This is a genomic window from Deinococcus frigens DSM 12807, assembly GCF_000701425.1.
GTDB classification, from domain to species: domain Bacteria; phylum Deinococcota; class Deinococci; order Deinococcales; family Deinococcaceae; genus Deinococcus; species Deinococcus frigens.
In genome coordinates, this window is the sequence record NZ_JNIW01000029.1 from 1 (window position 1) to 49,264 (window position 49,264).

Annotated in this window: 38 protein-coding genes and 1 pseudogene; 20 read left to right on the plus strand and 19 right to left on the minus strand. The window is 65.9% G+C overall.

What is annotated here, in order from left to right:
- A partial coding sequence (locus Q322_RS0111295) for a transposase (protein WP_029478019.1) occupies positions 1–382 on the plus strand: 382 nt, incomplete at its 5' end.
- A gap of 177 nt (positions 383–559) precedes the next feature.
- Positions 560–754, plus strand: coding sequence for a hypothetical protein (locus Q322_RS23360; RefSeq protein WP_156953014.1), 195 nt, complete (start codon positions 560–562; stop codon positions 752–754).
- Here Q322_RS23360 and Q322_RS0111305 read toward each other — a convergent pair.
- Complete coding sequence (locus Q322_RS0111305) at positions 751–1,953, minus strand: cysteine desulfurase-like protein (protein WP_029478020.1); 1,203 nt, start codon at positions 1,951–1,953, stop codon at positions 751–753. The two genes, Q322_RS23360 and Q322_RS0111305, sit on opposite strands and share 4 nt — an antisense overlap.
- 475 nt (positions 1,954–2,428) lie before the next feature.
- Between Q322_RS0111305 and prxQ the strand changes: the two genes are divergently transcribed.
- The 3 genes from prxQ to Q322_RS0111320 are packed head-to-tail and all read left to right on the plus strand — an operon-like array spanning position 2,429 to position 4,655.
- Entirely contained in the window at positions 2,429–2,920 is a 492-nt protein-coding gene (prxQ, locus tag Q322_RS0111310; protein ID WP_029478021.1) for a thioredoxin-dependent peroxiredoxin PrxQ, read from the plus strand.
- Positions 2,921–2,930: 10 nt separating this feature from the next.
- Positions 2,931–3,611 (plus strand): ribose 5-phosphate isomerase A, encoded by a 681-nt coding sequence (rpiA, locus tag Q322_RS0111315; RefSeq protein WP_029478022.1) that lies wholly within the window; start codon positions 2,931–2,933, stop codon positions 3,609–3,611.
- Positions 3,612–3,620: 9 nt separating this feature from the next.
- The gene (locus Q322_RS0111320) at positions 3,621–4,655 is read left to right on the plus strand and encodes a PIG-L deacetylase family protein (protein WP_084147946.1); all 1,035 of its coding nucleotides are present in this window, start codon (positions 3,621–3,623) and stop codon (positions 4,653–4,655) included.
- A 20-nt stretch (positions 4,656–4,675) separates the two neighbouring features.
- Here Q322_RS0111320 and Q322_RS0111325 read toward each other — a convergent pair whose 3' ends face one another.
- Positions 4,676–6,721, minus strand: a complete 2,046-nt coding sequence (locus tag Q322_RS0111325; protein ID WP_029478024.1) for a thioredoxin domain-containing protein — start codon at positions 6,719–6,721, stop codon at positions 4,676–4,678.
- Between the two features lie 97 nt (positions 6,722–6,818).
- On the opposite strand from Q322_RS0111325, the gene Q322_RS0111330 reads away from it, so the two are divergent.
- Complete coding sequence (locus Q322_RS0111330) at positions 6,819–7,742, plus strand: transglutaminase-like domain-containing protein (RefSeq protein ID WP_029478025.1); 924 nt, start codon at positions 6,819–6,821, stop codon at positions 7,740–7,742.
- Between the two features lie 236 nt (positions 7,743–7,978).
- On the opposite strand, the gene Q322_RS0111335 is transcribed toward Q322_RS0111330, so the two are convergent.
- Positions 7,979–8,290: a hypothetical protein gene (locus tag Q322_RS0111335; protein WP_245593234.1), complete on the minus strand. Its 312-nt coding sequence runs from the start codon at positions 8,288–8,290 to the stop codon at positions 7,979–7,981.
- 127 nt (positions 8,291–8,417) lie between these two features.
- Between Q322_RS0111335 and Q322_RS0111340 the strand changes: the two genes are divergently transcribed.
- Together Q322_RS0111340 and Q322_RS0111345 are read left to right on the plus strand one after the other, a co-directional pair.
- Complete coding sequence (locus tag Q322_RS0111340; protein ID WP_051668464.1) at positions 8,418–9,377, plus strand: LysR family transcriptional regulator; 960 nt, start codon at positions 8,418–8,420, stop codon at positions 9,375–9,377.
- 43 nt (positions 9,378–9,420) lie between these two features.
- On the plus strand, positions 9,421–11,040 hold the full coding sequence (locus Q322_RS0111345) for a gamma-glutamyltransferase family protein (protein ID WP_029478028.1): 1,620 nt from the start codon (positions 9,421–9,423) through the stop codon (positions 11,038–11,040).
- A gap of 156 nt (positions 11,041–11,196) precedes the next feature.
- Here Q322_RS0111345 and Q322_RS0111350 read toward each other — a convergent pair whose 3' ends face one another.
- From Q322_RS0111350 to Q322_RS0111365, 4 genes are all read right to left on the minus strand, one after another.
- Positions 11,197–13,227: a Kelch repeat-containing protein gene (locus tag Q322_RS0111350; RefSeq protein ID WP_051668465.1), complete on the minus strand. Its 2,031-nt coding sequence runs from the start codon at positions 13,225–13,227 to the stop codon at positions 11,197–11,199.
- 173 nt (positions 13,228–13,400) lie between these two features.
- Entirely contained in the window at positions 13,401–14,672 is a 1,272-nt protein-coding gene (locus Q322_RS0111355; protein WP_034418394.1) for a delta-60 repeat domain-containing protein, read from the minus strand.
- Positions 14,673–14,846: 174 nt separating this feature from the next.
- Positions 14,847–15,932 carry a WD40 repeat domain-containing protein gene (locus Q322_RS0111360; protein ID WP_051668466.1) on the minus strand — a complete coding sequence of 362 codons (1,086 nt, stop codon included), beginning with the start codon at positions 15,930–15,932 and terminating at the stop codon, positions 14,847–14,849.
- Between the two features lie 145 nt (positions 15,933–16,077).
- Positions 16,078–18,399 (minus strand): PQQ-dependent sugar dehydrogenase, encoded by a 2,322-nt coding sequence (locus Q322_RS0111365; protein WP_051668467.1) that lies wholly within the window; start codon positions 18,397–18,399, stop codon positions 16,078–16,080.
- 370 nt (positions 18,400–18,769) lie between these two features.
- On the opposite strand from Q322_RS0111365, the gene Q322_RS0111370 reads away from it, so the two are divergent.
- Positions 18,770–19,165 carry a 2Fe-2S iron-sulfur cluster-binding protein gene (locus Q322_RS0111370; RefSeq protein ID WP_029478033.1) on the plus strand — a complete coding sequence of 132 codons (396 nt, stop codon included), beginning with the start codon at positions 18,770–18,772 and terminating at the stop codon, positions 19,163–19,165.
- Positions 19,166–19,169: 4 nt separating this feature from the next.
- On the opposite strand, the gene Q322_RS0111375 is transcribed toward Q322_RS0111370, so the two are convergent.
- The 3 genes from Q322_RS0111375 to Q322_RS0111385 form a co-directional block, all read right to left on the minus strand.
- Positions 19,170–20,681, minus strand: a complete 1,512-nt coding sequence (locus Q322_RS0111375; protein WP_084147948.1) for an FAD-dependent monooxygenase — start codon at positions 20,679–20,681, stop codon at positions 19,170–19,172.
- Entirely contained in the window at positions 20,674–21,297 is a 624-nt protein-coding gene (locus Q322_RS0111380) for a TetR/AcrR family transcriptional regulator (RefSeq protein WP_029478035.1), read from the minus strand. Before Q322_RS0111380 ends, Q322_RS0111375 begins: the two co-directional genes overlap by 8 nt.
- 159 nt (positions 21,298–21,456) lie before the next feature.
- A complete protein-coding gene (locus tag Q322_RS0111385; RefSeq protein WP_029478036.1) occupies positions 21,457–22,611 on the minus strand; it encodes an AfsR/SARP family transcriptional regulator in 1,155 nt (384 codons plus the stop codon).
- Between the two features lie 936 nt (positions 22,612–23,547).
- Here Q322_RS0111385 and Q322_RS0111395 point away from each other — a divergent pair.
- A complete protein-coding gene (locus Q322_RS0111395) occupies positions 23,548–23,733 on the plus strand; it encodes a hypothetical protein (RefSeq protein WP_029478037.1) in 186 nt (61 codons plus the stop codon).
- A complete protein-coding gene (locus Q322_RS0111400) occupies positions 23,730–24,398 on the plus strand; it encodes an HD-GYP domain-containing protein (protein ID WP_051668469.1) in 669 nt (222 codons plus the stop codon). Before Q322_RS0111395 ends, Q322_RS0111400 begins: the two co-directional genes overlap by 4 nt.
- Before the next feature lie 550 nt (positions 24,399–24,948).
- On the opposite strand, the gene rpoC is transcribed toward Q322_RS0111400, so the two are convergent.
- From rpoC to Q322_RS0111420, 4 genes are all read right to left on the minus strand, one after another.
- Complete coding sequence (rpoC, locus tag Q322_RS0111405; RefSeq protein WP_029478039.1) at positions 24,949–29,604, minus strand: DNA-directed RNA polymerase subunit beta'; 4,656 nt, start codon at positions 29,602–29,604, stop codon at positions 24,949–24,951.
- 119 nt (positions 29,605–29,723) lie between these two features.
- Positions 29,724–33,179: a DNA-directed RNA polymerase subunit beta gene (rpoB, locus tag Q322_RS0111410; protein WP_029478040.1), complete on the minus strand. Its 3,456-nt coding sequence runs from the start codon at positions 33,177–33,179 to the stop codon at positions 29,724–29,726.
- 403 nt (positions 33,180–33,582) lie between these two features.
- Complete coding sequence (locus Q322_RS0111415; protein WP_029478041.1) at positions 33,583–35,307, minus strand: sodium:solute symporter family protein; 1,725 nt, start codon at positions 35,305–35,307, stop codon at positions 33,583–33,585.
- Positions 35,307–35,618, minus strand: coding sequence for a DUF4212 domain-containing protein (locus Q322_RS0111420; RefSeq protein WP_084147949.1), 312 nt, complete (start codon positions 35,616–35,618; stop codon positions 35,307–35,309). The genes Q322_RS0111415 and Q322_RS0111420 overlap by 1 nt, the downstream gene beginning before the upstream one ends.
- Positions 35,619–35,936: 318 nt before the next feature.
- Between Q322_RS0111420 and Q322_RS0111425 the strand changes: the two genes are divergently transcribed.
- The 6 genes from Q322_RS0111425 to Q322_RS0111450 all read left to right on the plus strand — a co-directional run bounded on the left by Q322_RS0111425 (position 35,937) and on the right by Q322_RS0111450 (position 41,452).
- Positions 35,937–36,407 carry a hypothetical protein gene (locus Q322_RS0111425; RefSeq protein ID WP_051668470.1) on the plus strand — a complete coding sequence of 157 codons (471 nt, stop codon included), beginning with the start codon at positions 35,937–35,939 and terminating at the stop codon, positions 36,405–36,407.
- A gap of 167 nt (positions 36,408–36,574) precedes the next feature.
- Positions 36,575–38,527, plus strand: a complete 1,953-nt coding sequence (gene acs / locus Q322_RS0111430) for an acetate--CoA ligase (protein ID WP_029478044.1) — start codon at positions 36,575–36,577, stop codon at positions 38,525–38,527.
- An 11-nt stretch (positions 38,528–38,538) separates the two neighbouring features.
- Complete coding sequence (locus Q322_RS0111435; protein ID WP_029478045.1) at positions 38,539–39,075, plus strand: 2'-5' RNA ligase family protein; 537 nt, start codon at positions 38,539–38,541, stop codon at positions 39,073–39,075.
- Positions 39,076–39,142: 67 nt separating this feature from the next.
- Complete coding sequence (locus Q322_RS0111440; protein ID WP_029478046.1) at positions 39,143–39,517, plus strand: hypothetical protein; 375 nt, start codon at positions 39,143–39,145, stop codon at positions 39,515–39,517.
- Between the two features lie 204 nt (positions 39,518–39,721).
- Positions 39,722–40,354, plus strand: coding sequence for an SDR family NAD(P)-dependent oxidoreductase (locus Q322_RS0111445; protein ID WP_029478047.1), 633 nt, complete (start codon positions 39,722–39,724; stop codon positions 40,352–40,354).
- Between the two features lie 66 nt (positions 40,355–40,420).
- The gene (locus Q322_RS0111450; RefSeq protein WP_029478048.1) at positions 40,421–41,452 is read left to right on the plus strand and encodes a S66 family peptidase; all 1,032 of its coding nucleotides are present in this window, start codon (positions 40,421–40,423) and stop codon (positions 41,450–41,452) included.
- A gap of 35 nt (positions 41,453–41,487) precedes the next feature.
- Here the strand turns inward: Q322_RS0111450 and Q322_RS0111455 are convergent, their stop codons facing one another.
- The 3 genes from Q322_RS0111455 to Q322_RS0111465 all read right to left on the minus strand — a co-directional run bounded on the left by Q322_RS0111455 (position 41,488) and on the right by Q322_RS0111465 (position 45,594).
- Entirely contained in the window at positions 41,488–43,638 is a 2,151-nt protein-coding gene (locus Q322_RS0111455) for a single-stranded-DNA-specific exonuclease RecJ (protein WP_029478049.1), read from the minus strand.
- Positions 43,635–44,009: a lipopolysaccharide assembly protein LapA domain-containing protein gene (locus tag Q322_RS0111460; RefSeq protein WP_029478050.1), complete on the minus strand. Its 375-nt coding sequence runs from the start codon at positions 44,007–44,009 to the stop codon at positions 43,635–43,637. The genes Q322_RS0111455 and Q322_RS0111460 overlap by 4 nt, the downstream gene beginning before the upstream one ends.
- Before the next feature lie 334 nt (positions 44,010–44,343).
- Positions 44,344–45,594, minus strand: coding sequence for an S-layer homology domain-containing protein (locus Q322_RS0111465; RefSeq protein ID WP_029478051.1), 1,251 nt, complete (start codon positions 45,592–45,594; stop codon positions 44,344–44,346).
- A 490-nt stretch (positions 45,595–46,084) separates the two neighbouring features.
- Here Q322_RS0111465 and Q322_RS0111470 point away from each other — a divergent pair, with 490 nt between their 5' ends.
- Positions 46,085–46,894 carry an enoyl-CoA hydratase/isomerase family protein gene (locus tag Q322_RS0111470; protein WP_029478052.1) on the plus strand — a complete coding sequence of 270 codons (810 nt, stop codon included), beginning with the start codon at positions 46,085–46,087 and terminating at the stop codon, positions 46,892–46,894.
- Complete coding sequence (locus Q322_RS0111475; RefSeq protein WP_051668471.1) at positions 46,887–47,987, plus strand: phosphohydrolase; 1,101 nt, start codon at positions 46,887–46,889, stop codon at positions 47,985–47,987. Before Q322_RS0111470 ends, Q322_RS0111475 begins: the two co-directional genes overlap by 8 nt.
- A gap of 60 nt (positions 47,988–48,047) precedes the next feature.
- Here Q322_RS0111475 and Q322_RS0111480 read toward each other — a convergent pair whose 3' ends face one another.
- Positions 48,048–48,371, minus strand: coding sequence for a hypothetical protein (locus tag Q322_RS0111480; protein WP_029478054.1), 324 nt, complete (start codon positions 48,369–48,371; stop codon positions 48,048–48,050).
- A 99-nt stretch (positions 48,372–48,470) separates the two neighbouring features.
- On the opposite strand from Q322_RS0111480, the gene Q322_RS0111485 reads away from it, so the two are divergent.
- A complete protein-coding gene (locus Q322_RS0111485) occupies positions 48,471–48,941 on the plus strand; it encodes a transcription elongation factor GreA (RefSeq protein ID WP_029478055.1) in 471 nt (156 codons plus the stop codon).
- 9 nt (positions 48,942–48,950) lie between these two features.
- Here Q322_RS0111485 and Q322_RS0111490 read toward each other — a convergent pair.
- Positions 48,951–49,264 (minus strand): annotated as a pseudogene (locus tag Q322_RS0111490) (IS630-like element ISMth1 family transposase); the annotation flags it as partial.

Genomic DNA, 49,264 nt, shown 5'->3' on the forward strand with positions numbered 1-49,264 from the left:
AACGGGTGAGAGTCGATTCTGGCTGATGCCGGAGGTCTCCAAGCGAGCGTATACACTGGTGATGGCGGCTTTTGCCCACAGTGTGGGCGCGAGTGAAGATCACCATGTTCTGGTGGTAGAGGACGGAGCGGGTTTCCATGTCCCTCCAGAGGAGGGACAGCCACCAGGTGTCCAGATCATCACCCTGCCCCCTTACTCACCCGAGTTGCAACCCGTGGAGCGCATGTGGGACCTGACGGACGACACAGTGGCCAATCGCTGGTTCGACACGATGGATGACTTCACTCAGACGCTGGGCCAGCAATGCGCCTGGTTGGAAACCCAGCCAGATCTCATCTCCCAGCAGACCCTCTTCCATTGGTGGCCCTTGTCAAGGAATTAATCGGAGTCAGTATCAGACCGCCTCGGCCACACGCGCGTTGACGACGAGGCCGCACACCCGGGTTACGGCGGCTCGAACGAAACGCTGGGACGGCTGGCGTACGACGCTTCAGGGCTTTCAGCGGGCCTGTGCCGCGCCTGGCTGGACGGCGATACTCTCTCGCTGGGTACGCCTGGCGTGCGGCCTGACCTCCGGCACACGGGGCTGAGACGGGCGCTGCTGCTCTCGGTCTGTCAGGCGGCGCGGGCGGCAGGTGCAGTGCATATGCAACTGGACGCCTGGGGTGACACCGACGCGGAAAGGGCCGAGGATGAGGCGCTGGGCCTGAGCGTGAAGATAGAAACGCCGATCTATTCATCCATGCCGCTCTAAATCCTTGCCAGCAGCCGCTCCACATCGTCCACGCTCGTGTAATGCGCGATGCTGACGCGCACGACGCCTTCCGGGTAAAGCCCCAGATCCTTGAGGGGCTGCACGGCGTAGAAGTGGCCTGCCGCCACGTCCACCCCGGCGGCGGTCAGGCGGGCGGCGGTCTGGTCCGGAGTCTGGCCGTCCACGCGGAACGCCGCCGTTCCCACCCGGCCCGTCATGTCCTGCGGGCCGTACAGCGTGACGTTTTCCCTGCCTGCCAGGCCCAAAATCAGGCGCTCGGCCACCGGCCCTTCCAGTTGGGCAATCCGGGCGTAGGCCGACACCAGCGCGGCGCGCGTCAGCTCCGGCGAACCGCCCAGTTCGCGCAGGTAGTCCAGCGTTCCCAGCCATCCGGCCAGCAGCTCGTACTGCGGCGTGCCGTGTTCGATGCCGGTGATGTCGCCGTCCGGCACGAAGCTCAGCTTGGGCCAGGGCAGGTTCGGGCGGTGTTCAGGTTTGATCCACAGCGCCCCCAGATGCGGTCCGAAGACCTTGTAGGGGCTGAACATCACGAAGTCCGCACCCCACGCCGCCACGTCCGGCAAGGTGTGCGGGGCGGCGTGAACGGCGTCCACCACGCACCAGGCCCCCGCCGCGCGCACCTGGGCAGTCACGGCGGGAATGTCCACGGTCACGCCCAGCGCATTGCTGGCCGCCGCGACCGACACCAGTCGGGTTCTGCCGGGCAGCAGCCCGGCCAGATCGTCGGCGTGCAGGCGCATCTCCGGCTTGCGGGCGTGCCAGACCTTTACGGTCACCCCGGCGCGCTCCAGTTCGCGCCAGGGGCTGGCGTTGGCCTCGTGTTCCAGGCCCGATACGATCACCTCGTCCCCTGGCCCCCACAACCGGGCAAAGGCGGCGGACAGGCGGAAGGCCAACGCGGTGGCACTCTGCGCCAGCGCCACGTCCTCTGGCTGGGCGTTCAGGAACAGGGCGGTGGCCCCCCGCGCGCGGTGCTTGAGGGCCAGAATCTCCGCGCCTGGCTGGTGTCCGGGCATGGCGTTGGTTGCGCCGTAGCGCATCAGGTGGGCAGTGATGGCCTCTACGGCGCGCAGGGGCAGCAGCCCGCCCGCCGCGTTGTCCAGGTACGCGCGGCCCGCCGCCAGCGGGGGAAACTGCTTACGCAGACGGTCAGCCAGGGTCAGGGTCGCAGTGGTCATGCCTCAGAGTGTAGGCCGGGTTGGGGGAGTTGTGAATGTTCAGGATCAGGCTGCGGGGCGTACGGGCAAAGGTCACCGGAACAGTCGAGCGGTAGGGTACTTCCACGGTTCAGCAACTGACAACTACAGTTTTTTACTGTCTGAGACAGCAGTAATCAGGGCTGGGCTTCGGTCTTTCGACAGGAACGACCACAGGCGATGTTCTGGAGGGATGCAGCCACCACAATCCGCCCGCCCACAGCCTGCCGAGTTGACCGTGCACATGCAGTTCAAGACCGGCGTGCCGTTCCTGCGGACCGCTCCCCTCGCGCGCTGTGTCGGTCTCGTTCTGGCACTCGATGATGGCTGGGAGTGTCAACCCCCGTGACCTTGCAGCCCATAGGCCAGGAACCAGCTCGTGCGCGCCTTCCTTCACGCTCAGGCGGCGTCCAGCAACCGGGCGCAACCGGGGCCGCTACCGCGTTACCCTGAACGCATGACAGACCCTGCCCCCGTCCCCCAGTCCGGCCAGCCCTTTCCAGCCTTCACCCTCAACGACGCCTCCGGCCAGCAACACGGCCTCAGTGACTTTGCGGGCAAGTATCTGGTGCTGTACGTCTACCCCAAGGACGACACCCCCGGCTGCACAAAAGAAGCCTGCGATTTCCGCGACAGCGCGCCCCTCAAGGCGCTGGGCGCGGCCATCGTGGGCGTCAGCGCGGACGATGCCGAGAGCCACAGCCAGTTTGCCGAGAAACACAGTCTGCCCTTTCCGCTGCTCAGTGACCCGGACGCCGCGTTCCTGAAAAGCATCGGCTCATATGGCCCCAAGAACATGTACGGCAAGGTCACCGAGGGCATCAAGCGCCAGACCTTTTTAATCGGCCCGGACGGCACACTGGTCAAGAGCTGGCTGGCCGTGTCGGTGGACGGCCACGCGGACGCGGTGGCGGCGGCCATCGAGAAGGATCAGGCCGGGCGTGGCTGACCCCCATGCAGTGGATCTGGAGCCGCTGAAGAGGGAGGCGGCCCTGCGTGCCGTCGGCCTGATCGAAAGCGGGATGCGGGTGGGCCTGGGCACGGGCAGCACCGCCAAATACGCCACCGAGGAGATCGGGCGCAAAGTAAAGGCCGGGGAATTGACGGGCATCGTGGGCGTCGCCACCAGCGAGGCCAGCGAGGCTTTGGCCCGCGAGGTGGGCATCACCGTGGAAGCTCTGGACCCGCGCCCGCTGGACATTGCCATCGACGGCGCGGACGAGATCGCCCCCAACCTCGATCTGATCAAGGGGCTGGGCGGCGCGCTGCTGCGCGAGAAGCTGACCGAGATTCAGGCGCGGCGGCTGATCATCATCGCGGACCACAGCAAGATCGTCGCTCAGATCGGCGAGAAGGCCCCGCTGCCCATCGAGATCGCGCGTTTCGGTTTCCTCAGCACCATCGAGCGCTTGCGGCAGATCGTTCCCGGCGGGCGGCTCCGGCAGCCTGGCGCGCAGCCCTACGTGACCGACAATGGCAATTACATCTATGACGCGCAGTTGGCCGTGGGCGGGGACATCGCCGCGCTGGAACGTCAGCTCAAGGGCACGCTGGGCGTGGTGGACACCGGGCTGTTCCTGGGCATGGCCGAGCGCGCCTTTGTCGCCTCGCCGGACGGGGTGCGCGAACTGGGCCGCTAAGCTGGACCCATGCGGCGGCTGATCGGACGGGGGTTGGGCGGGCGGCGTTTCGGCAGTCGGCGGCGGGACTGGGTGCTGGGCGCGCTGCTGGTCGCGCTGGCGCTGGCCTACGCCATCAACGCCGGCTCGGCGCTGGTGGTGCTGTACCCGCGCGCCGTCGCCGCCGTGCGCGCCCTGCCCGAACTGCCGCCCATCCGCGCCGGGCAAACGGTCTTGATGGTCAGCCCGCACCCGGACGACGAGAGCCTGTGCTGCGGCGGCATGATCGCCGGAGCGGTGCGGGCGGGGGCGCAGGTGTACGTGGTGTGGGTGACCAGCGGCGACGGCTTCGAGCTGGACGGCGCGCTGCTGGACCGCACCTTTCGCCCGCGCTTGGTCGCCACCGAGAAGCTGGGACGCCGCCGCATGGACGAGGCCGCCGCCGCCGCCGCCGCCCTGGGCGTTCCCGCCGATCACCTGACCTTTCTGGGTTACCCCGACGGCGCGCTGCTGAAGATGTGGAGCAGCCCCGATCCGGTGCGCTCGCCGCATACCGGCGCGCTGCGCGTCCCGTACACCCGCGCCCTGTCGCCCGGCGCGGTCTACAGGGCGGCCAACCTGCGCCGCGATCTGGACAGCGTGCTGGATAAGGTCAAGCCGGACGTGGTGCTGCTGCCCTCCACCAGCGACTTTCACAGGGATCACATCGCCACCAGCCTGTTCACACAGGAGGCATTAAGGGCGCGCGGCTGGACCTCGCGCGCGCGTTACTGGATCGTGCATGGCGGGTTGGAGTGGCCGGTGCCCAAGGGACTGCACGAGGGCTTTCCGCTGCTGATCTCGCCGCGCGGCTTTCACCTGCCCTGGCAGCGCGCCGATCTGGAGCAGGAAGACGAAGACCGCAAGCTGAGCGCCCTCAGGGCCCACCGTAGCCAGATGATGGTCATGCGCCGCTTTATGGAGGCCTTCGTGCGCCAGAACGAGCTGATCACCTTGCAAGACACCGGCAACCCCGCCGACGGCACACGGAGTGAGGAGGAGGACGGGGGGTACGGAGGATTCTGATCTTCTGATTTAAGGGGCGCTCAGCCCGTCCCCTTCGCCAGTTCCTCCAGTTGCCGCCTGAACTGCGCCGCATCCGATGTGGGCAGGTCGCAGGCGCGGCCCAGACACACGTAAGCCTGACCACCACCCGGACGGTCCTGCAAGACGGGGAGATCGCCGCCCGCTTCAGTAAAAGTCAGCGCCGTGAAGGGCAGTGAGATCTCGGCGGCCACCGCTTCCAATTCCCGGCGCTCGTCGGGCGTGCCGATGATGGCAACCTCGGAATGCGGTGCGGCCAGGAACGCCGCCACCCCCCACAAACCGCCGAAGCCCCCGCTGGCGGCCAGCATGTCGGCGCGGAAGCTCTGGACAGTGCGGCGGGCCATTTCTTCGGCGTCGGGCAGGGCGTAATAGCGGTCCATCCACAGCGCCAGCAGCGCCGCCGCCGCGTTGTCGGACAGCACCGCGCTGTCGAAGCCGGGGGCCTGACGCGTCAGCAGCGTCTCGGCCCGCCCACCGGAGGCCATGAACACGCCCGCGTCGTCATTCCAGAAATCGCGGCGCACCACGTCCCATAATTCGCGCGCCCAGTTGAGATGAGCGGTATCGCCGCCCGCCTGAAACAGCGCCACCAGACCCAGGGCGTACAGGGCGTGGTCTTCGAGCAGGCCCTCCACCTTCGCCTGACCACCGCCCCAGGTGTGGCGCAGGGTGCCGTCTGGCAGGCGCAATTCGGCGCGGATGAAGTCGGCGTTGCGGCGGGCGATTTCCAGATAATGCGGCTCCTGCAAAATGCGGGCGGCGTCCGCGAAGGCGGCCAGCGCCAGCCCGTTCCAGGAGGTCAGCACCTTGTCGTCGGTGCCGGGTTGATCGCGGTTCTGGCGGGCGGCGTGCAGGCGGTTTTTCAGGCCCGCCAGGTGCATGCCGATGCGCTCCTCGCTGTCGGCATGCAGGGCCGCCAGATCGGCCACAGAAGTCGCCAGAAACGGTACCGAGCGCCGCCCGTGTTCGGGGCGGTGGGGGTCCAGAAAGTTGCCCTCGTCGGTGATACCCAGATGATTCAGCAGCAGCGCGGCGTCCTCGCCCTCGCCCAGCACGGCGCGCACCTCGTCCGGGGTCCAGGTGAAGGTCAGGCCCTCCACGCCTCCCGTATCGGCGTCCTGAGCGCTGTAAAAGCCGCCGCCCCCGTGCAGCATCTCGCGCTCCAGGTAGGCCAGGGTCTCGCAGGCCAGGCGGGCGAATTCGGCGTCGCCGCTCACCTGGTAGGCGCGCAGCAGCGTGCGCGCGAGCTGGGCGTTGTCATACAGCATCTTCTCGAAGTGCGGCACACGCCACTGCGCGTCCACGCTGTAGCGGTGAAAACCTCCGCCCAGTTGATCGTAGATGCCGCCGTGGCCCATCCGGCGCAGGGTACGGAGGGCCATGCTGCGGCCCTCCACACGGGTCAGCAGGAAATCGAGGGTGGTGGGCGCGGGGAATTTGGGCGCGCCGCCAAAGCCGCCCTGCACGGCGTCGTGCACGCGGCGCAGGTTCGCCACACCGCGTTCCAGAAAGTCGGCGGGGAGGTCCCCCTCTGCCGGGCGCGGCCCGCTGGCCTCGCGGACGTGGGCGCTGAGGGCCTGGGCGTTCGCGGTGATTTTCTCGCGGTCCGTGTCCCAGGCGTTGACCACACTGGCCATCACGCGCATGAAGCTGGGCAGGCCGGGGCCGTCGCGCGGCGGGAAATACGTTCCGGCGTAGAACGGCTCGGCGTCGGGGGTCAGGAACACCGTCATGGGCCAGCCACCCTGCCCGGTCATGGCCTGGGTGGCGGCCATGTACACCGCGTCCACGTCGGGGCGCTCCTCACGGTCCACCTTGACGTTCACGAAATGCCCATTCATAAAGGCTGCCGTCACCGTGTCCTCGAAGCTCTCGTGGGCCATCACATGGCACCAGTGGCAGGTGGAATAGCCCACCGACAGCAGCAGCGGCACGCCGCGCTCCCGCGCCTCGGCGAAGGCGGCCTCGCCCCAGGGCTGCCAGTCCACCGGGTTGTCGGCGTGCTGGCGCAGATACGGGCTGGATTCGGTAGCAAGGCGGTTCATGCTGCTCAGGCTAACGCGCCCGCATGTTCACGGCATATGCGGGCCACTGAGTAGACTTCACACATTCAGTTTTTCAAAATGCCTCAGACTACGGTGAATGACACAGGTCGCCGGTACTTCTCAAGACAGCACTTCCACAACAGCGGACACCGCCATTGACCGTCCCGTTCGGGTGCGCGCCGGGTTCTCGCTGACCTTTGAAGTGCCGTTCCCCACCCCCATGCTGTTCGTGGTGCAGCCCGCCGACCGCCTCCAGCCCACCGGCACCCGTCAGCGCATCATCGACGCGCGGCCCCTGGGCGCTGCTTCAGGCATCCACACCTATACCGACGGCCACGGCAACACGGTCTGGCGCACGGTGGCGCAGCCCGGCACCTTTACCATCGGGCATGACCTGATCGCGGAGATCACGCGCCACCCGGACCCGGTGCTGCCCCACCTGCGAAAGACGATGGTGGAGAAGCTGCCCGACGAGACCATCCAGTACCTGCTGCCCAGCCGCTACGTGGACAGCGACATGGTCAGCGCCGAGGCGTGGGACCGTTTCGGGCATATCACCGGGGGCTGGGCGCAGGTGCAGGCCATCAGCGACTTTCTGTTCGACGAGTGCGCCTACGGCTACGGCTCGAACAGCTCCACCAGTGCCAAGCAGGCGCTGGACAGCCGCCGCGCGGTATGCCGCGACTTCGCGCACATGGGCGTGGCCTTTTGCCGGGCGCTGAACATCCCCGCCCGCTATGTCTGCGGTTACATGCCCGATATCGACATCGTGCCGGACCCCGTGCCGATGGACTTTCACGCGTGGTTCGAGGCGTACCTGGACGGCCAGTGGCGCACTTTCGACGCCCGCCACAATAAGCCGCGCGTGGGCCGCGTGCTGATCGCGCAGGGCCGCGACGCCAGCGATGTGGCCTTTTCCACCACCTTCGGCAGCGCCACCCTGACCCACATGAAGGTCTGGGCCGACGAGACGGATTTTGAGAACACGCTGGATATCGAGCCGAACCCCAGGATTTTCTAGGCCGGGGAAAGGAGATGGCAGTGACAGGTTCTGGAGCTGCCGATTCGGTTTGACCCCTCCGGCCCTTCGGGCCATCTCCCCTCAGAAGGGAGGCAAGGAGATTCCTGCGTGGCACGATCAATTGCGCCTCTTGGCTCTCCTAAAGGGGAACTGGCTGCAAAGCAGACTGAGGGGTTCGCCTTCCAGCTTGCCGCTCATCCGGCCCCCAACCCTCTGCCTCACAGCTCTACGGGGACCTACCCCCGCCGCCCCCGCACCGGCCCCAGCGGCGTCCAGCCCACTTCCCGGAGAGCGGCGCGCAGATCGTCCGGGCCGAGCCAGGGCAGCAGGGGCCGGGCCTCCAGCGTCACGTCGCCCAGCCGCGCCACCGGCCACGCGCGCAGTTCCCAGTGGGGCAGAACGGGAAGATCCTGCGGTCCTGTGGGCCGCACCGCTTCCAGCACGAGGCCGCCGAACAGCTCGTCGGCGGGGCGCACGGACCGCAGCGACTGGGGGGCCTGCATCCGGGAAAGGGGAAAGGCGGGGGTAAGGCGGGTATTCAGGGTCATGGTGGACCTCCTGCACCCAGCTTGCGCTTTACAGACGATTTTGGACATCGGTTGCGTGCCACACGCCGCACAACAGAAATCGGTTTTCCCGATGGGTGGGTTCCGGCGCGCGGCCCTACAATGCAATATGGCCGCCTCCAGATTCCTGTCCACCCACGCCCAGCCCACGCTGGCGCAGTTGCGGGCGCTGATTGCCGTGGTGGACGCGGGCGGGTTTGGCGAGGCAGCGGCGGAGTTAAACGCCTCCCAGTCGTCATTGAGCGAGGCGGTGGGCAAACTCGAAGACCTGACAGGCCGCCCGCTGCTGCGCCGCAGCGCCAGGGGCACCGTGCCCACCCCCGCCGGACTGCGCGCGGTGGCCCACGCCCGCGCAGCCGTGCAGGCCGCCGGGGACGTGCTGCTGGCGGCCCAGGACGACGGCGAATTGTCAGGCGTGCTGCGGGTGTCATCCTTCCGTTCGGCGGCCGCCCACCTGCTGCCGCCCGTGCTGGCGGCCTTCCGGCGGCAGCATCCGGCGGTGACGGTCAGAGTGCTGGACGGGGACCGGCACAGGGGCCAGGCCGGGGAACAGCAGGTGCGGAGCGGACAGGCCGATATCGCTTTCGTTGAGAGCACCGAGGCGCTGGGCCTGCGCCTGACCTTCCTGCTGCAAGACGACTATCTGTTTATCGCCCCGGAGTCGCGCGGCCCGCATCCGGTCACCGTGGAGGAACTGGCAACCTCGCCGCTGCTCCTCTCGCCCAGGGGCGACGCCTGCCACCAGCGCATCGAAACCTACCTCCACGGCCTGGGCATCGACACGTCCAGGGCCACCGAGCTTGATCAGGACAGCGTGATCCTGGGCATGATCCGGCACGGCCTGGGGGTCACGGTGATGCCCCGGCTGGCGCTGCTGCCAGTGCCGGACGGACTGGTGCTGGTCCCCCTGCCCAAGCCGCTGACCCGGACGATGGCCGTGGCCGCGTTGCCGCACCGCGCCGGATTGCCGCTGATCCGGGCCTTCACGGCGGCGCTGGTGGACTCGCTGGGGGACTCTCTGGGGGCCTGGCCACCGGACGGGGCGGACCATTCGGGCGCGCCAATCTGATCTGGAGGAACACCCCTCATTTCCCTGCTACCCTCTGGGGCATATGTCCTATCAGAGCGAATCGCCGGTGGTGCGCCGTCCCGTCTACGCCTCACGCGGCATGGTGGCCACCGGACAGCCACTGGCCGCGCAGGCGGGCCTGAGCATCCTGCAAGCGGGCGGCAACGCCGTGGACGCCGCCCTGGCCACCGCCGCCGCACTGACGGTGGTGGAACCCACCGCCAACGGCATCGGCGGCGACCTGTTCGCCCTGGTGTGGGCCGGGGGCAAGTTGCACGGCCTGAACGCCAGCGGCGCAGCGCCCGCCGCCCTGTCGCTGGACGCCGTGCAGGAGCGGCACGGCATTGCCGGGCACAGGGGTGAGATGCCCCGCCACGGCTGGACCCCCGTGACCGTTCCCGGCGGCGTGCGCGGCTGGGCCGATTTGCACCGCGCACACGGACGGCTGGACTTCGCGCAGGTGCTGGCCCCGGCCATTCGCTACGCGCGGGAAGGCTACCCGCTGTCGCCGGTGCTGGCGGCAGGCTGGGCGCGGGCGATCCAGGTTTACCGGGGACTGAAGCTGCCCATCATGGACGAGTGGTTCCGCACCTTCGCCCCCGACGGCTTTGCGCCCGCTCCCGGCATGCTGTGGCGCAGTGAGCATCAAGCCCGCACACTGGAGCAGATCGCGCAGAGTGACGGCGAGTCGTTTTACACGGGCGAGCTGGCCGCGCAGATCGACGCCCACGCGCGGGCCACCGGCGGTCTGCTGCGGGCCGAGGATCTGGCGGCGCATCAGAGCGAGTGGGTCACGCCCATTTCCGTCGAATACGGCGGCCACCGCGTTCACGAGATTCCGCCGAATGGTCAGGGCATCGCCGCGCTGATCGCGCTGAATATCCTAGAGGGCCAGCCGCTCCCCGATAGGCGCGATGACCCGGACGGCCTGCACCGCCAGATCGAGGCCCTGAAACGCGGCTTCCACGACGCGCATCAATTTGTTGCCGACATGCGGCACAGCGCGGTGGACGTGAAGCATCTGCTCTCTGAGGCCAATACGCAGACGCACCGGGGCGTTCTGTCGGACACGGCCCACGATCCCGCCACCGCCGCGCCCAGCAGCGGCGGCACGGTCTACCTGGCGACGGCAGACGACGAGGGCCAGATGGTCAGCCTGATCCAGAGCAATTACATGGGCTTCGGCAGCGGCGTGGTGGTGCCTGGAACTGGGATCGGGCTACACAACCGGGGCCACAACTTCAACCTGGAACCCGGCCATCCCAACGCTCTGGCTCCCGGCAAACGCCCGTACCACACGATTATTCCCGGCTTCCTGACCCGGGGCGACGGCACCCCTGTCGGCCCCTTCGGCGTGATGGGCGGCTTCATGCAGCCGCAGGGCCACCTGCAAGTCGTCCTGAACACCGTGCGCTACGGCATGAATCCGCAGGCCGCACTGGACGCTCCGCGCTGGCAGTGGCTCTCGGGGCTGGGGGTGGAGGTGGAAGCAGGGCTGGGTGCGGACCTGGCCCGCAAGCTGGCAGCGCGCGGCCACCGCGTGAGCGTGCAGCTCGATTCGGGTTCTTTCGGACGCGGCCAGATCATCTGGCGCAACAGTGAAACCGGCGTGCTGGAGGGCGGTACCGAGAGCCGCACGGACGGCCACATCGCGGCGTGGTAACCAGCACTGGCCTCTGCCTCTGCACAGTCCTGAGTAGTCCCGAGTCGACAGAACACCAGCCCCGCAGCGCAGAGCAGGCAGTACAGGGGAGGGAGGCCGGAGGGCCTTCCGGCTGAGTGGGGACGGCAACCGCAGCCGGCGCTCAGCCGCCCCTGCTCAGCGCTGGCTGACCCAGGTGGAGGCGGTGGGACCGTCAGCCGTCGAGCCGCCGGTCACCACCAACTGGCCGTCGATCACGCCAGCCACCGGGGACTGGCGGGGACCGGGCAGCGGCGTCAGGGCCGTCCAGCGATCGGTCGCCGGGTCGTATTCGGAGACGTTGGCGACCTCGCGGCTGCCCAGCGTCACGCCCCCCGCCACCACCAGGCGGCCATTCCAGACCACCGTGGAGGCGGTGGTATGGCCCAGCGGCAGCGGCAATGGGCTGACGGAACGCCAGGCGTCGCGGCTGGGATCGTAGACATGGACATCGCTCAGATCGCCGTTCTCCTCATCGCCCAGATGCTGACCGCCCACGGCATAGACCAGCCCATTCAGGGTCACGCCTGCCAGGTGGTTGCGCGGATTGGGCAAAGGTGCAGCCCCGCGCCAGCCCTCCCCCTGGCCCACGCGGTCCAGATTCAACACCCAGTGGTCGCCGTGGTCGTCCTCGTAGCCGCCGCCCTCGTTTCGCACCACGCCGCCGAAATAGTGCAGTTCCCGGCCCACCCGCGCCAGCCCGCCGCCGCCGCGCGCCTGCGGAAGCGGGGGCATGGCCGCCCAGGTGTCGGTTGCCACGCTGTACTTCCAGACATGGTTGGTCTGGGGACCGGGATGATTGCCCAGAAACCCGCCAGCCAGGTAGATGTTCTGCCCGTCGACCGCCACACCCGCGTGGGTCACGAAATCGGGGATGTCGCGCAGCTTCCGCCAGCGGTCCGTGGCCGGGTTGTAGGCGGAGGCGGCCCGCGTGGCGGTGGGCTTGTCGTTGACATTCCTGTCGAAGCCGCCGAAAACGTACAGTTCGCCGTTCACCGCCGCGCCCTGACCTTCGTAAAGCGTCGTGGGGGCGTTGGTGCGCGGCAGCCACTTGACCGCCAGGGCCGCTGCGCCCGTCACCGGGCGAACATTTTCCAGCACGAACACGGCGTCCTGGTAATCGCCGTTCGCCGACGGCTCAAAGCCCAGCAGGTAGCTGTTCGGCACAGCCTTGCCAGCGCGGTCCTTGAGGGGATAGGCGCGCACGGCGTGGCGGGTGGGGCCGGTGTTCAGGCGGTCCAGGCTAAAGGTGGTCTGCTTGGCGTAGCCATTGGCGGCCAGATAGATCCCAAACGGGGCGCTGCCCGGATCGAAAGTGGTCTGACTGCCCGCTTCGAGCTGGGGGTTCAGGGACTGGAAACTGGCGGAGGTCATGGTTCCCAGCACCTGGGTCCGGGCCGTATCGCCGTTCAGCACGAAGGTGCCGTACGCCGAGGGGCCGTCCGGGGAATAGCGCGCCACCGGGCGCAGGGTCACCTTGCCTGCCGAGGCGCGCTCGAACAGCGGGGCCATCACCTCGTCGCCGATAGGCTCAGCGCCCGTGCCCAGAATCAGGGCGCTGCTGCCCACATTGATCCGGTAACCCAGGGCGTCCACGATCTGCGCCAGGGCGGGTTCGCTGTCACCCTCCAGACCAGCGGCCCGCAGACCAGCCAGCTCCACCTCTCCGACAGGTGCGCTGTCTCCTACGGCGCGCAGGGTCGCGCGCAGCACGCCTGTGGACGTGCCGGGCAACAGGCGCACGTTCAGGCTCAGGCCCGCTCCGGCGGCCAGCGTCAGCGGAAAGGTGGGCGGCGACACCAGCCCGAAGGCCGCCGCATTGCTGAGGGTCACGCCCTTGAGCGTCACCGAAGCGCCGCTGCTGTTCTGGAAGGTCACGGTCTGCTCGGCGCTGGCCCCGGCCCCGGTGCCGTCCCTGGTACCGCTGAAGACCAGGGTATCCGGCTGGGCACTCAGGACGGCGGCGGCAGGGGGCACCGGCGCAGTGACTGGCGGTTCTGCCGGAGGCGTGGCCTCGCCGCCCTGAGGCTGCGCGCAGCCGGTGGTCATCGCCAGCAGCGCGGCCAGGGTCCAGCGGCCCGGATGCCAGCGGTTGGAGGTGTGGCGCTGGGCGAGGCGGCGCACCGAGGTGGCCGGTGGGGTTGGTGGGCAGGGCGTGAATGGGTTCATGGCTCTCTCCTGAGTCGATTTGGCTGTTCTGGGTTGACCGACCGGGAGAGTTCTTCTCGCTGGTACCTGGTCTGCTGCTGCTGAGGTCTTCTGGTCATGGGGCCTTCTGGTCGTGGGTGCCGGATTTGCCGATGGTCACGGCGGGCGGAGAGGACGCGGCGGGCAAACTGCCCTCACGGCTCAATTTCGGTCACCGGATCGAGGCCTGCCAGCAGCTTTCCCTGCGGGGTGGTCCCGATCTGGGCGCTGTCGGGCACGGTTTGAAAGCCCTCGCTGCCAAAGGTGGGGTCCGGCGAGCCGTCTGCACCCAGGCGGGCCAGCCCCGGCTGCGCCTGCTCCTGGCCAGAAGCGTCGGGGACGAACTGCGCGCAGCCGCCCAGCACCGCCCGATTGCCGGGCAGCAGCGCCAGCGAGACGCCGGGTCCCCGGTCCGCCGCGCCGCCACTGCCCGGCGCGCTCCCGTCCGGCAGGACGCGCAGGGCACTGGTGTTCTCGTAGGCCCAGGCCGGATCGCTCTTACCCGTCGGCAGCAGCCGCGCCAGGGTGCAGACCCCGCTGCTCAGGTATCCGGCAGTCAGCACCCGGCCCAGGACGTCCACGGCTAGGCTGCTGGGCCGGGTGGCCGCAAACCGGTCTTGCCGCACCGTTGCCACGCCCTGCTCCCCAAAAGTGGGGTCAGGCACGCCGCTGGCACCAAAGCGCGTCACCACCCAGCGGCTATACGTGCCGCCCTTCAACGACAGCGCTGTGCCGCCCACCAGCGCGCCGCCGTCCGCCAGCGGCCACAGGCTGTAGGCCGAGGCCGAGTCATCCACCGACAAGGCCACCTGTCCGCCCGCGCCAAAGGTGGGGTCCGGCTGTCCATCCGGCAGCAGCCGCGCCAGCACCACGCTGGAGGCAGGGGCCGCCGGGTCTGCCGCCAGGTCACGGCTGCCGCCCGCCACCAGCACGCGCCCGTCCGGCAGGGCCGAGAACGCCTGAGGGGCGGCGGGCAGCCCGGCGGTGACCCGTCCATCCTGCCCGAAGGCGGGGTCAGGCTGCCCGTCCGGCAGCAGCCGCAGCAGCGCGTGGCCGCCCAGCGCCAGCAACTTGCCGTCGGCCTGCACGGTCAGGCGCAGGACTTCCGGCAAGCTGCCCTGCACCGTTCGGGGCAGCCGGACCTCCCCTGCCGCGCCGAAGCTGGGATCGGGCTGGCCGCTGGTCAGGTACCGCGAGAACACGTACTCCGCGCCGCTGAGGCCAAACACCACGACGCGGCCATCGGCCTGCACCGCCGTGTCCTGGGCCGCGAATGCAGCGCGGATGGGCTGCTGGGCCTGTGGGTCCGACTGGACCGGACCAGACTTCACGGCCAGCGCGCCGCCGGGGGGCAGCGATGAACAGCCGCACAGGACCAGCAGGGCGGAGATCAGGGTCAATCGGGCGGCGGTCTGTCGTTTTATCACTGGTTTAAACCTCATCGTCTGACGTACTGGCGGCGCGGGGATCCCCGCGTTCGCCTGTCGTTCGGCCCCTGAACCCTGGCCTTGGTCATTGAATGGTGACGGGGGAAGCGATACAGCAACGTTAACGGCGGCTGGCGCGGGAACCGCCGTCCGGTCCGGACCATGAAGGCACGCTCAGCGGGGGTGGGCGGCCAGCGTCCACAGCAGCACGCGGCGGTCCCGGCCCCCGGCGGCGGCGGCGGCGGTGCCGTCCGGGCTAAAGGCCAGCGCCTTCACGCCGTCGCTGTGGCCGCCCAGGGTGGCGAGCAGCTCACCGCTCTGCGCATTCCACAGCCGCGCCCGTCCGTCCTCCGCGCCCGACAGCAGCCGCTGGCCTTCCGGCGAGAAGGCCACAGCGTCCACGGGGCCGCCCTGGGACAGCAGTTCACGCTGTAAATCTCCGGTCTGCACAGTCCACAGGCGCACGGTGCTGTCCCAACTGCCGCTGGCGAGCGTCGTGCCGTCCGGGCTGAAGGTCACGGCACTGACATAATCCCCGTGCCCACTCAGCGTTCGCAGGGGCAGACGCTGGGCCACATCCCACAGCCGCACCGTGCGGTCCCGGCTGCCGCTGGCCAGGGTCCGGCCCGCCGGGTCAAAGGCCAGCGAGGTCACCACGTCGCCGTGACCGCGCAGGCTGCCCTGCACGCGGCCAGTGGCGAGGTCCCACAGTTTGACGCTGTTGGCCGCGCTCGCCTGCCCGCTGTTGTCGCCGCCCGCCGTGGCCAGCGTCAATCCATCGGGGCTAAAGGCCAGCGCCGTGACGTGGTAGGTCTGCGGGTCCAGCGTCAGCAGGGGCGTACGGCTGTTCGCGTCCCACACCCGCACCCGCCCGTCCCCACTGGTGGCCGCCAGCCTGCTTCCGCTGGGGTTAAAGACCAGCGCCGTGACCGCTCCCGGCTGGCGCAGGCTGGGGCCACGCTTCTCTATCTGCGCCTGTCCCATCTGCGCCTTCCTCATCTGCCTAGAGCCGCCCCCCACGGGCCACCACTGGATCAGCCCCTCGCCGCTGCCGGTGACCAGCCACTCGCCGTCCGGGCTGTAGGCCAGCGCCCCGGCGTAGGTCCGGCTGACCTGCCAGATGCGGCTGGGGCGCAGCTCGCTCAGGGTGGCTGACGTCTGGACGATGGAGGCTTGAATGGGCGGCAGACTCAGGGCAGAGACGCTAAGCAGGCTTTGGCCGCACAACAGGGCCGCGAACAACAGGGTAGGGCGATTCATGCAAACCTCCGGGGGCAGATGCTGGGGCAGCGGAAAAAAACACAGGGGCGGCGCGGGAGGCCGGACAGAACCGGACCTCCACGCGCCGCCCTGGAGCAGGACTGGGTGGGAAGGGAGATCTACAACAAACTCTGTCTGGACCGACTTACTGGGGCCTGACCAGCAAAATGGTTCCCATGCCGGTCTTCTCATCGAGCTGGGCCACGTACAGGTTGCCGTTGCTGCGGTCCTCGGTCAGGTCCAGCGGGCTGGGGTTAAAGTTGGTCAGGCCAGAAATCCCCGGCTGGGCATCCACAATGTCGCCGTTCGCGCCCGGCGTCAGCACGATGATGTCTTTGCCCTTGCTGTAGCGCACCACCAGCAGGCGGTTCTTGAGCAGCGAGTTGCCAGCGGTCGTGTATTCCTCGATCACGCCGTTGGCCGAGGCATGCGCGCCGAAGTCGTAGGCGAAGCCGCCCCAGTTGCGGTCTGGCTTGGTGCCCACGGCATACTCGATGACCTCGGCGGGGTCCTTGCCGTCCGTGGGGTTGCCGCCGTTCATGACCCACTCGCAGCGCTCTGGGTTGGGGTGGCCGTAATACTTGTTTTTCTGGACGCGGAACAGATAGTCGTTCTGCGTGCCGACGCTGTCTTTCCCAATCACTGCTGGGCCGGTGTAGACCCCGTCGGGCCGGTTGGTGCAACTGGCAGGCAGGGGGTCAGGCGTGCTGGGCGTGTTGCCACTGGCCGCCGCGCCGTTGGTGGGTACGTACAGCGAACCGTTCTTGGCCCAGACCATGTCATAGGCGTTGCGGATGCCGGTGGCGTACAGCGTGACCGGCGCGCCAGGAGCGTAGGGATCGTAGGTGCCGCCCTCACTGGTCTTGACGTTCACGGGTGAGCCTGGAACGATCCTGGACACGTCCACCCGCAGCAGCGCCGCATTCAGCAGCTTTTCCGGGCGGTTGCCCCACACGGGATCGGGCGCACCGGTCGAGCTGTCGCTGCCCTGCAAAACGTACAGCGCGCCGTTTTCACCGGGCTTGAAGGCAATGGAGTTGGTCTCGTGGTCGCGGATCGAGCGGGGCAGGCCCGTCACGTAATCCTGCACAGTTTCCAGATTCTGGCCGCTCAGGCGCGTGATCTTGCCGCTCCACTCGGGGGCCTGACCACTCCCAGCCCAGAAGTAGTTGTTGCTGATCCACAAGATCAGGTTGTCCGCCGTGCTGGCCGGGTCAAACTTCAGCCCGATGATGGTGCGCGGACCATTGTTGGCCGCCTGGACGGATTTGATGATCTGAGGCGTACCCAGCGTGCCGTCGGCCTGCATGCCGAAGCGCAGGATCTCGCCGGTCAGGGTAGAGGCGTACAGTTTGCCGTCCGGCCCGATTTCCACGGAGGTGTACGGGAAGCTGGGGACGTTGCTCTGCGGCACCTGGGTGAAGGCCACCGTGCCGCCGCTGGTAGAGGCCGAGCCGGTGACAAAGGTGGTGTGGACGGGCACGAAGCTGTTGCCCGACACGTCCTTGAGCGCGCCCGTGATCTGGAAGGTGTAGGGCGTCAGCGCCTTCAGGGCTGTCAGGGGCTTGACGATGATCGCGTCCCCCCCACCCGAAGTGGTGATGGTAGCCGGAATCTTCACCGCGCTGCCCTGTTCGGTCAGGTAAGCAGCGTTCGAGGTCACCGAGTCCAGCTTGATGGCACCGCCGGGCAGGTTCACGTCGACGGTCACCGATTCGTTGAGGTCCACCATGGTCTGTCCGTCTTCGGGACTGATGTCACGCGCGCTGGGAACGTTGCCGGGCGCAATAATCACGTAATTGATCTTGGTGTTCGTACCGCCGATGGCGTCGATGGTCAGACGGCCATCCGTGACCGGCACGCGCCGGGTGACCGAGCGGAATTTGTTGGTGCTGGCAGGCATGTACGGCGCGATGGCCACCTCGCCCTCGATGTTCAGGGCGTGCGTGCTGTCCAGCGAGTTGCTGGCGTCGCCGGTACTGACGGTCACGGTGTAGGTGCCATTGTTGAGCTTGTATTCCCAGGCGGCGGCGGTGCGCTCGGCAGTTCCGCTGGCGTTGGCGTCGTACTGCATGTGAATGAAGGTGTTCAGGCGCGCTTCCACAGCGCTCAGCTTGCGGTCACGCGCATTCACGCTGACGTCCAGCGGTGTGTGGGCAGCAGCCTGGGTGACCCAGCCATAGCCGCGCGTGTTGTTGAAGGCCGCGCCGGTATCGGCGGTGTAACCCGCAGGCGCTGCCGAAGCGGCAGGCTGAAAGTTGATCTTCAGGCCGTCGATAGGCAGTTTGGTGGGGGGCGTGATGGGGGGCGTGGTGGGGGGCGTGGTGGGAGGCGTGGTGGGGGGCGTAATGGGGGGCGTGATGGGCGTCGACTCTGGGCCATTACAGGCGGCGAGTAACCCAGTCAGGACGAGGCCCAGTACGGGCAGGCGGGACGACAGCAGCGGACGAACAGAGGTTTTGGGCATCAGAGGTAGGTTCCTTTTGTCGGGGATTTTAGGGTGGGTTTGTCGCTCTGGAGGCGGCGGTCACGCGGGGCACGGCCACCAGCAAGGCAAGGTCGAGACGAGCGAGCTTACCGCGCCGAACGTTAAACCATCGCAAATGGCGTTAACGCAAAAATGAGCGTCGCAGCGCAGGTTTTTCTCATCCTAGGCAGGACCGGGGGCGTCGTGCTGTCCGGGTGGAGGCTGAAGGCGCATCGGCTGGGAAAAGGCAACCGACGCCGGGGAAGCGCCTGGTGAACCGCTTTTGCCAGTCGGCGCTCTCATAGAGCTGACTTTCAACCGTCTCCCGCTTCCGCTCGACCGACGCCTGGGCTGTGCCATGCTGTTCGGCATGACCCAGAACATCCCCCAGCACATCACGGTGCAGGTAGAAGGCTTCGCAGACGTCGCGGCGCACGCGGGAGAGCGGCTGGTGCTGGCGCTGGAGCGCGGCGGCGTGGACATCCTACACCGTTGCGGCGGCGTGGCCAGATGCACCACCTGCCGCGTGTCCTTTCAGGAGGGCGAACCCGACGCCATGACGCTGGCCGAGTACGACAAGCTCGCGGAAAAGGAACTGCTGGGGCAGGCCCGGCTGTCGTGCCAGATCGAGTGCGCGCCAGGCATGCGCCTGAGCGCGCTGCAAACGGCGGCCAGCACCGGCCTGGAACCTGGCAAGGCCCCCGCCGAGGCCATCGAACCCGCCCCCGAATGGACCACCCGCCCCGGCGCGTCCACCGAGGGCTGAACTTTCAGGCGGGCAGCCAGCGACTCGCGTAGGCGTCGGCCTCGCGCGGCTTGAACCGGGGCGTGGTCAGGCCCACGTGGCCGTCCGGGCGAACCAGATAGGGGGCGTCCTGAAGAAGTCCGGCCCGCCCAGCCGCCGTCCCGAAGGCAAAGGCGTGCAGCGGCAGCTCCCGCGCGGCGCACCAGGCCAGCAGTTCCGGCGACGGCGTGCCGTAGACATGCATCTGCCAGCGCAGCGACTGGAGCGCGTCAAAGTTGCTGCCCCTCTCCGCCAGCACCCACGGCAGGCGGTCCCCACCCCGGACCCGGCCCGCGCGGCCCACACTCAGCGGGCTGTGCGGGTAGTGGATCAGGAGTTGCGAGAGCCGCAAAAACGCCAGGCGGCGAACGGCTGCCGGACGGGTCAACACGCCCAGCGCCGCCGGAATCACGCGCGTGCGGACCGCGCGGGCCAGCGGCGAGGGGTCCACCACGCCGCCGAAAATGCGGTCCGTGGTATTCACCAGCGAGGCGGCAAAGGGCCGCCGCTCCGGGCCGTAGGTGGCCAGGGCAGCGGGACGGCCCCCGAGCGCCTGCGCCAGTTTCCAGGCCAGATTGGCCGCGTCCCCCAGGCCCGTGTTCATGCCCTGCCCGCCCACCGGACTGTGGACATGCGCGGCGTCTCCCAGCAAAAAGGTCCGCCCGACCTGAAACTGATCAGCCACCCGGTGATGCACGCGGTAGCTGGAAAACCAGTGCACCGCCGTCACCTGTGCGATGCGTTGCGAGTCGATCTGCGGGCGCACGGTCCCGAATGTAATGGCCTCGCCCACCCCCGCTGGCACCTGTCCCACGACGCGCCAGTGGTGCTTGCCTGGCATCGGGAAGAAGGCCAGAAACTGATCGTCGTCCAGCGAGACGTTGACCCGGTCCTCGCTCAGCGGGCCGCTGGCGCTCACATCGGCCACGTAAAAACGTTGCGGGTAGGTGCCGCCGGACAGAGGCACGCCCAGGCCGTGGCGTACCGTACTGCCCGCGCCGTCGCATCCCGCCAGGTAGGCGGCCCGGACGACCTCGGTCTTCCCGGCCCGCTCCAGGGTGGCCGTGACGCCGCCCGCGTCCTGGGTCAGGTCCGTCAGGGCGGTCTGCCATTCCACCGCGCCGCCCAGCGCCGTCAGGTGAGCGAGCAGCAGCGCCTCGTTCTGGTCCTGGGTCAGGATGAAGATGTCGGGATGGGGGGTCAGCCTCGCACCCGCGCCGCGCAGATCGACGCCCGCCCGTGCGTGCCCCCGCGCCCACAAGCTTAGTCCCGCCGCATGGCGGCCCCGCGCCAGGGCATCTTCGCCCAGGCCGAGCTGGTCATAGAATTCCAGCGTGCGCGCCTGCACCGCGATGGCGCGGGTCTCGGTGGTGGGACCGGGTTTGGGGTCCACAGTCCGCACCCGCACGCCCAGCCGGGTCAGCCACAGCGCCAGCAGCAGCCCGGTGGGGCCAGCCCCTGCGATCAGCACCTCAGTTTCCTCAACCGTTCTACCCATCAGCCTGTTCACTTCCAGGGGCCACCGTGAGCAAAAACAGGTCCACCAGCCGCGCCAGGGTGGCTGAATCGGGCGGTGTGGGCAGCGTGTTGCTGAACAGACCGTCCAGCGCGATAAAACTCATGACTGGCCCGATGAACATGCGGGCGCTCAGTTCGGGGGACGGCGCGTGGATCAGCCCCGCATGATCGGCAGCGGCCAGAAGACGCTCGGCAGTCGACAGTATCCGCGCCGGAAACGCCTGGCGTAGCAGCCCGCGCAGTTCGGGCAGATGCATCGCCTCACCGATCAGCAGGCGCAGCAGGGCCAGGGCGTCGGCATTCAGCAGCCGTCCGGTCACGGCCCCCGCCACCCCCAGCAGGCGTCGCCGCAATTCCGCCAGGCTCTGCGGCGGGACCTGATCCGGCTGACCCGGCTCCAGGTCTGCCAGTTCCTGCTCGACGATGGCAGCCAGCAGCTCCACCTTGCCGGGAAAGTAGGCGTACAGCGTCTGCTTGCTGACCCCCCCCGCCCGCGCGATGGCCTCGGTGGTGGTCCGCGCGTACCCCTGCGCCAGGAAGAGCTGCCGGGCGGCAGCCGTGATCTGCTGACGTTTGGCCTGAGCGCGGGGGGACATTGAGACCAAAGATCTGCTCCTTTAGTGCTGAAATCCAAACCGTACCGTACAGTTTGATTTTACGTCGATAAGCGTCTGTTGTCCAGTATCGAAGCGGCGGAATTGGTCGCTCCGGCTCCTGCTGAACCATCCAACAGGCGCATCCCTGTTTCCATGCGTTCAGTTCATCTTTCTATGTCGCTCAGCCTCGAAGCGGGCGATTTCCGAGGGGCTGGACACCTGCCGCGCCACGTCCAGGCGCAGGTCCTCGGTCTCGGTGTCGTTGGGATCGATACTCAGGATGGCGGTGGCCAGCAGCACCACGCGCCGCTCCTGCCCCCGCTCGATCTGCGCGGCCCGCAACTCCGCCCGCAGTGAGCCCACCAGCGCCCGCTGAATGGTCATGCGCTGTTCCTCGGCCCACTCGCTTTCCTGAAGGCTGGGCAGGAATTCGCCCTTGTAGGCAGCCACGGCAGCGGGCAACTGGCCGCCCGCGATCAGTTGCAGCACCCGCTGACTGTCCAGCGTAAGGCTGGCCTTGCTGCTCAGGCGGTATTCGGGGGCCTGGTGCGCGCCCTCCACCAGGATCACGTCCGCGCCCATCGCCTCGCGGATGTCGGTGATGCACTGCCGGAAATACGTGGCGGCTTTCTTGGGATCGCGGTCAGGCCAGAGCTGCGTCACCACGTCCTGGCGGGTGCTGCGCGGATGCAGCGCCAGGTAAGCCAGCACTGCCACGCTGCCGCGCACCCGCATGGCGCAGGGAATCCCGTCGCGCAGCACCAGTTCCTGGCCCAGCGTCATGATTTCCAGGCGCATGCCGCTGGTGAACAGGTCGTCGCGCATGGTCCCGCTCAGCGAGGAAACGTCTTCCAGCGCGGCTTCCAGCATCGGGGCCAGGTTGGGTTGCAGGCGGGCGTAGGCCAGCATTTCCTCGATTTCCCGCAGGTCCGGCGCGATGGCTGCCTGGGACTGCGAGCGCGGCTGCCCGGCCAGTTCCAGCAGCGCCTCCGACAGGAGTTGCGTGCAGCGCGGCAGATCGTTCATACGGTAGGCACTGAACGCCGCCAGCAGCAGCGCGCGGGTGGCGTCAATGTGTGCGCCGCGCCGCAGGGCGTCCTCACGCACCTCCAGATGCATCCGCAGCGCCGAGGCGCTATCGCCGCGCCGCAGGGCCATCATCGCCAGCACCACCCGCGCGTACAGCGACAGATCTGGATTCAGGGCGCGCAGGCGGGCAATCGTGCGAACCGCCTCGGCATGTTCCCCGATACGGCTGTAATGGTTGGCGAGGTGGGAGAGGGCATACTCGGTGATATAAAATTCTTGAAGCATTTCCGCACGATTCGCTAAATCGATCAAACTTTCACAGAATCCCGCGTAATCACCGCTAAAGAGCATTAGATCGACACGGCGGGCATGTAGCTGAAGAGAGCTGTGTTCATTTGGGAAATCATGAAGTATATTCTCTGCTCTATTCAAACTTTCATGAGCATCCTCTATTAAACCTCCTTCTATCTGAATATCAATAAGTGTGTTTACAGCAGCTAATAGTGGTCTTCTATTTGAATCTTTTTCGAGAATAGGGATGGCACTGTTTATAAATTTCAATGCAGTTTGCACTTCGCCACGCGCTATGTAAGCGAAGGCAAGAGTATGGGATATGCGCGCCACTATTTGTTTTTGACCCAATGACAGATATCCACGCCGAGCCTCTTCAATCTTTCTTATTGCATTTTCATGCCCCAGATTTTGAAGAACAACACCATGCCAGCGAAGAGTCCTGAAAAGCAACTCACCAGAGAGATGAGGGGTAATTTCTTCAAAATGGTCAGCGGCTCTTTTATTCTCACCGACAGCGCGTAAGTAGTTGCCATACTCTACCCTCGCTTCGTTATCACCCAAAGCCATCGCCAGCTCTAATGGCTCCTCAGCCGCTACAAACTGACTGGTTCTGAGAAAAGATATACCCAGCCAAGCCAGTTCCTTTGGGGTCAGATCCGACTGCTCACTCAGGGCTGTTAAAACAGTAGTGTATTCTCCAGCATCGAAATCCGATTGGAGCTGTGCAGCACGGTTAAAACGTTTTTTCACATCATGCCGCATAGAATAGCCTCATGAAGAAAAACCTGCGCACCTTTATCGCACTCGTCCTTACTCTTAGCGTGAGCCTAGGAACTGCTGGAGCCAAAGTAGGAAACTACACGGGACTCGAAAGTGCTCCCACTCCCACTGCCCAATCCAGCACCATCGGGAATTGAGGCGGCTGACATGGCCGTATCCTACCTCCGCAAAATGCAGCAAGTCCGTGAAGCCTTCAACACTACCGCCGGAAAGCAGGCACAGCAGATCGCTGAAACTTCCAACGTACGCCAGGCCAGCCCTTCCTTGCTGACCAACCGTATGGACGGCCTCTCGTTCCGGATGGGTCGCCTGTCCTGTGCTGGCCTGGAATGAGTTCTAACTGGGCGTCCTGGAACAACCCGGGTAATGGGGTCTGGAAAGCTGATTCGAGCACCCTTGACCTGACGGTCGAGGCCAATTTCCAGGAGGCCAGCGCCTGGGTCACGGCTGTCGTGGGCCGCCCCTGCGAGGGACATGAACGTCGGGTAGCCGAACTGACCCTGAAACTGGCCATTGCCGCAGACCTGATCCACAATGAACGGGATGTCCGGCAGATCGTGTGGGCTGGACTGCTCCATGACATCGGCAAAGCAGCCATTGATCCGCGCATCCTGAACAAGCCCGCTGCCCTGACGCCCGCCGAGTTTGATGTGATCCAGCAGCACCCCGGTCTGGGCTACCGTCTAGCACGCACGGCACCACAGATCGACGATGAAACTCTGGATGGCATTCTGTATCACCACGAACGCTGGGACGGCGAGGGCTACCCGATGGGGCTGATCGGCGAATCCATCCCGCTGCTGGCCCGCCTGCTCAAGGTGACCGACGTGTACGACGCCCTGGTCTCGGACCGTCCGTACCGCGCCGCCTGGACTGCCGACGAGGCCGCCACGTACCTGCTGCAACACTCCGGCATGGCCTTTGATCCGCGCCTGATCCAGATTTTCGCGTACCGCGTTCTGCCCTTTCACCAGCAACAGGGGTTCCCGCTCGACTGAGTTTTTGAGTTCGGGTTCCGCACGCACTGTCAAATTCATCCCACAGACCACAACTTCCGCAGGACAGGGGTTGTTTTTTCGTTTGGCCCCTGCACAGAGCTTGGGCCTGATCCATCCACCCACGAATAGCACGGTATAGACGTCACTGGAGGAGTGATAAGGATTCCGATTGGAAGGTGTTGGAGACACCTGGAAATCCGAGGGAGCGTCTAAGCGTCCTCATTGGCGCTACTCTGGACAAGACAGCGAGCAGGAGAACAACGGTTTCTGGACATGGAGTGGATAAATCGGCGCTTTCCCGATTCATCCACGAAACAAACGGAATCCGTATGAGGGCTTGCGGAAAAAGGCAGGGGTGCCTTGTCATCCCCCTTGCGAGACAGGGATGTTAGAAAGGCAACCAGGGCGAGGGGATCACCGGGCAGACTGCAAAGCTCGAACAGCAGGCCGCAGTCCTTTTTCGCCCAAGCACCGAACAAGAAAGCCCCACCCGTTTCCAGCTGGGGATTCTCATCTCAGCTTTCCGGCGTTTCGCCCTGAGCTACCGCGCTCAGTTGGTGTAGGTGACGTTCTCGTTCACCACACCGGGGCGGGTGTCGTCGTAGCTGCGGTCCCCAGTCACGGAGTCACTGCTGTTGTTGCTCTCGCCGTACTTCTCCAGCGTGCGGTCGTCGGCCACCTGCATATCGCGGACAGTCAGCAGGCCGGTGCCCGCCGGAATCAGCTTGCCCAGGATGACGTTTTCCTTGAGGCCGATCAGATCGTCGACCTGGCCCTTCATGCTGGCCTCGGTCAGCACGTGGGTGGTGTGCTGGAAGGAGGCCGCAGACAGCCAGCTCTTGGTGGTCAGGCTGCTCTTGGTGATGCCCAGCAGCACGGGCTTCCAGCTCGACGGCGTGGTGTCCTCGCCCAGCGCGTTGTTGGCCGCGTCCACTTCCCAGCGCTCGACGGTCTGGCCTTCCAGGAGATCGGTGCTGCCACCGTCCACGATTTCCACGTAGCGCAGCATCTGGCGGATGATCACCTCGATGTGCTTGTCGTGGACCTTCACGCCCTGGCTGCGGTACACGCGCTGCACCTCGTCCACCAGGTACTTCTGGGCAGATTCGTTGTCCTTGTGCTCCAGCAGATCGTGCGGGTTGACGGCCCCGCGTGTCAGTTGCTGACCGGCCTCAACGTGCGCGCCGTCCTTGATTTCAGGGAGCAGGCGGGTGGCGCGCGACACCTTGTGCAGCTTGCCGCTGAACTGGGCGTCGTCGGCCTCCACCTTGATCAGGTAGCGCTCGTCTTCCTCGGTGATGTGAATGACGCCGGTAGTGTCGGCGATCAGCGCCGGAACCTTGGGCTTGCGGGCCTCGAACAGCTCGATCACGCGCGGCAGACCCATGGTGATGTCGCCGCTGCCCGCCACGCCGCCGGTGTGGAAGGTCCGCATGGTGAGCTGCGTGCCGGGTTCGCCGATGGACTCGGCAGCCACCACGCCCACGGCCTCACCCATGCTGACCGGCTTGGCCTGTGACAGGTCATAGCCGTAGCACTTCTGGCACACGCCGCTCTTGACCCGGCAGTTCAGCGGGGTGCGGACAAAGATGTCCAGCAAGACCTTGGCGTCCCTGGTAATCGCCTTGACATGCTCCAGCGACAGCATCTCGCCCTCGCGGATGGTGCTGCCGTCAGACAGTTCCACGTCCGCCGTCAGGGTGCGGCCATAGATGCTGGTCTCGATCTCGCTGGCCTTGCGGGCGCGCCACTCGCCGCTGCGCTCGTCGGTTACGCCCAGGCTGATGGTGCTGTAGTCGGTAGTGCCGCAGTCCACGTCGCGCACGACAACCTCGTGGGCCACGTCCACCAGTTTGCGGGTCAGGTAACCGGAGTCGGCGGTCCGCAGGGCGGTATCGGCACCGCCCTTACGCGCACCGTGCGTGCTGATGAAGTATTCCAGCACGGTCAGGCCTTCACGGAAGCTGGCGCGGATCGGCACCTCGATTGTTGAGCCGTCGGGGCGGGCCATCAAGCCGCGCATCCCGGCGAGCTGGGTGATCTGCTGGGCATTACCGCGCGCACCCGACTGGCTCATGATCCACAGCGGGTTGAAGGGGTAGTTCTGGCTGAAATTGTCGAACATGGCGTTCTTGATCTCATCCTTGGTCTCATTCCACAGTTGCACGACCTGCTTGTAGCGCTCCTCGTCGGTCATGAAGCCGAACTCGTAGTTCTGCTCGATCTCGGCGACCTGCTCGTCGGCGCGGGCCAGGATCTCACCCTTGCTGGGCGGAATCACGATGTCGTCGATGCCGATGGTGATGCCCGAGGAGGTGGACAGCTTGAAGCCGCTGTCCTTGAGGGCGTCCAGCAGCCCGGCGGTGGCCTCGATGCCGAGGTGCTTGAAGCAGGCCATCACCATGTCCTTGAGATGGTCCTTCTCGTAGGCGGTATCCAGATCCACCAGAGTGTCCACTAGGGCGGCCTGATTGCCCAGCGCTTCCTGCACCAGACGGCGGAACATCACGCGCCCGGCGCTGGTCTCGTAGATGGTGCCGTTCAGGCGGATGCGGACGTGGTCCTGGTAGTCTAGGCCGCCGCGCTCGACGGCCATGATCGCCTCGTCAGGGCTGGAGAAGTTGTACTTCAGGCGTCCGGGGCTGGTGGCCACGCCGCGCACGGTGATCGGGCTGTTGAGGGCCACCTTGTCGTCCTCAAGGGCCTGCAACGCGGCATTCTCGTCGGCGAAGTCGGTTCCCGCGCCCAGGTTGTCGTGGCGCAGTTGGGTCAGCGTGAAGATGCCCAGGATGATGTCGCGGCTGGGCTTGACGTTCGGCTCACCGTTGGCCGGAGACAGCAGGTTGTGCGAGGCCAGCATCTGAATGCGGGCTTCGGCCTGCGCCTGCGCGCTGAGGGGGACGTGGATCGCCATCTGATCGCCGTCGAAGTCGGCGTTGAAGGCTTCACAGACCAGCGGGTGGAGCTGGATGCTCTGGCCTTCCACCAGCACCGGCTCAAACGCCTGAATGCCGAGGCGGTGCAGTGTGGGCGCGCGGTTGAGCAGCACCACCTTGTCCTCGATCACCTCTTCCAGCGCGTCCCAGACGCTATCGCGGGTGTCGCGGTAGCGTTCGAGCATCTTGCGGGCCTGCTTGATGTTGGTGACCTCGCCCTTCTCTTCCAGCACCTTGAACAGGAAGGGCTTGAACAGTTCCAGGGCCATGCGCTTGGGAACACCACACTGGTGCAGCTTGAGCTGCGGGCCGACCACGATCACGCTGCGCCCGGAGTAGTCCACGCGCTTGCCCAGCAGGTTCTGGCGGAAACGCCCCTGCTTGCCGCCCAGCAAGTCTGTCAACGAGCGCAGGCTGCGGTCCGAGCCGGGATTAGTTACGGGGCTGCCGCGCCGTCCGTTGTCTATCAGGGCGTCCACCGCTTCCTGCAACATGCGCTTCTCGTTGCGGATGATCATGTCGGGCGCACCCTGGCCGATCAGCTTCTTGAGGCGGTTGTTGCGGTTGATCAGGCGGCGATAAAGATCGTTCAGATCCGAGGTGGCGAAGCGTCCACCGTCCACCTGCACCATCGGGCGCAGATCGGGCGGCATCACCGGCACGGTGTTCAGGATCATCCACGAGGGGTGGTTGCCGCTGCGCTTGAAGGCGCGCGTGACTTCCAGCCGCTTGCGGGACTTGGCCCGCTTGTGGCGCGAGGAATCACCCATCGCCTCGTTCAGCTCGGCTTCCAGCACGTCCAGATCGATGTCGTCGAGGAGTTCCTTGACGGCCTCCGCGCCCATCTTGGCCTCGAAATCGTAGGACTCGATCACGCGGACCTGCTTGCGAACCAGGTCAATCTCGATGCGGCCCGAGATCTCGCTTCTCAGGTTGCCGCCGTCGGCCAGCTCGTCGCCGGGTTCCACGCGGTCCCCGATCACCACGAGGGGTTCGTCCTCATACGGGTAGACCTTGGCCTTGGACACGATGACGCTGGCAGGAGCGTGCAGCGTGATGGTCCCGTTGGCCTCGGCAGTGATTTCCTCGGCGGTGTCAATTGCGCCCACCACTCTCTGCCCGGCCTCGACATCGCTGCCGTCGCCGACCAGCACGTGCATGGTGGGGTTGATCGGGTACTCGGCGCGGCGGGTCCAGTGCGCGGTCACGGTGGCGTCGCCTTTCTTGGGCAGCTTCACTTCACTCAGGCGGCTGTCGCGGCTGACGCGCAGGCGCTGGCCGGACTTGGCTTCCGCCAGCGTGGCTCCGGCCTCGATGATCTCGCCGTGCGCCACCGCGACGTCCATGCCCTGCGGCAGGTACACGCGGGCCAGCACTTCACCCAACGGGGTCTCGACTTCGATGTCCTCGCCGTTCTCATCCTGCTCCACCGGGGCGGCTTCCACGCTTTCGCGGATGACCACCATCACGGAATCCTCGCCCATCTCGGCCAGGAAGGCGGTTCCGGCGACGGGGGCGGTGATGCTCACGTCGGCTTCCAGCTCGGCCAGGATTTCCCCGGCGCGGAAGGCGTCCTGATCGACCAGCGCGTCGGAGGGCAGGGGCAGCGACGCCTCCACCTCCTCGCGGTAGGCGATCTCGGCGCGGCGCGGGAAGCGGTACTGCGCCAGGCCGTCCATCTTTGCGACCACGTTGCCGCCCAGGGTCTGGCCGCGCGTGACGTACTCGCCGTCCCCCACCACGGCTTCCTGACCGTTGGGAATGGTGTAGGTTTCCTGCCGCCCGAAACGCAGTTCGCGATACTCGTCGTCGGTCAGCAGTTCGCCACGCTTGAGGGGCCGCCCGTCCTTCTGGGCATTGCGGGGATCGGTGACCAGGAAGGAGCTGAAGTACAGGACCTTTTCCAGTTGCCCGGCGCTCAGGTCCAGCAGCGTGCCGATCTTGCTGGGGCTGTCCTTGACGTACCAGATGTGCGCGGCAGGCGTCGCCAGATCGATGTGACCCATGCGGTAGCGGCGCACCTTGCTGGACGTGACTTCCACGCCGCAACGCTCGCAGACCTTGCCCTCGTAACGCTGGCGCTTGTACTTGCCGCAGGCGCACTCGTAGTCCTTCTGTGGCCCAAAGATGCGCTCGTCGAACAGGCCTTCGCGCTCAGGCTTGAGGGTGCGGTAATTGATGGTTTCGGGCTTTTCAACCTCGCCAAAGCTCCACTCGCGGACTTTTTCCGGGCTGGCAATGGCGATACGGACTTTGCTGAAATCTTTCATTGAAACTCCTTGGGAGTTAGGTCAAACCGTCAAACTGTCTAATGGTCTAACCGCAAAAAGCTGAGAATCAAGTCCTTCTGGCGGTTAGACGGTTAGACCTTCAGCCTTGAGACAGCGCGTTAGCGCTTGGGCATCATCCCTTCGAAGATGTCCACGGGGCGGTCCCCGGCGTCCAGCACTTCCACGTTCAGGCCCAGCGAGTGGAGTTCCTTGACCAGCACCTTGAACGACTCGGGGATGGTGCTGCCCGAGACTTCCTCGCCCTTGACGATGCTCTGGTACGCGGCGTCGCGCCCGTCGATGTCATCGGACTTGATGGTCAGCATTTCCTGGAGGGTGTGCGCCGCGCCGTAGGCTTCGAGCGCCCACACTTCCATCTCGCCGAAGCGCTGGCCGCCGAACTGCGCCTTGCCGCCCAGCGGCTGCTGGGTGATCAGGCTGTAGGGGCCGGTGGAGCGGGCGTGCAGCTTGTCTTCCACCATGTGGTACAGCTTCATGACGTACATGGTCCCCACCACCACGGGGCCGCTAATCGGCTCGCCGCTGCGTCCGTCGAACAGGATGCTCTTGCCGGTGCGGGCCAATTGCATCTGCGCAGCCTCGTAATCGACGCTGGCCTTGCTGATGACGCCCAGTTTCCCGGCGCGGTCCAGTACTTCCTGCTCGCGCTTGTCCAGCTCGAAGCCGTCGTCCTTGCGGGCCTGCAACCTCTCGGCGGCAGCGACTTCCAGCATTTCCTTGATGGTGGCCTCGGTAACCGAGTCGAACACCGGGGTCTCGAACTTCTGGCCGGTCAGGCGCGCGACTTCGCCCAGGTGCGTTTCCAGAATCTGGCCCAGGTTCATGCGGCTGGGAACGCCCAGCGGGTTGAAGACCAGATCGACGGGGGTGCCGTCTTCCAGGTAGGGCATGTCCTCGGGGGCCATGATCTTGGAGACGACGCCCTTGTTGCCGTGTCGGTTGGCCACCTTGTCGCCCACCTGCAACTGACGCTTCTGCGCCACGTACACGCGCACCATCTCGCGCACGCCGGGCTTGAGGTCCACGCCCTCGTCGCCCCGGCGGAAGCGCACGGTCTTGACCACGATGCCGCCCTGACCGGACTGCACGCGCAGCGAGGTGTCCTTCACTTCGCGGGCCTTCTCACCGAAGATCGAGCGCAGCAGGCGTTCTTCGGGTGTGGGTTCGCTTTCTCCCTTAAAGGAAGTCTTGCCCACCAGAATGTCGCCGGGCTTGACCTCGGCACCCACGCGCACGATGCCGTCCTCGTCCAAGTCGCGTAGCGCGGCTTCACTGAGACCGGGGATGTCGCGGGTGATCTTTTCCGGCCCCAGCTTGGTGTCGCGGGCGTCAATCTCGTCTTTCTCGATGTGGACCGAGGTGTAGAAGTCCTTGCGGATCAGGCCCTCGTTGATGCAGATGGCATCCTCGAAGTTGTAGCCGTCGAAGGGCATGATGGCGATGGTGATGTTCTGTCCCAGCGCCAGGCGGCCCCGGTCACTGGCCGGGCCGTCGGCGATGACCTGTCCGGCCTTGACCTCGTCGCCCACGCTCACGATGGGATGCTGATCGAGGTTGGTCCCCTGGTTGCTGCGGGTAAAGCGCACCAGCTCGAAGGTGCGGACATTGCCCGTGACCATTCCGGCGGCGGCGGAATCCTCGGCCAGCGTGATCTGAATGGCGCGGGCGTCCACGTAGGTCACGCGGCCCGTCACGTCACTGACGACGCTGGTGCCGGAATCGGTGACCACGCGGCGCTCCACACCCGTCCCCACGGCGGGGCTGTCGGCGCGCACGAGGGGCACGGCCTGCGACTGCATGTTGGACCCCATCAGGGCGCGGTTGGCGTCATCGTGCTCCAGGAAGGGAATGAGGCTGGTGTTGATCGAGACGATCTGCTTCGGCGAGACGTCCATGTAGTCGACTTCGTCGGGGGTGTACCACAGCGGGTCACCCTTGCGGCGGGCCAGCACGCGCTCGTCGGCAAAGGTGTTGTCGGCGTTCAGCGGACTGTTGGCCTGCGCCACCGTGTACCGGTCCTCGATGTCGGCGGTCATGTACTCCACCGTCTCGCTGACGTTGCCGTCCTTGACCCGGCGGTAAGGAGCCTCGATGAAGCCCAGCGGGTTGACCTTGGCATATGAGGCCAGACTGGAAATCAGGCCGATGTTGGCACCTTCCGGCGTTTCGATCGGACAGATGCGCCCGTAGTGCGTGCGGTGAACGTCTCGCACGTCGAAGCCTGCGCGCTCGCGGGTCAGCCCGCCTGGCCCCAGCGCGGAGATGCGGCGCTTGTGGCGCAGGTCAGACAGCGGGTTGGTCTGGTCCTTGAACTGAGAAAGCTGGCTGCGCCCGAAGAACTCGCGCATGGCCGCCACGATGGGGCGATTGTTGACCAGCTTGGTGGGGGTGGCGGCGTCGGGGTTGCCCAGCAGCATGCGCTCGCGCACACCGCGCGCCATGCGGCCCATGCCCACGCGCAGTTGATCGGCCAGCAGTTCGCCCACGGTGCGCACGCGTCGGTTGCCCAGGTGATCGATGTCGTCCTCGCCCACCGGCACGTCGTGCAGCTTGCCTTCTGGCCCCATCATGGACACGGTGGCGTGGCCGTGGTGCAGCGCCATCAGGTAGCGGATGGTGTCCACCAGTCCGGCGTCGCTGAACTTGCCGTCCGCGAAGGTCAGCAGGGTGTATTCCTCGCGCGCCAGGCCCAGCTTGCGGTTCATCTTGAAGCGGCCCGGCTTGCCCAGGTCGTAGCGGCGCGGATCGGCCAGCAGCCCGTACAGGTACTGGGTGGCCTTGTCGCGCTTGGGCGGATCGCCCGGACGCAGCACCGTGAACAGGCGCAGCAACGCCTCGTCCGCCCCCATGCCCGCGCTCTTGTCCTCGGCGGGTTCGGGGTTGGTATCGAATTCGCTGAACAGCGCCTTGAGGCTGGCGTCGTCGTAGCCCAGCACGCGCAGCAACATGGCCACAGGGAACTTGCGCTTGTTGACCTTCATCTCCATCACGCCGCCCACGACTTCCAGCTCGATCCAGGGACCGCGCTTGGGCATGGGGATAATCGCGCCAGTGTACAGCTTCTTGATGCCCTTGTAGCTGGAGGTGAAGTACACGCCGGGGCTGCGGTGAATCTGCGAGATCACCACGCGGTCCGCGCCGTTGATCACGAACGAGCCGTCCTCGGTCATGAGGGGCAGGTCGCCCAGGAACACCTGGTCTTCCTTGATCAGACCGCTGTCCTTGTGGATCAGTTGCAACTTGGCGTACATCGGGGCCTGATAGGTCAGGTCCTTCTCGCGGCACTCTTCGGGGGTGTAGGGCGCGTCGCCCAGGCGGTATTCGAGGTAGTCGAGCACCAGGCCCGTGGAACGGCCCTTCTCGGTTTCGTCGATGGGAAAGACTTCCTTGAACGCACTCTGGAGGCCCACGTTATCGCGCTTGTCCGGCGCGCGGTCGGCCTGCAAAAACGCGCGGAAGGAGTTGACCTGAACTTCGGTCAGGTTGGGAAGCGGAATGACCTCGCTGATCTCGCCGAACCGTTCGATGCGGGACTCTTTACCGATAAAACTCATGCACACCTCGCACGCACCCTGTCTGCTACTCACGGTCTTTTCGGGGCGGAAAAAGACCTCTGTTATACGGCGTACCGTAGAATTGAAACTGGAAATAAGCTAAAAACGAAGAACTGGAGCGGAGGCAAAGGGCCTATCAATGGCGCAATCAGAACCCGCAACCTGCTCGGCTGCGTTCCTGTGGTTGGGCGTTAATTTTGAAAACTGGAAACTACCAATTCACTCCTGCCTGACCCATCCTGGTCGGCCACAGGGAAGTATAGGGGCCAGCGGGCCAGACTGTCAAGAGCTGAATGGGACCGATCCGGGAAAGTTTAAAGCCTTCTTGGGGTCAAGAACAGGGAGGAAGGGAGAGGTGGCTTAGCGGCCCACTTCTCCCTTCCTTCTGTTAAAAGTTCTGCCCTCAGTGGGTCTGCGCCTCGGTGAGCGTGCCCGAGGGGTAGCGGACGCTTTCCACCAGCTCCTGCACGCGCTCGCTGGGGGCGGGGGTCAGGCGGCTGACCACAAAGGCCACCACGAAATTGATCAGCATGCCCACCGTGCCGATGCCGGTGGTGCTGATGCCCAGGAACAGGCCGTCCGGGGTGCCGCGCCCGCCCAGGCTGGGCGTGAAGTTGATGATGTAGACCAGTGTAAAGCCCAGGCCCAGCAGCAGCCCGGCCATCGCGCCCTGCCAGTTCATGCGCTTATCGAAGATGCCCATCACCAGCAGCGGGAAGAACGACGCGGCAGCCAGGCCAAAGGCCAGCGCCACCACCTGCGCCACGAAGCCCGGCGGATTGATGCCGAAGTACCCGGCGGCAATGGCGGCCAGCCCCACCGTGATCCGCCCAGCCAGCAGCCGCGCGCCCTCGGTGGCGTTGGGATTGATCAGCTTGTAATAGATATCGTGCGCCACTGCCCCCGAGACCGTGATCAGCAGGCCCGACGCGGTGGACAGCGCGGCGGCCAGCCCCCCGGCGGCGACCAGCGCGATCAAAAAGGGGCTGAGGTTGGCGACTTCAGGCGTGGCCAGCACGATGATGTCGTTGTCGATGTACAGCTCGTTGGCGTTGGCCGGATCCGGCTTCTCGAAGTCGTTGCCACCTGTGCTGGTCTTGAGAAAGGCGTTGCCCGGCTTGTACTGCATCAGGCCGTCGCCGTTCTTGTCGGTAAAGACCACCAGCTTGGTGCGCTCCCAGTTCTTGAACCACGCAGGGGCGCTGGCATAGGGCTTGTTTTCCAGGCTGTTGATCAGGTTGGTCTTGGCGAAGATCGCCAGGGCGGGCACCGTGGTGTACAGCAGCGAGATAAAGACGATGGCCCAGATGGCGCTGGTCCGCGCGCCCTGCACGGTGGGCGTGGTGTAAAAGCGCGTGATGACGTGCGGCAGCCCCGCCGTGCCGACCATCAGGGCCATGGTAATGGCGAAGAGGTCGGTGTTGGTCTTGTTCTGCGCGGTATAGGCCGAGAACCCCAGTTGCTCTTGCAGGCCGTTCAGGTCACCCACGATGTTCAGGAAGCCCAGTTGTGGAATTGGGTTGCCGCTGAGTTGCAGGCTGATGGCGGCGGCGGGAATGATAAAGGCCAGGATCAGCACGATGTACTGCGACACCTGCGTCCAGGTGATGCCCTTCATACCTGACAGGCTGGCGTACAGGAACACCAAGAACACGCCAATGATCACGCCGGTGGTGATGTCGGTATTCAGGAAGCGGCTGAAGACCACGCCCACGCCGCGCATCTGCCCGGCCACGTACACAAACGAGATCAAGATGGCGGTCAGGGCGGCCAGCGCCCGCAGCGCCTGCGAGCCGTAGCGGTCTCCCACGAAGTCCGGCACCGTGAACTTGCCGAACCTTCGCAAAAAGGGCGCGATCAGCAGCGCCAGCAGCACGTAGCCGCCGGTCCAGCCCATCAGGTACACCGAGCCGTCGTAGCCGGTGAAGGCGATGATGCCGGTGATCGACAGGAAACTGGCCGCGCTCATCCAGTCGGCGGCAATCGCCATGCCGTTCCACAGCGGCGGAATGCCCTGCCCGGCAATATAGAAACTCTTGGTGTCGCGCACCCGCGTGGCCAGGGCGATGCCGATATACAGACTGAAGGTGATGGCCACCAGAATGTAGGTCCAGACCTGAACCGACATCAGCCTTCCACCCCGGTCGCCCGGTCAAGTGCGTTCATGCGGACGGCGTAGACGGCGATCAGGACGATAAAGACGTAAATCGATCCCTGCTGCGCGATCCAAAACCCCAGCGGGGCTTGCCCCAGCTTGACCGTGTTCAGGTTGCCGGAGAAGATGATGCCCAGCAGGTATGGGACCACAAACCACACCGCCAGCAGCGTCAGTGTCAGGCTCAGGTTCTTGCGCCAGTAACTCTGGCGTTGCTCGGGTGTCAGGCCGCTGTGGACCGGGCCAGGCGGAGCGGTAGACGTGGAGCCGGGCGTCTGGGTCATGTGTTTCTCCTCTTGGGGCGGGGCGTTCCGGACCTCAGGGGGCGGGCGCGGGCGGAAAAAGTTCCCGCTTTCTGGGTCACACGCTCGTCGTCTCTGTACAAATGGGCCAGGACCCGACCGCCGACGCTTCACCAACCCTTTGCTTTATCCGTAGCGACACAATACCCATTTTTCAGCAATGGTCATTGCTGTCACTGTTCAGGGAACGGATTTTTCAGAGCGGGCCTATTTCGATCTGGAAGGTCAAGCGCTGCCCGGCATGGCGAATGTCAGGGCAGTCCCGGAACCAGTGTGTCATCTGCTAGACTTGTTCACCACATGACGTCCCAGCCCAGCCCCCGATGGCCATCCCTGCTGCCCCTGCTGCGTTTCTGGCTGGGCCTGAATGTCGTGCTCCTGGCGTTCACGCTGCTTTCACGCGCCTTCACGCCGGGCGCGGACCCGCTGTCGCCCGGCGGTGTGCTGACCTGTCTGGGGCTGACCGCGCTGGGCTTTGCGCTGGGTGTGGTCTACTCCCGCTACTGGCCGCTGCCGGAAGCGTCTTTCCAGCGGCTGGTCCGCATGGCGTTGCTGGCGATTCCAGCGATGGGTCTGGCGCTGGCACTGGGGTTGCTACTGCGCCCGGACATCTCGGCGCTGGTCCTCGCGCTGGCAGCCTTTCTGGGCGCGCAGTGGCGCTTCGGCGTGGTCCAGCCAGTTGCTCCACAGCCCACGCCCCCACGAGCAGCGCCCCGCACAGCAGCGCCCCAGACAGCAATGTCCAGACAGTCGGCCCGCAGCAAACGTTAAACGCCGTGTCTTGAACCGGGTCCAGTCCCTGAGCGGTAACAGATGCCGCGCCTGCTGGACGGGCGGCGTACAGTGGGCGTCAGCCACAACTTCAGGTCAAGGTCCGCGCCGCCGGGCCGCGACCCCACTCCCCCGTACCCCCTGTCCTCTCCCGGAGGTTTTCCCCCATGACGCACCCCACATCCAGCGATCAAATTGACAACATGCTGCACGAAACCCGCGTGATCCAGCCGCCCGCCGACTTTGCGGCGGGGGCGAAGGTCACGCGCAAGGAGTACGACCGCCGCTACCGCCAGAGCCTGGACGATCCCGACGCCTTCTGGGGAGAAGTGGCCGGGGAGCTGGAGTGGATGAAGCCCTGGGATCAGGTGCTGGACTGGCGAGAGCCGCACGCCCGCTGGTTCGTGGGCGGCCAGACCAACCTGGCCTACAACGCGCTGGACCGGCAGGTGGAGCGCGGCCTGGGCGATAAGCGCGCCTTTATCTGGGAGGGCGAGGACAGTGAGGTCCGCACGCTGACGTATGCCGAACTGCTGTCGCAGGTCAAGCGGGCCGCCAACGCTCTGCTGGCGCTGGACGTGCAGAGCGGGGACCGCGTGACCCTGTACCTGCCGCTGATCCCGGAGGCGGCGGTCGCCATGCTGGCCTGTGCCCGGATCGGCGCGGTCCACAGCGTGGTCTTCGGGGGCTTCAGCGTTTCCGCGCTGGCGGACCGCATCAACGACTGCCAGAGCAAAGTGCTGATCACTGCCGACGCGGGGCAGCGGCGCGGCGGGCTGGTGAACCTCAAGGCCAATGCCGACGACGCCGCCGCCAAGGCCCCCGGCCTGGAACGCATGCTGGTGGTCAACCGCGCGGATTCCCACCCACCCATGAAAGAGGGCCGCGACGTGTGGTGGCATGAGGCGCTGGCCGCCGCCCACGACGAGCACGAGGCCGCGCCGCTGGACAGCGATCACCCACTCTTCGTGCTGTACACCTCCGGCTCTACTGGCAAGCCTAAGGGCGTGCTGCACACCACCGGCGGCTACATGGTGGGCACCTACCTGACCACCGGGACGGTCTTTGACCTGAAAGACGACGACGTGTTCTGGTGTACCGCCGATGTGGGCTGGGTCACCGGCCACAGCTACAGCGTCTACGGCCCGTTGCTGAACGGCGCAACCGTGGTGCTGTACGAGGGCGCACCCAATTACCCGGACTGGGGCCGCTTCTGGGACATCGTGCAGAAGCACAAGGTCACCATCCTGTACACCGCGCCCACCGCCATCCGCGCGCTGATGCGCCAGGGCGATGAGATTCCGGCAAAATATGACCTGAGCAGCCTGCGCCTGCTGGGTTCGGTGGGCGAGCCGATCAACCCGCAGGCGTGGGTGTGGTACGCCCGCGTGATCGGCGGGGACCGCTGCCCGGTGGTGGATACCTGGTGGCAGACCGAGACCGGCTCGATCATGCTGACTACCCTGCCGGGGGCGCACCCTGCCAAACCCGGCAGCGCGGGCCTGCCGATGTACGGCATCGAACCCGCCATCATGACCCGTGACGGTCAGGAACTGGGGCCAGACGAGGGCGGCCTGCTGGTCATCAAGCGCCCCTGGCCCAGCATGCTGCGCACCGTCTACGGCGACGACGAGCGCTACTGCAAGACCTACTGGGGCGAGATCCCGCACGTGTATTTCGCCGGGGACGGCGCACGCCGCGACGCCGACGGCTACATCACCGTGGTGGGCCGCGTGGACGACGTGCTCAACGTTTCGGGCCACCGTCTGGGGACGATGGAGATCGAGTCGGCGCTGGTGGCCCATCCCAGCGTGGCCGAGGCAGCCGTGGTGGGCCGCCCGGACGATATCAAGGGCGAGAGCGTGGTGGCCTTTGTGCTCACGCAGGGCGGGCAGACGGTGGACCCCAAAGAGCTGCGTGCCTATGTCACCCGTGAGATCGGCGCGCTGGCCCGGCCCGACGCCATCTACATCGCCGACGCCCTGCCCAAGACCCGCAGCGGCAAGATCATGCGCCGTTTCCTGCGCCAGATCGCGGCGGGCAAGGAAATTCAGGGCGACACCAGCACGCTGGAAGACCCGGCGGTGCTGGAGCGTCTGGCCGAAACGGCGGCGGTCTAAGCCGACTGAACATGGCGCCCTCCTTTTTGCTGGCCGTGCTGCCGCCCCCTGGACTGGGCGCGCGAATCCAGCGGTTCCGCTCGCAATACGGTCTGAAAGACGCCGCCGCTGTCCCGCACCTCACCGTCAAGGCCCGCAGCGGCCTGTCGCCGGAGGTGCCGGATTGGCCGGAGGATTTGCGGGCGGTGGTGGCCCGGCATCCGCCTTTTTCTCTAGAGATCGGTGGTCCCAGACTGTTCGGCAACGGCACCGCCGTGTATCTGAAGGCAGGCAGCGCCGAAGCCGTGCGCCTGCATCTGGCCCTGCTGGATGCCCTCAGGCCCGCGCGTTTCTTTGGTTACGAGAGGCCGGGCCTTCAGCTCCACCTGTCGCTGGCCCTGAAACGGCGTGGCGTGGAATTGCCGGAACTGCTGACGGCGGCGCAGGCTGAATTTGCCGATCTGGAACGGGAGCCGCTGACCTTCTCTGCACGGGCGATCACCCTGATGCGGAAGCCGGGACCGGGCGGCTTTTACGCGCCGCTGAAGGAGTGGCCGTTGCTGGGCTGAGGGGCCGGAGAAACGGCGGGGACAGTTGACCCCGCCCGGCACGCGGAAAAGTGTCCGACAATAGGGCATGCACGAGACACGAGTGATCCGCCTGAGCGTCCGGCGCAGGCGGACAGGAAGGTCCATGCCGGACCTGGGACCGTTTCTGCTGTTCTTCGGGGTGTCCAGCACGGACCATGACCGGGAGGAGCGGCTGAACCGGCGCTTTGAACTGGAACACTTCTCGAACGTGGTGACGCTGGACCTCGCCTCGCCGCTGGAGCCGGGGCAGTACCTGCTGCGCGGCCTGCCCGACGAGGCCAACAAACGCGGCTGGACGGTGGGGCAGGGCGGCGGCCACCCCACCGGACACCTGAGCGACGACGGTCTGGAGGAACTGCGGGACTGGATGGGGCAGAGGGACCGCTGGGTGCAGCCCGAGGCCCGTCCACCGCCCTCCTAGAGCATTTGTCAAAAGAGCTGTTCACTTTTGACCGAATAAAGTGAGTGGATTTTGCCGAGTATCTGGGATGGGCACAGCTCCGCAGGAGAGAATGGAGGCATCAGGAGTCTCCTTCCCCGCTGCTGTTGTTCGGACAAATGCTCTGGACACCCGCTCCGTACGGCCCCGTACCGACCGTTTCCCTCCCCTCGGCTACGGTAAGGAATGAACACTTTAATTCTGGGAGCCACCGGCGGCATCGGCGCGGCGACGGCGCGGGCACTGGCGGGGGCGGGCGCAACACTGACCCTCAGCGGGCGCGACGGGGCCAAACTGTCGGCGCTGGCCGGAGAACTGGGCGCGGCCTCCAGGGTGGCGGACCTGGGCTACGAAAGCCACGTTAAAATGCTGTTCGAGGGCCTGGACGGCCTGGACACGTTGATCTACGCGGCAGGGGCGGCGATGCCCGAACCCCTCAAGGACGCGGACCCCGGCAGGGTACGCGCGGTGTGGAACGCCAACTATTTCGGGCCGCTGTGGGTCCTCAAGCACGGACTGGCGCGCATGAACAAGGGCGGGCGGGTGTATTTGCTGGGCGCCCGCCCCGAACTGGTCACGGCGCGCGGTTTCTCGCAGTACGCCGCCAGCAAGGCCGCCCTGGCCCGCGCCGCCGAGGTGGCCCGGCTGGAAGCGCGCGGCGTCACGGTGGCCCTGGTTCTGCCCCCTGCCGTGGACACCGAACTGTGGGCGCAGGTGGGCAAAGCCCCCAAGGGTTCGATCTCGCCGGAAGAGGTGGCGCAGGCCATTGCCGTAGACCGCGCCGGGGCGGGGGAACTGGAGATCCGGGTCTCGGGCTGAGCATCTTTCTGAAGCGGAACGCCCCGGCAAGCAGCATCTGAGCGCAGGCTGCTTTACCTTGATCGGGTGTCGCCCACTTTCCTCCGTCCAGCCCGCCTGCCGCCCGGTTCGCGCGTGGCCGCCCTGAGCCTGTCCAGCGGTTTCGTGACCGATGTGATGGGCCGCTACCGCGCCGGAGTGCGTCAGGTGGCCGATGAATTCGGCTGGGAGATCACGCTGGCCCCCAACGCCCTGCGCGGTGAGGAGTACCTGTACGCCCACCCGCAGGCCCGCGCCGACGACTTGCACTGGGCTCTTCAGAATCCAGAGATTGACGGCCTGCTGAGCATCATCGGCGGCGATGACAGCGTGCGCCTGCTGCCCTTCCTCGACTTGGACCTGATCCGCGCCCATCCCAAGCCGTTTCTGGGCTTCAGCGACAGCACGGTCACGCTGCTGGCTTTCCTGCGTGCCGGGGTGATGCCCTACCATGGCCCGGCGCTGCTGACCGATCTGGCCGAGAACGGCGGGCTGCACCCCTTTACCGTACAGGGCATTCGCCGCGCGCTGGTGGATAAACCCCAGCCCTTTGACCTCTCCCCTGCCCCGGAATGGACGGAGCATTTCAGCGACTGGCAGGATGAATCTTTGCAGGAAGTTCGCCGCCCCTTCATGCTGGGAGACGGCTGGCAGTGGCTCCAGGGCGACGCGCCCGCACAGGGCCACCTGATGGGCGGCTGCCTGGGGGTGCTGGACATGCTGAACGGTACCCCTGGCTGGCCCGCCCCGGAATTGTGGAACGGCGCGGTGCTGGCACTGGAAACCAGCGAGGATGTTCCCGCGCCGCATCAGGTGGGCTACTGGCTCAGAAACTACGCCGCGCAGGGCATCCTGGGCCGCGCTGCCGGGTTGCTGCTGGCCCGTCCGAGGGGCTACACGCCAGCGATGGTGCAAGAACTGTACGGCTGGGTTCGCCGCGTGCTGCGCGAGGCCGGACGCGAGGACCTGACAGTGGCGGCGAACGTGGATTTTGGCCACACCAGCCCGCAACTGACGCTGCCGCTGGGCGCGCAGGTGCGGCTGGACCCGGCGGCGGGGCGGATCACAGTTGTGCCCTGAAGTTCAGTCTCCCAGCGCCTCAATCTCCCAGCGCCTCAGTCTCGTATCGCCAGCTCTGCCGTTTCTCCACTCGGCCCCTCAACCGACAGGTCCAGACCCAGCATGGCGTACACCGAGGCCGTCCAGCCCGCGTCGTCCAGCGTGCGGTGGTGGTGCGCCCACTGCCAGCGGCGGTAGGCATCGGCGGCGTGGGCCATATGCACCTCGTCCGCTGTGGCGTCGGCCAGCGGGTTGGCGGGCGGGGCGCTCAGGTGGTGACGGGTCAGCGCGCCTTCCAGTTCAGACAGGGTCTTCGGCCCCAATGCAAAGGCCACCACACTACTCCCCAGCAACCAGCGGCGCAGGTCGTCCTCGGCGGGCAGGGCGTACAGGATCAGCTCGCCACCGGGATAGGTATCGCCCGCCTCCAGCAGCCGGACGCCCGGCACGTTGTCACCCAGATAGGCGGCCACCGCTGGCGTGGCATAGGCGCTGGCTCCGGCGGTCAGGCGCTGCATGGCGTCCTTCGGGTTCAGGCGGGGCAGGTCCAGCCCGGCAGGGACAGTCAGATCCAACGACACCTGGGCGGGCGGGCGCAGCGCCTGGGCATGGTATTCCAGCCGGGTCTGCCCGCGCCACTCGCTGACCACCAGCCCGGTGGCCAGGTCCCGCTCACCGGCTGCGGCATCGTGTTCACCGTGCTTGATGCCGCGCAGCGCCCCGATGCGGAATTGCAGGCTGTCCCCGCGCTTGCCCACCAGCCGCGTGTCGGTCAAGCCATCGCGCACATGCCACAGCGGGGGGGGGTGGCCCTCACCAAACGGCTCGAAGGTGCTGGCCCCGTCTACCAGTTCCAGCGTCGCGCCCAGCGTGGGCAGCGCCGCGTCCAGCCGCACGCGCGGCACAGGGGACGGAAACTGCCGCACGTAGGCGTGGATGCGCTCGCGAAAGGCCCCGAACTGCGCCTCGTCCAGCGAGAAGCCCGCCGCGCCGGTGTGGCCGCCGTAGCGCTTGAGCAGGTCCTTGCTGTACGTCAGGCCGTTCACGGCGCTGATGCCCGGCGTGCTGCGGACCGAACCCTTGCCCTGCGCGACGATAAACACGGGCTTGTGGAACGCGTCCACCAGTTTGCTGGCCACGATGCCCATCACGCCCGCGTGCCAGTCGGGGTGCGTGACCACCAGCGCGGGTTCGCCCGGATCGGCGATCTGTAGCGCCTGGGCGAACATCTCGTCCTGCAACTTGCGCCGCTCCAGATTGCGGATTTCCAGGTATTCGGCCAGCCGCATGGCCTCGTGGCGGCTGGGGGTAATCAGCAACTCCAGCGCGATATCGGCCTCGCCCAGCCGCCCGGCAGCGTTGATTCTCGGCGCGAGGACAAAGGCCACATCGCGCGCGGTGGGACAGCGCACCCGCCCGGAATCCAGCAGGGCGCGCAGGCCGGGCAGTTCGGTGTCCGCCAGTGCCGCCAGCCCGGCGCGCACCAGGGCGCGGTTCTCGCCGATCAACGGGGCCACGTCCGCCACCGTGCCCAGCGTCGCCAGGGCGGTCAGGGGACGCGGCTCGTCCAGCCCCAGCTCGGCGTGGATGGCCCACAGCAGGTGGTAGGCCACCCCCGCGCCGGTCAGGTTGTACAGGGCCGGGTCATAGCCATCGGTCAGGTTGGGATGCACCACCAGCGCCGCCGGGAAATCGTTCCCTGGCGTGTGGTGATCGGTGACAATCACCTCGGTGCCCAGTTCCAGCAGCGCGGCCACCTCCTGCACGTTGCTGACACCGCAGTCCACCGTGACCAGCAGATCGCAGCTTTCGGCGTGCTCGGGGACCTTGTCGGGGTGAACGCCGTAGCCCTCGTTCAGACGGTGTGGAATGAAGCCGTGGACATTCGCGCCCAGCGCCCGCAGCCCAAGCACTAGCACAGCAGTGGCGCTGACACCATCGGCGTCATAGTCGCCGTGAATGCGGATACGCTTCTTCTGCTGGACCGCGCCCACGATGCGCCGGGCCGCCTCGCGCAGCGCCGGATTGGGGGTCAGGACCAGCGGCGGGTCCAGCAGCGCCGGGGTCAGGCCGCGTCCGTGCAGCACTTGCGCTAGCGGAGGTGACACGCGCCATTGCCGCATCACCGACAGCAATGCCTCGCGGCTGGCGGGTGGGGCCAGCACCCACTGGGCAGCGGGCAGGGCCGCTGGAGTCACCACCTTCATGCGGACGGCTCCTCTCCGGGGGTGGGCAGATCGGGTCCGGGCAAAAGACTGACCGCCGGGACCGCCGTGGGAATGGCCCCCAGCCGGGCTTGCAGGGTGGCGGTCAGCCGTTCTTCCACCGCGCGGCGCTCACGGCGTTCGCGGCGCAGGCTCAGGCGCCCGCGCCAGACCGGTGGCAACAGCAGCAGCGCCGCATAGGCCGCACCGATCAGCGCGAACAGCGCGACCGTCATGCCCACCGACAGCGACAGCTCGCCGCGCCCAAAAGGCAGGGGCAGACGCGCTGGCACCGGGTTTTCCAGCGTGAACAGGCTCAGGTAAGCCAGGATGGCCAGCAGCAGCAGCACCTGGATAAAGGAAACGAGGCGCATGAAAAGCAGTCTAGCGCCGTTGCGGCCAGGAAATGGAAGACGATATTGGGTGGAGCGTCACTCCCTCTGGGCGTGCGCGTTGCTGTCCACACCCGCCAGGAGGGTGACCCATCTTAAATGTTGAATAGGATGAAGAACACGAGGTTGCTTGCGCCTTCCAGCCTCTGGGGCAGTCTGCAAGGCAGGACCGCGAACGCCATTCCAGTAAAGCCAGGACAAGGGAGCGTCCGACAGCCTGGCCGTGCGGGACTGAAACTTCGTTAGCGCATGGTCTGAGAAGGCAAAAAACTGGCCTCCCATTTAGGAGGCCAGCTTCAAAAACTCAGGGAGAGGTTTAGAAGTAGAACTTCAGGCCAGCCTTGACCGCGCCGCCGAAGCCCTTGGTATTCTTGACAGTGGCCACGTTGGTAACGCCGTCGTACCTGTTGCCGCCGGTGCCGTCCGTACGGGCATTGCTCAGGCCCGTACCGTAGCCCTTGTTGCTCAGGTAGTAGCGGCCGTTGCCTTCAACGAAAGCGGCGATGCTGTCGGTGATGCGGAAGTCCAGGCCCACCAGCGCGTTGACATAGGTGTCAGTCGCGTTGGCGTTCGTGGCACCGGTACGAGACTGGCTGCTGGTCAGACCCAGGCCCGCGCCCACGTAGGGGTGCAGATTGCCCGCGTTGATGTTGTAGGTCGCGTTCACATCGGCGTGAATGGCGTTGTAACCGGGCTGATACTCGGCAGCCACACGCGCGCCAATAGGACCGAAGACGCTGGTCGAACCGATAATCGCGCCCGCCGTCACGCAGAGGTTGATGGGCGGGTTGCCCTTCTGGGCCTTGTTAAGGCATGGGTTGGTGGCGTCCACGAAGTGAACTCCGCCACTGATCCCGGCGTACAGCGACTTGGCGCTGGCCATGCTCATGTCGGTGCTGGGTTCGCCGATCACGACGGTGGTGCTGGGTGCAGGCATGACGGGGGTGATGGGCGCAGGGGTGACCGTGGTGGTCGTGCCCGCAACGCCAGCAACTCCGGCAGGACCGACGGGACCAGCCGGACCGACGGGACCGGCGGGGCCAACGGGACCAGCCGGGATATTCTGCACGGCGGCTTCCAGCACGTCGATGCGGGCGATCAGCGCGGCGGTATCGGCGTCACCAGAAGCGGCGCTGCCCATCTCGTTGATCTTGGCTTCCAGGGCGTCGATACGCGCCTGCTGATCAGCGTTCAGCTTCTCCAGATCAGTCAAGCGGCCCGCGATAGCGGCCATCTCGGTGCTAACTTCCTGCATGCCGTTGACCACGATGGTCATATCCTGCTGGTTCATACCGCAGGTGCTCAGCGCGCCGGTCTGAAGAAGACGGTAGAAGATCAGGGCAGCCTGGTAACGGGTCAGGTTCTCGTTGCCGCGGAAGGTGCCGTCAGGGAAGCCCTGGATCAGGCCACACTGGACAATACGGTCCACGGCGTCCTTGGCCCAGTGCCCGGCAGGCACGTCAGTAATGGTGACCGGAACGGGGCTGGTGACAGGCGCAGTATCCTGTGCGCCAGCGACGCCAAGGCTCAGAGCGAGAGTGGAGATAAGAATAAGGGATTTACGCATGTGCAGGTCTCCTTAGAAGCTGAGCAGAGTTAGAAGCATGAATACAGAACAGTCCTCCTGTTTCCTAAGAACCACCGTAGGCACAGGAGATGAGTACATTGTGAAACCGGCAACTTTCTACCTTGCCTTTTCGATCAGAAGTGATTTAATTCATAATTGTAACACCTGACATGAGGGTTCAGTGAACACATTATTCTCCGTTCCATTGCTCAGGAATGACATTCCATAGCCACAACTGGCCATATTGCGGAATTGCTGGCCAGTCATTCCACTCGGCGGGACTGGAAGATTCTCATGAGGTGATTCGCGCTGCGGCTCTGCAATCTCAGCTCATGCGGGCACCCTTGGTAACCCTGGCTCGCTCTCTATTCCTTGGCATGTGAAAATTTCTTCATTTCTGATCTCGGTCCTGTGGTGGCAGCCCATCTGACGCCAGCGAATCGGAGCCAGGGCGCGGTCCTCGCCCGGTCCGCCGTGTCAGAGTGGGGGCATGACGCAGCCGGATACGCAGTTGGACGAAATGGAATTCGAGAATGTGCGGATCGACCGCCACGGCCCGATTGCGGTCCTGACGGTCAACCGGCCCAAGGCGCTCAACGCCCTGAACGCCGAGACCCTGGGCGAGATCAGCGCGGCGGTGGACCTGATCGTGGAGGACGCCGAGGTGGGCGCACTGATCATCACCGGCGGCGGGGACCGGGCCTTTGTGGCGGGGGCCGACATCGCCGAGTTCAAGACGCTGGACGGCGTGTACGCGGGGCGCGAGCTGTCGCTGGCCGGGCAGGACGTGATGCACCAGATCGCCACGCTGCCCATTCCGGTGATTGCCGCTATTAACGGCTTTGCGCTGGGCGGCGGGCTGGAACTGGCGCTGGCCTGCGACATCCGCGTGGCTGCTACCCACGCCAAGCTGGGCCTGCCCGAGGTGACACTGGGCCTGCTGCCGGGTTTCGGCGGCACACAGCGCCTGCCCCGTCTGATCGGGGCGGGCAGGGCATTGGACCTGATGCTCACCGCCCGCCAGGTAGAGGCCGCCGAGGCCTTTGGCATGGGCCTGGTCAACTACGTGGCCGACGACGCCCTGAGCAAGGCGCGCGAGGTGGCCGAAGCAATTTTAAAGAACGGCCCGATCGCCCTTTCGCTGGTCAAGGAAGCCGTGCGCCGGGGCCTGGACACCACGTTGGACGCTGGACTGGAAGTCGAGGCGGATCTGTTTGGCCTGCTGGTCGCCACCAAGGACTTCGGCGAGGGCGTGGACGCTTTTCTGAACAAGCGCAAGGCAGATTTCCAGGGTGAGTGACGCCGCGCGCCCCAACCAGAAACTGTCGCGGCGGGCCGATCAGAAATTCAAGCTGAGCGTCCAGGCGGGTAACGTGCAGGACGTCGCCGGGGTACAAGCTGAACCTTCCCTGACCACCGAGGCCACTGCCGCTGTCAATGGCCGCGTCGTTGAATTCACCACTCCGCGCTCCAAGCTGATTCAGGAGGCGGACGCCGCCATCCGCGACGATCTGCAACACTTTCCCCGCGCGCTGGCGGCCTACATCGCCCTGGCGACTGACCCGGAAGCGCTGGCCCACTGGGACATGGCGAACTACATCACCATGCGCAAGCTGGGCTACAACGATCACGGGCGGGTGCATTCCTTTATCACCGGGGCCGCCAGCCTGGCGATCACCGAGCTACTGCTGGAAGGCGGCGTCAAGCCCGACATCATGGACTCGGGGGTGGGCGACGCCGACGACGTGTATCTGGCCGTGATCCTGGGGACCATGCTGCACGACATCGGCAACCAGATTCACCGCGTCTCGCACGAGCAGCACGGCGTGGCGCTGGCACTGCCCATTCTGGAGCGGATCATGGGACCGCTGTACGCCGATCCGTTCAAGCGGGCCAAGGTTCGCTCCTTTATCCTGGGTGCGGTCAACTGCCACGATCTGAACCCGCCGCCGCTGACACTGGAAGGGGGCATCACCGCCGTGGCCGACGGCACCGACATCACCAAGGGACGCGGGCGCAAGGCCTTTTCGCTGGGCAGCGTGGACATCCACTCGATCAGCGCACTGGCCGTGGATGAGGTGGTGATCGAGCGCGGGCGCGCCACCCCGGTGCTGATCAGCGTGACTATGAACAACTCCGGGGGTATCTTTCAGGTGGAAGAAATCCTGGCCCCCAAGGTCATCCGCACCCCCATGCGCCGTTATGTGGAACTGCGCGCCGCCACCCGGCCAGAGGGCGAGGAGCAGATCCTGTCACGCGTGCGGCTGGACGGCGACCATTTCGTGATGGACTTGGAAAGCGGCGAACAGGTTGAAGTGGAGATCGAGGATACCCAGAAGCGGGCGCAGCAGGCCCTGGCGGCGGCATTAGATACAGGAGTGGAGCGGCGCTGAGGAGAGGAAAGGCGGCAGCCCCGAAAGTTCAATCGGGGCCGCCGCCTTCCTGCTTGACTCTTACTTCCTGTCGCCGGGCAGCGGGTGATCGCGCGCCGGGCCACCGTCCACGCCGCCGCTGCGTGCCCTGCCCTCGCCGCCGTGTTCCTCGCCCCCCAGATCGCCGCCGGTCAGGTTGTTGGGATCGCCCTGGCGGTCCTCGCCGTCCCAGTCGCCCTGAACGCCGTCCATGAAGCCCGGCTGATCGTTGGGGTTCTTGCGGTCCTGCCTAGTGTCCTGGCGCAGCACGTCCTCGGCCACCATCTTGTCCTGAAGGATCTCGGGGCTGGTGCCCTCGTCCTGCACCTCGCCCTCTATTTCGCGGTCATCGTCATAACGGGTCATGGGCGCAGCCTAGACGCGCGGGGGGCGCTGGCACTGAAGATGCCCTTTACCAAACCCTGATGGCAGGTTTTGGCGGAAGCGGCCTATACTGCAAGGTCTATGACTCAGGAACGCATCACCATGACCCAGCGCGGCTACGACAAGCTGGCCGAAACATTGCACACCCTGAAAACCGTACGCCGCGAGCAGATTTCGGAGTACATGGGCACGGCCATTGCCGACGGGGACCTGCGCGAAAGTGCCGCCTATGACGAGGCCCGCATGCAGCAAAGTGAGAACGAGGCCCGCATTATGGAGATCGAGAACCAACTGGAACGCGCCCAGATTATCGCGGGCGACGCCAGCAAGGGCGCGGGCCTGGGTGCCAAGATCAAGGTCAAGGACGAAAAGGGAAACGAGCGCCAGTTTGAACTCGTCGGCACCTACGAGGTGGATGTACCCAAGGGCCGGGTCAGCGACGCCAGCCCCTTCGGTCAGGCACTGGCAGGCAAACGCGAGGGCGATAAGATTACCGTGCAGTTGCCCAAGGGAACGGCCAAGTTTGAAGTGCTGTCGGTGGATTACGACTGATTACAGCGTTCAATTAATTCTGATTTTATCATAATGGCGTTTGAATTTGGTTCTGGCCGTTTTGATGGAGAATTGCCACTCCAGTTGGACTCTCTGGTGCTGTCGCTCATCTACCCAGATTTCCACCTCTGAGCGAAGTGTATTAATCGTCGGGATGCGTCGATCCAGACACTGCCGAGAGAGCGCGCTGAAATCTAACTCCGCCATATTCAGCCAGAACGCGTGTTTCGGTGTGAAGATCCATTCAAACCGGCCCACCAAGCGGTGGGCCTCCTCAGGCTTATTAAATTTGTAGAAACTGCCGCCGTGGTGGGTATTCAAGC

Bases quoted from the DNA above. Each gene is read 5' to 3' on its own strand.
- Q322_RS0111305 (WP_029478020.1), bottom strand. From the start codon at position 1,953: ATGACCACTGCGACCCTGACCCTGGCTGACCGTCTGCGTAAGCAGTTT.
- prxQ (WP_029478021.1), top strand. From the start codon at position 2,429: ATGACAGACCCTGCCCCCGTCCCCCAGTCCGGCCAGCCCTTTCCAGCC.
- Q322_RS0111320 (WP_084147946.1), top strand. From the start codon at position 3,621: ATGCGGCGGCTGATCGGACGGGGGTTGGGCGGGCGGCGTTTCGGCAGT.
- Q322_RS0111325 (WP_029478024.1), bottom strand. From the start codon at position 6,721: ATGAACCGCCTTGCTACCGAATCCAGCCCGTATCTGCGCCAGCACGCC.
- Q322_RS0111330 (WP_029478025.1), top strand. From the start codon at position 6,819: ATGACACAGGTCGCCGGTACTTCTCAAGACAGCACTTCCACAACAGCG.
- Q322_RS0111335 (WP_245593234.1), bottom strand. From the start codon at position 8,290: ATGACCCTGAATACCCGCCTTACCCCCGCCTTTCCCCTTTCCCGGATG.
- Q322_RS0111340 (WP_051668464.1), top strand. From the start codon at position 8,418: ATGGCCGCCTCCAGATTCCTGTCCACCCACGCCCAGCCCACGCTGGCG.
- Q322_RS0111345 (WP_029478028.1), top strand. From the start codon at position 9,421: ATGTCCTATCAGAGCGAATCGCCGGTGGTGCGCCGTCCCGTCTACGCC.
- Q322_RS0111350 (WP_051668465.1), bottom strand. From the start codon at position 13,227: ATGAACCCATTCACGCCCTGCCCACCAACCCCACCGGCCACCTCGGTG.
- Q322_RS0111360 (WP_051668466.1), bottom strand. From the start codon at position 15,932: ATGAATCGCCCTACCCTGTTGTTCGCGGCCCTGTTGTGCGGCCAAAGC.
- Q322_RS0111365 (WP_051668467.1), bottom strand. From the start codon at position 18,399: ATGCCCAAAACCTCTGTTCGTCCGCTGCTGTCGTCCCGCCTGCCCGTA.
- Q322_RS0111370 (WP_029478033.1), top strand. From the start codon at position 18,770: ATGACCCAGAACATCCCCCAGCACATCACGGTGCAGGTAGAAGGCTTC.
- Q322_RS0111375 (WP_084147948.1), bottom strand. From the start codon at position 20,681: ATGGGTAGAACGGTTGAGGAAACTGAGGTGCTGATCGCAGGGGCTGGC.
- Q322_RS0111380 (WP_029478035.1), bottom strand. From the start codon at position 21,297: ATGTCCCCCCGCGCTCAGGCCAAACGTCAGCAGATCACGGCTGCCGCC.
- Q322_RS0111385 (WP_029478036.1), bottom strand. From the start codon at position 22,611: ATGCTTCAAGAATTTTATATCACCGAGTATGCCCTCTCCCACCTCGCC.
- Q322_RS0111395 (WP_029478037.1), top strand. From the start codon at position 23,548: ATGGCCGTATCCTACCTCCGCAAAATGCAGCAAGTCCGTGAAGCCTTC.
- Q322_RS0111400 (WP_051668469.1), top strand. From the start codon at position 23,730: ATGAGTTCTAACTGGGCGTCCTGGAACAACCCGGGTAATGGGGTCTGG.
- rpoC (WP_029478039.1), bottom strand. From the start codon at position 29,604: ATGAAAGATTTCAGCAAAGTCCGTATCGCCATTGCCAGCCCGGAAAAA.
- rpoB (WP_029478040.1), bottom strand. From the start codon at position 33,179: ATGAGTTTTATCGGTAAAGAGTCCCGCATCGAACGGTTCGGCGAGATC.
- Q322_RS0111415 (WP_029478041.1), bottom strand. From the start codon at position 35,307: ATGTCGGTTCAGGTCTGGACCTACATTCTGGTGGCCATCACCTTCAGT.
- Q322_RS0111420 (WP_084147949.1), bottom strand. From the start codon at position 35,618: ATGACCCAGACGCCCGGCTCCACGTCTACCGCTCCGCCTGGCCCGGTC.
- Q322_RS0111425 (WP_051668470.1), top strand. From the start codon at position 35,937: ATGACGTCCCAGCCCAGCCCCCGATGGCCATCCCTGCTGCCCCTGCTG.
- acs (WP_029478044.1), top strand. From the start codon at position 36,575: ATGACGCACCCCACATCCAGCGATCAAATTGACAACATGCTGCACGAA.
- Q322_RS0111435 (WP_029478045.1), top strand. From the start codon at position 38,539: ATGGCGCCCTCCTTTTTGCTGGCCGTGCTGCCGCCCCCTGGACTGGGC.
- Q322_RS0111440 (WP_029478046.1), top strand. From the start codon at position 39,143: ATGCACGAGACACGAGTGATCCGCCTGAGCGTCCGGCGCAGGCGGACA.
- Q322_RS0111445 (WP_029478047.1), top strand. From the start codon at position 39,722: ATGAACACTTTAATTCTGGGAGCCACCGGCGGCATCGGCGCGGCGACG.
- Q322_RS0111455 (WP_029478049.1), bottom strand. From the start codon at position 43,638: ATGAAGGTGGTGACTCCAGCGGCCCTGCCCGCTGCCCAGTGGGTGCTG.
- Q322_RS0111460 (WP_029478050.1), bottom strand. From the start codon at position 44,009: ATGCGCCTCGTTTCCTTTATCCAGGTGCTGCTGCTGCTGGCCATCCTG.
- Q322_RS0111465 (WP_029478051.1), bottom strand. From the start codon at position 45,594: ATGCGTAAATCCCTTATTCTTATCTCCACTCTCGCTCTGAGCCTTGGC.
- Q322_RS0111470 (WP_029478052.1), top strand. From the start codon at position 46,085: ATGACGCAGCCGGATACGCAGTTGGACGAAATGGAATTCGAGAATGTG.
- Q322_RS0111480 (WP_029478054.1), bottom strand. From the start codon at position 48,371: ATGACCCGTTATGACGATGACCGCGAAATAGAGGGCGAGGTGCAGGAC.
- Q322_RS0111485 (WP_029478055.1), top strand. From the start codon at position 48,471: ATGACTCAGGAACGCATCACCATGACCCAGCGCGGCTACGACAAGCTG.